Raw genomic sequence first — 57,671 nt, 5'->3', positions numbered from 1 at the left:
CGGACATCGCCGACGAACTGGCGAAGCTGCAGGACCGCGTGCCGCCGTTCGATTCCGACCTCGCCATTGCGCAGATCAAGCGCTCTCTCGGCGCCCATCCCGAGCAGCTGTTTGCCAGCTTCGAACGGGTGCCGGTGGCCTCCGCGTCCATCGCCCAGGTGCACTTCGCGACCCTGAAAGACGGTACCCAGGTTGCGGTAAAGGTGCTGCGCCCAGGCATGAAACGCTCGATCGACGAAGACATCGCGCTGATGCGGATTGCCGCCGGCTGGGTGGAAAAGCTGTGGGCCGATGGCCGCCGCCTGAAACCGAAGGAGGTGGTCGGGGAGTTCGACAAGTACCTGCACGACGAACTCGATTTGATGCGCGAAGCCGCCAATGCCAGCCAGCTCCGCCGCAATTTCACCGGCTCCGACCTGCTGATGGTGCCCGAGATGTTCTGGGACTATTGCTCGACCTCGGTGATCGTGATGGAGCGCATGCACGGCATTCCGATCTCGCAGATTGACCGATTGGTGGCTGAAGGCGTCGACATGAAGAAACTGTCGCGCGACGGCGTCGAAATCTTTTTCACCCAGGTCTTTCACGATGGCTTCTTTCACGCCGACATGCATCCGGGGAACATCCTGGTGTCGATCGATCCGCAGACTTTCGGTCGTTACATTGCCCTGGATTTCGGCATCGTCGGCACGTTGACCGATTTCGATAAAGATTACCTGTCGCAAAACTTCCTCGCATTTTTCCGCCGCGACTACAAACGTGTTGCCGAAGCCCATATCGAATCCGGCTGGGCACCCAAGGAAACCCGCGTCGATGAACTGGAATCGGCGGTGCGCGCCTGCTGCGAACCGATTTTCGACCGGCCGCTGCGCGATATCTCGTTCGGCCAGGTACTGCTGCGCCTGTTCCAGACTTCGCGCCGCTTTAATGTGGAAGTGCAGCCGCAACTGGTGCTGCTGCAAAAGACCTTGCTCAATATCGAAGGGCTGGGTCGCCAGCTCGATCCCGACCTTGATCTCTGGAAGACCGCCAAACCCTATCTGGAACGGTGGATGCAGGAGCAGATTGGCTGGCGTGGCATGCTCGCCCGATTCAAGGAAGAGGCGCCGCACTACAACAAGATAATTCCGCAGCTGCCGCGTCTGGTACATCAGGCATTAACCGCGAAGATCGAAGAGCCGGGCATCAATGCGGTCCTCCTGAAGCAGCTGATTGCCGAACAGCGGCGCACCAACATGCTGCTCAGTTTTGCGGTGTACTTTGGTGGCGGACTGGCGGGCGGCATCCTGATTGCGCAACTGCTGTTGCGCTGGTATCAAATTTTGCACTGGTGGTAAGACAAAGTGGCGCAACATTTCGACAGCCGTGACCCGCTTGCACCCGAATTCTGGTCCGAGCGCTTTGAAAAAAACTTCACACCCTGGGACCGGGCCGGTGTCCCGAAAGCGCTACAGGATTTCGTCTTGGCTGCGCCGCATCCGCTAAACACCCTCATTCCCGGCTGCGGCAGCGGATACGAAGTGGCCTGCCTGGCGGAGGCGGGTTGGGATGTGACCGCGATCGACTTTTCCCCGGCTGCCGTCGAGGCGGCCCGCCGATTGCAGTCCCGCCATGCGGCACGTATTGTGCAGGCCGATTTCTTCAGCTTTGTGCCCGCGCAGCCACCCGACCTCATTTACGAACGCGCCTTTCTGTGTGCCCTCCCGCGTGACAAATGGCCGGCGATCGTGCAACGCTGGGCCAGTTTGCTGCAACCGGGCGCGCTTCTTGCGGGGTTTTTCTTTTTTGATGAAGCGGTGAAGGGACCGCCTTTTGGTGCATCCGCCGGAATGCTGGAGGCGTTGCTGACCCCCTATTTTGATCGGATCGACGATCAGTCCGTCACCGATTCGGTCGAAGTTTTCGCCGGCAAGGAACGCTGGCAGGTATGGCGTCGCTTATCCGTCTGACGGCGTACACATCGACGCCAAAATTGTCGTTCCCGGGAGTTTCTGCGGCTATAATCGCGAAAATTTTCTTCAAGGAACTCGCATGAGCACACTGGTTGGATTCGTCATCCTCTACCTGCTTGTTTCAATTGCAATCGGCCTTTATGCCGCCACGCGGGTTAAGACTGCCGGTGACTATGCGGTGGCGGGACGCTCGTTGCCATTGTATGTCGTGGTGGCGACCGTTTTTGCGACATGGTTCGGTTCCGAAACCGTGCTTGGCATTCCCGCCAAATTTGTGGAGGAGGGCTTGGGCGGGGTGGTTGAAGATCCGTTCGGTTCTTCAATGTGCCTGATTCTGGTCGGCCTGTTCTTTGCGCGAAAGCTGTACAGGATGAACCTGCTGACGATCGGCGACTACTACCGTCAGCGCTACAATCGTACGGTAGAAGTCATTGTGTCGGTCTGCATTGTCATTTCCTACCTGGGCTGGGTATCGGCGCAGATCACGGCCCTTGGTCTCGTGTTCAACGTGCTATCCCAAGGCGCAATTTCGCTGTCGGCAGGGATGCTGATCGGCGCCGGCATCGTGCTGCTTTACACGCTGTTCGGCGGCATGTGGTCGGTTGCGATGACCGACTTTTTCCAGATGATCATTATTGTCGCCGGGCTCGTGTACATCGCCTTTGTCGTATCCGATCTCGCAGGCGGCGCCGGCAAGGTGATTGATCATGCGGCGGCTGCCGGTAAGTTCCAGTTTGCTCCGGCACTGACGTCAAAGGATGTGCTGGCTTTCATTGGTGCCTGGGTGACGATGATGTTCGGCTCCATTCCCCAGCAGGACGTTTTCCAGCGCGTCATGTCCGCCAAAAATGAGAAGGTCGGCGCTGTCGGATCGATCACTGGCGGGTCGCTGTACTTCGCGTTCGCGTTCATCCCGATGTTTCTTGCTTATTCAGCATCGGTGATCGACCCGCAGATGGTGCAAAACCTGCTTGATAAGGATGCGCAAATGATTCTGCCCACGCTGATCCTCAACAATACGCCGCTGTTCGCACAGGTGATGTTCTTTGGCGCCTTGCTGTCGGCCATCATGTCAACGGCCAGCGGCACGTTGCTGGCTCCGAGCATTACCCTGACCGAGAATGTCATCCGCGAGTTTTATCCCATGGACGACCGACAAATGCTTGTCGCTACGCGAATCGTGGTGGTCTGCTTTGCCGTTGCGGTAACCGCCTTCGCCCTGATTTCGCAGGGTACGTCGATCTATGACATGGTCGGTAACGCCTACAAGGTCACTCTGGTGTCGGCATTCATTCCCTTGGTGATGGGGTTGTACTGGAAGAAAGCGAATACCCAGGGCGCGCTGTTTTCAGTGATCGGCGGGCTGGCTTCCTGGCTGTTGATGGAGAACTTTGGCGGCGAATCCATCTGGCCGCCGCAACTGGTTGGTCTTCTGGTCAGCTTCGTTGGCATGGTGATTGGTTCGCTGGCGCCGCAGCGCATCGGCCGCCAAGCCGCGGTTTCGCATTGAGGTTCCTACAAGCGATCTCGCGTAAAGCCGCAGTCCTCCTGCGGCTTTTGTTTTTCCTGCCATAGCCATTTTGTCACCTTCATTGCGGTCATAAATCAGTCCGCAAAACCCTCGGGAAAACCTTTATAATTCAGGGTTTTGGATGATTTTTGCGGGGGTATCCTATGCCAATTTATGCTTATCGCTGCGAATCTTGCGGTTTCACCAAAGATGTATTGCAAAAAGTGTCCGACACACCGCTGACGGATTGCCCGTCATGCAGCAAAAGCAGTTTCAAAAAACAGTTGACGGCTGCCGGCTTTCAGCTCAAAGGTACGGGTTGGTATGTGACCGATTTCCGTAACGGTAGTGGCGGCACGTCCGCGCCGGCCGGCAATACGGCGGCGTCAGCCGACAAACCGGCCACAGCTGCCAGTTCGGATTCGGGCGCATCTGCGTCGTCCACGTCCTCCACCAGCGGCACGGCGCCCGCGTCCACGGCCTCTTAACCGAAGCGGGTACTCACGGCACTTTGCAGCCTGCGCCCCACGCTGAAGGAAACCATGCGTAAATATTTTGTCACCGGCCTGTTGATCCTCGTTCCGCTTGCCATCACCTTGTGGGTGCTGAACCTGATCATCACCACCCTCGATCAGTCGCTTCTCCTGTTGCCGGAACGCTGGCGGCCGGTAGTGCTGTTCGGCTACAACCTGCCGGGCGCGGGTGCGGTGCTGACGGTGCTGATCATTTTCGTCACCGGTCTGCTGACGCGTAATTTCATTGGCAAGAAGCTGGTCTATGTCTGGGAAATGCTGCTTACCCGCATTCCCATTGTCAGCTCCATCTATTCCAGCGTGAAGCAGGTGTCCGACACCTTGTTTTCTTCATCAGGCAATGCCTTCCGCAAGGCAATGCTGGTGCAGTATCCGCGCCAGGGTTCGTGGACCATTGCCTTCCTGACCGGGGCGCCGGGTGGCGATGTCAAGAACCACCTGGTTGGCGATTACATCAGCGTATATGTGCCGACGACACCCAACCCGACTTCCGGATTTTTCCTCATGATGCCGCGATCCGAAGCGATTGAACTCGACATGACCGTCGATGAGGCATTGAAGTACATCGTATCGATGGGCGTCGTGGCGCCCGAATATGTGGCATCCGCGGCCAGGAACCTGAAGGCCGTCGAATCCGAAGTCTGAAACGTCTGAAACGTCTGAAACGTCTGAAACCGATCTGTTTTTCCCGGGATCCCGACCTTGCGTCTGCGCAGGCAGCGGGATCATTCCAAAGAATCTGAAACTGGAACTTGAATATGTCTATGCGAACCCATTATTGCGGCCTCACCACCGAGGAGCTCCTCGGTCAAACCGTCAGCCTGTGCGGCTGGGTGCATCGTCGCCGCGACCACGGCGGCGTGATCTTCATCGACTTGCGCGACCGTGAAGGCCTGGTGCAGGTGGTCTGCGATCCGGACCGTGCCGATGTATTCAAGACTGCCGAAGCTGTCCGCAACGAATTCTGTGTCCGTATTACCGGCGTCGTGCGCAATCGTCCGGAAGGCACCACCAATGCCAATCTGAAGTCGGGCAAGATCGAAGTGCTGGCCCATCAGCTTGAAGTGCTGAACCCGTCGGTGACGCCACCGTTCCAGTTGGACGACGACAACCTGTCCGAAACCACCCGCCTGACGCACCGCGTGCTCGACCTGCGCCGCCCGCAGATGCAGAACAACTTGCGCCTGCGTTACAAGGTGACGATGGAAGTACGCAAGTTCCTCGACGCCAATGGCTTCATCGACATCGAAACGCCGATGCTGACCAAGTCAACACCGGAAGGCGCGCGTGACTACCTGGTGCCGTCACGTGTCAACGCCGGTAACTTCTTCGCGCTTCCACAGTCGCCGCAGTTGTTCAAGCAGTTGCTGATGGTCGCCAACTTCGATCGCTATTACCAGATCACCAAGTGCTTCCGCGACGAAGACCTGCGCGCAGACCGTCAGCCTGAGTTCACGCAGATCGACTGCGAAACCTCGTTCATGAACGAACAGGAAATCCGCGACATGTTCGAAGGCATGATCCGCGGGGTGTTCAAGAATGCGCTCGACATCGACCTGCCGAACCCGTTCCCGGTGATGGAATATGCGGAAGCCATGGGCTTGTATGGTTCCGACAAGCCCGACATGCGCGTCAAGCTGCAGTTCACCGACCTGACCGCGGTCATGAAGGATGTGGACTTCAAGGTCTTCTCCGGCGCCGCCAACATGGAAGGTGGCCGCGTGGTCGGCCTGCGTGTACCAGGCGGCGGCGCGATGCCGCGTTCCGAGATCGACGCTTACACCCAGTTCGTCGCGATCTATGGTGCCAAGGGCCTGGCTTACATCAAGGTCAATGAAAAGGCGAAAGGCCGTGACGGCTTGCAGTCACCTATCGTCAAGAATCTGCACGATACAGCGCTGGCCCAGATCATTGAACAGACCGGTGCCCAGGACGGCGACCTGATCTTCTTCGGTGCCGACAAGGCGAAGGTCGTCAACGACGCGATCGGTGCATTGCGCGTCAAGATCGGCCACAGCGATTTCGGCAAGAAGAACGGCCTGTTCGAAGACTCCTGGAAGCCGTTGTGGGTCATCGACTTCCCAATGTTCGAATACGACGAGGATGGCCAGCGCTACGTTGCTGCCCACCATCCGTTCACCTCACCCAAGGATGGTCACGAAGATTTGCTCGAAACCGATCCGGGCAAGGCGCTGGCCAAAGCCTATGACATGGTGCTCAACGGCTGGGAACTCGGCGGTGGTTCCGTACGTATCCATCGCGCCGAGGTACAGAGCAAGGTATTCCGCGCACTCAAGATCGATGCCGAAGAAGCGCAGCTCAAGTTCGGCTTCCTGCTGGACGCACTGCAGTATGGCGCGCCTCCGCACGGCGGTCTCGCTTTCGGTCTCGACCGTATCGTCACCATGATGACCGGCGCCGAGTCGATTCGCGACGTGATCGCCTTCCCGAAGACCCAGCGTGCGCAGTGTCTGCTGACACAGGCACCGTCGGAAGTCGACGAGAAGCAGTTGCGTGAACTGCACATCCGTCTGCGCAACGTCGAGCCGGCTGCTAAAGCATAAAGCTGTGTAAAGCGGGCATATCGGTGCAGCAAACCAGGAAAGGCGCAGGAAACTGCGCCTTTTTTCGTATGATGCAGGTCGATGACCTCCATGGGGTATGATTTTGCAAACGCAGGGAAATCCCGCAGCCAAAGGCGACTCCAACATACGATCCGAATGCAAAAGCCCTATAAAATCCCCGAATCTGTCCTGGTCGTCATTCATACCCCCGAACTCGACGTTTTGCTGATCGAGCGCGCCGACAAGCCGGGATACTGGCAATCCGTCACCGGCTCCAAGGATACGGAAGACGAGCCTTTACGCGAGACCGCGATCCGTGAAGTTTTTGAAGAAACCGGCATTCGCATCCTTGCGGAAACATCATCGCAAGCCTCCGATTCCACTTGCGTATCCGCAAGCCGGCTGATCGATTGGAAACTCTCCAACGTCTATGAAATCTATCCGGTATGGCGTCACCGTTATGCACCAGGAGTGACGCGCAACACCGAGCATGTATTCAGCCTGAAAGTGCCAAGGTACATCGCCATTACCCTGGCACCACGCGAACATGTAAACCATATGTGGCTGCCATACCGGGAGGCGGCGGACAAATGTTTTTCGCCGTCCAATGCGGAAGCCATCCTGCAGTTGCCTGCATACAGCATGGCCGGCTGACGCGAGCCGATCGCGATCCAGCCGGAACTTGAGCGCAATGCACGGTCGTCCACGGCATTGCGTGAGGAAGAAAATAAACTGATGAAACTTCGGATCGCGACCTACAACATACACAAGGGCGTCAGCTCGCTGCGCAGCATGCCGCGGGTACACGCATTGAAACAGGCTTTGTCTTCCATGGAGGCGGACATCCTGTTTCTGCAGGAGGTGCAGGGCCGCCATGACAAGTACGCAATGAAGCATGCAAACCTATGGCCCGAGCAGGAGCAGCATAAATTCCTTGCGGGCGATTCGCACGAGGCGGTGTACGGCATGAATGCAGTGTATGACCATGGACATCACGGAAATGCCTTGCTGAGCCGTTTTCCGGTGGTATCGTCGACCAATAAGGACGTGTCCGACCATGCCTACGAGGCACGCGGTATCCTGCATTGCATTGTCGAGACGCCGAAAGGACAGGTGCATTGTTATGTGATCCATCTCGGATTATTTGCGGGCAGCCGCAAGCGCCAGACCGAGCAGTTGATCGAAGCGGTGACGACCTCTTCGCCGCCCGGTGCGCCGGTCATCATCGCCGGTGACTTCAACGACTGGACCAATCAGCTCAGCGAGTCGCTGCGCGAGCGACTTGGGGTGACTGAAGTGTTCGACGAAGACCTGCCGAGCCGTGGTTTCGGTTCTTATTTGCGCACGCTGAGCGGGCGCGGACCTAAAATGAAGCCGGCGCGGACCTTTCCCGCGGCATTGCCCTGGCTACGCCTTGACCGCATCTATGTGCGTGGCCTGCATATAGAAACTGCGGAAGTACTCCATGGCGGCATGTGGGCCAAGCTGTCCGACCATGCGCCGATCATCGCGTCGCTTGAACTGAAATAAGTCTATCGACGCTGGAAAGGCTAGAGCAGATTTCATACCCGTACACGTCAAATAGACTTGAGGCGATAGTACCGCAGGACGGAATCTGCTCTAGAATCGCAGCGAACAACCCAGCGAAGGCTTTTCTCGCTTATGCGTTCGGTCGAATTCATTGCACATAACAGAGTTGTACTTTTGCATTGCGGCGCGGAATATTTTCCCGCGCTGATTGCAGCCATCGATAGTGCGCGTTTCGAAGTGTGCCTCGAAACGTATATCTTCAGTCTCGATGCGACCGGCATCCAGGTAAAGGATGCGCTGGTGCGCGCCGCATCGCGCGGCGTGACCGTCAATGTCATTACCGATTGGATCGGCACTGGTCACCTGCAGTCGGTGGCGCTCAGCAAGGTATTTGGCGAGGGCGGCGTCAATCATCGCACTTTCAATTCCTGGTTTCGCCGTGGCGTCGCGCGCACGCATCGCAAGATGTGCGTGGTCGATCGTGAAGTCGCCTTCCTTGGCGGCCTCAATATCAATGACGACTATATTTCCGACGATGGATACAATACGCCATTGCCGGCGCCGCGCTGGGATTTCGCCGTGCGTGTACATGGCCCTCTGGTTACGGCGATTTACCACGAACTCCAGTCACAGTGGCGCCTGCTCAATGGCTTGCACCTGCGTTTTCGATGGAAGCGCCTGCGCGAACACAAGGAACCGAATCCGGTCGTCGTAGATGGTGTGGCGATGGCCGCACTCGTGCTGCGCGATAACCTGCGCAATCGCCGTACGATACAACGAACGTATCTCAAAGCGCTCGGCAATGCACGGCATCGTGCCTTGCTGGCCAACCCGTATTTCGCGCCAGGCCGCAAGTTGCGGGACGGCCTTGCTGCTGCGGCACGACGCGGGGTTGAAGTCACACTGCTGATCGGCGTCGGGCAATTCCGTATTCAGGACGCCGTCGCCCATTCCTTCTATCCCAAGCTGCTCAAGAGTGGAGTACGTGTCGTCGAGTACCGCAAGACCCAGTTGCATGGCAAGGTTGCGGTGATCGACAGCGACTGGGCGACAGTCGGTTCCAGCAACTGGGACGGACTCAGCCTGTTCGTCAATCATGAGGCGAACATCGTGGTGCGCGAACCGCATTTCGCCCGCGATCTGCGCATTCTGATCGAGCGCGCGGTGGACGAGGGCGTCACTATCCACGAGGAAGACTACGCAAATGTTCCCTGGTACGAGCGAGCGTGGTATGGCATGGCTTACTTTATCTACAAAAGCATTCTGCGTGTCATTACGCTTGGTCGATATACCGAGTAGCAGATGCTGATCCAGAGCGGATTTCATATTAGTGTACTGTCGCTCGGCCCGCCTTGACGCTGCCATGCCCTGCACGCCAAATCGAGCCGCTTCTCCGCACACCAATATGAAACCCGCTCTAGCCCATCACTTTTGCAAGCCGCATCATTCCCGTCCGTATCTCGCCGGGCTGCAACGCACTGAAACCCATCACAAAACCGTTGCGGATATTGGCTCCGCGGTACAACCGTGACAACAGCGGCATGTCAATGCCAGCGTCGGACGCCATGCCCGAAATGCGTTTGTCCGACAAACGTTGATCGCGTAACAGGCAGGCCGTTTGCAGGCCGCCAGATGCGGGTTGCGCTTGCAGCCGTTCGCCTACCTGACGCTCCAGTTCTTCCATGAAGATATCGCGCCGCGCGCGGTATAGCTCGCGCATACGCCTGACATGTGCCATGAAATGTCCCTCGCGGATAAAATCCGCCAGTACCGTCTGCATCAGCGGCGCGGTGTGTCCATCGACTTGGCTGCGCGCCATCACGAACGGGTCGACAAGTGGCTTGGGCACGACCAGATAGGCAAGCCGGATACCGGGAAACAGCACTTTCGAAAACGTGCCGATGTACAGCACCCGCTGGTGTGGATCCAGGCCGTGAATCGCAGCGATCGGTCGGGTGTCGTAATGAAACTCACTGTCATAATCGTCTTCGACGATCCACGCATTGGTGGCGCGCGCCCATTCAATGAGCTGCAGCCGACGCGGCAAACTCAGCGTCATGCCCAGCGGGTACTGATGCGATGGCGTGACGTAGGCGAGCTTTGCGTGGGAGGCCATTCCGATTGCCGCGTCGATCATCATGCCTTGCTCGTCCACCGGCACCGGGATCAGATGTGCGCCTGCTCCCGCAAACGCAGTTTGCGCACCACGATAACCCGGGTCTTCCATCCATACGGCGTCGCCCGCGTCGAGCATCATCATCGAGATAAGCGTCAGCGCCTGTTGCGAACTGGTCAACACGATGACTTGTCCGGCGTCGCAGTCGACGCCGCGCGACAAGGACAGATATTGCGCAATCGATTCCCGCAGCAGCGGCGAGCCTTGAGGGTCGCCATACATCATCCACGCGTCCGATCCGTGACGTGCATGACGTGATAGCAGGCGCTGCCATATGGCGATAGGAAAGCTGTCGAGCGCCGGCATGCCAGCAGAGAATGCGCGTAGTTGACTTGCATCGGTACAACCGCCCATCACGGCGATCTGCTGACCCCGTTCGGACAGGTCTGGAATTGACGTACCAGCATAAGAACCCCGTATCGGTTTTCCGGGGCGCGCACGTACGTCTTGCGCAATGCCTGTACCGACGAAACTTCCGCTACCGGTCTGCCTGACCAGATAGCCTTCGTCTTCGAGCTGCGCATAGGCCGACTCGGCGGTACTGCGCGATACGGCCAGATCGGCGGCGAGTACCCGCGTGGATGGCAGCCGGTCGCCGGGTCGTAGGCTGCCATCCAGGATGCCACTGCGTATCGCCCGGTAGACCCGGGTTGACAAGGCCATCCGTGCGTCGCCGTTTTTTTCCAGCAGGGTGAGCAGCACACCGGCAATGGCACGGGAACCCGAACTGCTTTTCATAAGTGGTCTGGTTATATGGGTCAAATTGGTATGTGAAGGCAAACCATTTGACGATACCATGTTTGCAACTGTCTGAACGATGAATGTCAACGGAAGGAAACCTCATGCAAGCGCAATTGCAGCATTATCTCGACAAGCTCGCGTATGAAATCGACTCCTGGGACCTGAGTGTGTCCCTCAAAAATAACGACAGAGTCATTGTGATCGATGCACGGGCGCCGGAAGCTTATGCGGAGGAGCATATTCCCGGAGCGATCAATGTTCCGCATCGAACCATGTCCGACGAAAGTGTGGCGCAGTTCGACCGCGAGGCCCTGATCATCACTTACTGTGATGGCATCGGCTGCAACGCGTCGACCAAGGGCGCGCTGAACATGACACGGCTGGGGTTCCGGGTAAAGGAACTGATGGGAGGCCTGGACTGGTGGAAGCGTGACGGTCACCCGACCGCCGGCAAGCAGGCAGCACCAGGCAATAGCGAAATCGTTTGCGGTTGCTGATCAGTCGGCGCTTGTTTCGGGCTCCGGGGCCGGATCATTGCCGGCTTCCGCGATAACCCATTCGCAGAATGCCTTGACCGCCGGGCGCGCCTCTGCTTCGGGTGGCCGCAACAAATGAAACTGGTAAGGGCCCAGGACGCGCTGCGGAAACAGACGCACCAACCGGCCGACACGCAAATCTTCGGCAATGAAAGGCTCGGCGGCAATCGCAACACCCTGATGATTGGCGGCAGCTTCCAGCGTCAGGTAGGTGTGCGAAAAGCTCGGACGCAGATTACCCGCGTACTGCACACCGAAATGCTGCAACCATCGCACCCAGTTCAGCTCATGCGGAATGCGTGGCTCCAGTTCATCATGCAACAGCGGATAGCGCAGCAGGTCGGCCGGTTCCTGCAAGTCCGGCGCCGCCGCCCTGAACGCCGGACTGCAAACCGCCGAAAACCATTCTTCCATCAACAGGTTGGCATTCAGGCCCGGATAAGGACCCGTGCCCAGGCGTATCGCCACATCCACACCTTCATTCAAGAAATCCACCGGATGCAGCGAAGCAAGAACGCGCATGTCGATGTCCGGATGCTCTTCGCGCAAACGCCCCAGGCGGGGCATCAGCCAACGTGATACCAGGGATGGAACGGACGTGACAGTGACCACGCGGTCATCGCCATGACGCCGTGCTGCTTCCGATGCCTCCGCCAGGCCGCTCAGCAAGGGGCGCAGGTTCTGGGCGTACTGGCGTCCGGCAGGAGTCAGTACCACGCCGCGCGGCAGGCGCTGAAATAAAGTGATTCCCAGCCATGTTTCCAGCTGCTTGACCTGATGGGCGATGGCCCCCGCCGATACATGCAGTTCTTCGCCGGCAGCTTGAAATCCGCCATGGCGGGCGGCGGCCTCAAAGGCGCGAACGGCAGGCAGGGGCGGTAGTCGGTACACTATATTGGCTCAATAATTTTGGGGCAACCCTGCAAGAATATTGATTTGTCTGGGAAACGGCAAGGCAATAGACTCATTGCATCCAGAGGAAGCCAGTCTTACTGGTGCTGTTAACTGCTGTAACAACGGCGTTGCGGCCCTCAATCATATTTGCCCTGAAAGCAAACACCCATGTCCCGTACATCCGCCATTGCCCTGATTTTGTTGTCTGCCCTCGGGTTCGGCAGCATGGCCATTTTTGCCAAGATTGCCTATGCGGCGGGCGTCACTCCCAGCATGCTGCTCGTACTGCGCTTCGCACTTGCCGTGGGCATGCTGGCGCCGCTGGTCTGGATGCGTCGTGTAAAGTTGCCACGAGGGCCTGCGCTGGCGGGCTTTCTGCTGATGGGCGCTTTGTACACGGCACAGTCGCAGTCTTACTTCACCGCGCTCATGTATGCCAGCAGCGGTCTGGTCGGTCTGTTGCTCTATGTGTATCCGGTATTGGTGACGGTGCTTGCGGTGACCTTCGGTTCCGAAAGGCTCGATCGCCGTACCCTGATGTTGCTGATCGTCGCGATCGCCGGGATGGCCGTCATGCTGGGCGGCGACTTGCAGGGCCAGCCACTGGGGATTGCGCTGGGCTTGCTCGCTGCGGCGATCTACGCGGTGTATATCCTCCTCGGCAGCAAGGTATCGCAAGGCATCGATCCACTGGCCGGCACGCTGGTCATCATGGCGGCGGCCGCGCTCGGCAATGGCGGGTTCGCGCTGGCATCGGGCGCCGCATTCCCGGCCACCTTGACTGCCTGGCTGGCCATCGCTGCCATCGCATTGGCGACCACCATTGCGATTTCCTGCTTCCTGGTTGGCATTAAGCATGTCGGTCCCTCGCAAGCTTCGATCATTTCGACCCTAGAGCCAGTGATTACGCTTTGCCTTGGCGTTGCTTTGCTCGCCGAAACCGTCAGTGCAGGGCAATTGCTTGGCGGCGCCATGGTGCTCGGCGCTGTTATCCTGCTGGCCATGCGTGCGCAGCCGCCAGTGCAAGTCGCACAACAAGCTGAAGGTGCGCCGACCTGAGCGCGCCAACTCCCCCTGCCTTGTTGACATCGCAGCATTGCCCTGCGTCACGACCTTGGTAGGTGGCGGGTAAACATGCCTTGCGGAAAACCGAGACGCCTCCGTCGCTGTCTCTGGTATGTCTTCTTGTGACGTCCGACGCTGCCAATCTGGCACTCAGAAACTGGAATAAGATGTCCTCATTCCGGTGCAATACCGTTTAATACAAACGACTCGTCCAGTCCATTCGCCCTTCGTGCGTTCGTCCAGTTGTGCGTTTGTCTGTGCTAACCCCTCGCAGGGTCGCACAGTGAAAGCGTCGACGCACCGGCAATACAGTTCGGCACTTCAGGCTGTGGCATCAATGCTGCAGCAACGATGTAATTCAGACCACGAGCGTTATACTGCAAATTCATCCGTACGTCTGATCGATCACCATGCTCTTTGACTTTGTGTTGCTGGAGAAGCTGCGCAGTGCCCGGCACATTGCCGTGTTCACCGGCGCGGGAGTGTCTGCCGAAAGCGGCATCCCTACCTTTCGTGATGCGCAGACCGGTTTGTGGGCAAAGTTCAGGGCCGAGGACCTGGCGACGCCGGAAGCATTTCGCCGCGATCCGGTAACGGTCTGGAACTGGTACGCATGGCGGCGTGAACTGATGGCGGATGCACGGCCTAATCCGGCACACCTCGCCATTGCACAGATGCAGCAAGTCGTACCTGAGCTTACGGTGATCACCCAGAATGTGGATGGATTGCACGCGAAAGGCGGTAGCACGAACATCATTGAATTGCACGGCAACATCTGGAATGACTTCTGCGTCGACTGCCGCCAGCCGGCCAAGGGCGAGGAAACCACCGACCATGTGCCACCACGCTGCACACATTGCGGCGGTATGCTGCGGCCTGGCGTGGTGTGGTTCGGCGAAGCCCTGCCAGCCGATGCCTGGACGCGGGCCTCTGAAGTGCTTGAGGTAGCCGATGTGTTTTTTTGTATCGGCACGTCCAGCCTGGTTGAACCCGCGGCCAGCCTGCCGCGTTATGCCCGCTCCTGCGGACGCACGGTGGTGCAGATCAATCCGGAGGCGACCAGTCATGACGAGATTGCGCAATACGTGTTACGCGGCAAGGCTGGTGAAGTATTGCCGCAACTGGTGCAAGCCGCCTGGCCAAAGGTAATGCCTGGAGTCCCGTAAATCCTAACTTTCTGCTGGAGCTGATCATGGATAACGACGAACTTGCCATACGAAGTCTTATTGCAGACTGGCAGATTGCATCTGAAGAAGGGGATATTGATCGCCTGCACACCATGATGTCGGACGATGTCGTTTTTCTGATGCCGGGGCAGGCACCAATGCGCGGCAAGGATACCTTCATCGCCGCATTTCGAGAAGGCATGCAGCACTTTCGCATCGAGTCGGAAGGCAAGATCGAAGAGTTGCAGGTCAACGATGATGTCGCTTATTGCTGGACACACTTATCAGTTACCGTAACGCCGTATCGCAACGGATTACCGATGAAGCGTTCGGGCAACACCCTGACCATTCTGCGCAAACAGCACGGCAATCACTGGGTAATCGTGCGCGACGCCAACATGCTGACGGCACAACCTGCCAATCCATCCTGAGCGGAACTTTATTCCTGCAGTGCGATTCTGCTTTGTACAGGCGCCCACAGCGTCTTTCCCTAAGGAGAATTTCCATGGATGTACAAGATCAGAACTACGGCGAATTGCAGGAGGTCGCGCAACTGGTTGAAGAAATCAAATTCGCGATGATGACCACGGAAGAAGAGGATGGCACCTTGCGCAGCCGTCCCATGTCCACCATGCAAATGGATGCCGCCGGCAATTTGTGGTTTTTCACCGGCTTGTCCTCACCCAAGGTCGAGGAAGCGCAGAAAAATCATCGGCAGGTCAACCTGAGTTATGCACGTCCGGACAAGCAGGACTACCTGTCGATTTCGGGGACAGCCGAAATTGAGCGCGACAAGGAAAAAATGCGCTCGCTCTGGACACCCTGGATCAAGCCCTGGTTCCCCGCAGGTCTCGACGATCCCGACCTCGTACTGCTCAAGGTCACGATCACCGAAGCCGAATACTGGATCGCGCCGGGCAGTACGGTAAAGCGGCTCTATGGTCTGGCCAAGGGCATGATGACCGGCAATACCGACGCCCTCGGCGATAATCGCAAAGTGGTGATGTAGCCGCTTCGTTTTCGCCTACCCAAATAGATGACCGTCGCAGCGGCGGTCGCAACCGCACATTGCTCCCTCTTTTCCTGCCAAGTCCAAGTCGGTTTGCGTCACCCTAGGTCGCCGCAGCGGCAATGCACAGTGTGTTGCCGCCGCAGCGAGTGATTGTGCGACACCCCTTTGCACGCCGGCGTCCGGTATTGCATCGATGTACTTATCGCTGTTCCCCGCGCAAACACACCTGCATTGGCATGGCTCAACATCTTCGACGACGCACGGAAAAACTCGATCTGCCATTGCGAACTTTGCCATAGCCGCTTCATCGAAGCAGCTTGAATGACCACTGTCGGATTGCGGATTCAACCGGATCATCGCCATCCCCATTCCTGTTCAGCGAAGGAGCATTGCAATGGCTTTCAATTTATTCAGTTCAAAAGGTACGCCGATCGACCAGCAGCGCTTTACCTGGCGCGACATGGTGCAAAAGCCGATCAGCAAGCTGGATGACGATGCCTTTACCCGTATCCGCATCATCCTGATAAATGGCATCGAGCAGGAGTCAATCCGCTTCCAGCACATGGCGGCGCGGCGCAACCGTGACTTGCGGGTCGCGCTGGCAAAAGTGCGGCGCAGTGAACTGCATCAGGCCACGATGGTGAACTGGCTGCTTGGCCCCGACCATTCACCGCTGGAAATCACCATTGGTTACGAGCAGGTAGCCATCGAGATTACCGCAGCCGTCGCGCAACGCGAACCGGATCCCACTCTTGCACAGGGATATCGTTTCGGCATGCTGGAAGATTTTGATCACCTGTATCGGTACTCGGCCTTGCTCGATCGCCTAGAAGGCAAGGATGCAAACAATATCCTGCAAAGCTATACCGATATCCTGCCGGGACGCCCCACGGTGGTGGAGCATCGCGCGCCGGAAGACGATGTGCGCGAGTCCTACAACCGCCTGACCGCTGCTCCGGTGACGCGTCTGAATGCGCTGACCATCGTGGCGACCGAGTCGCAGGTGCATCAGTACTATCTCAATGTCGGCCCGCAGTTTGCCGACCCGGTTGCGCGGCAGCTGTATGCCGAGATTGCCTCGATAGAGGAACAGCATGTTACGCAATATGAGTGCTTCTTCGACCCGGACGAAACCTGGCTGGAGCAATGGCTGCTGCACGAGGCTGCGGAAGTTTACAACTACTACAGTTGCGTGCAACAGGAAAGCAATCCGCGCGTAAAGGCGATCTGGGAACGTTTTCTCGATTATGAGCTTGGTCATTTCCACTACGTTGCGGAGCTGTTCAAGCAGATCGAACGGCGCGATCCGACCGAGCTGTTTCCCGGCGATCTGCCCGAGCCGATCCCCTTTGAAAGCCAGCGGGATTTCGTCAGGCAGGTACTGCTCAAGGAAGTCGATCTGCGGGCCAACGGTATGCAGTATGTGGACAAGGCGAATGAAAGCCAGGCGTCGATCGCCTATCGCCAGCATATCAATTCGGATGGGTCGCCAAGTGAAACCGTCGCCGCAGGGTATATCTGGGCGCCTGGTACCGAGCTGAATCGCAAGGTGGCCGTGGCCGTTTGAGCTGAACATGAAAGTAGTGCAGCAAACGCCAAGCCATCGAAGACTTCACACACAGACTTGAGCCAGTCTTCGCGAGGCGGAAAGCCATGACCGGAGTTGTGGCCATAACATTAGCTCCCGGCTTTGGCCGCATCCCACAGCGCGATCAGGCAAGGAAGGAGATATCATGAAGCAGCAACCTGAAATGGGAATGAATCGCACCGGCGTACAGATGTCACCGGTCGATACGACAAGCATGCAGTCCGCGCATCCGACACTGGTGACGCCGGTACCACCCGGCGACGAGAGTGCGCTCGCTGAAATGCGCAGTCGCTACATCAATGAAGCAGATGGTCTTGGTTCGGTGCCGGTGCCGGGAACGATACACGGTGCGATCACCACTGGTGTCTCCATGCTGACCGGGAACAAGCCGCAACTCCTGCTCGACAAGCTTGGTGAACGGCTTGCCTTCGAGCGTACCGGCACGCGGCTCTATGATGCATTGATCACCAAATTTACCGCGCTGCAGGACGACTCCACCAGCATGACGCTGGCCGATCTGCAGAAAATCCGGGACGATGAAGTTCGTCATTTCCGCATGATGGCGAGCGCCATTGAAACCATCGGCGGTGATCCGACTTCACAAACGCCCTGCGCCGATGTGGTCGGTGTCGAATCTCAGGGTTTGATGCAGGTACTGACCGATCCACGCACGACGATAGCGCAGTCGCTGCACGCAATCCTGGTAGCAGAAATGACCGACAACGTCGGATGGGAACAACTGATCGCATTGGCTGAAGACCAAGAACAAATGTCGCTGATTACCGATTTCAGCGTAGCCCTCGATGAAGAGCGCGCGCATTTGCAGCAGGTTCAGCGATGGTATGAGGAAGCGACGTTTGGCAGATCGATTTCCGATGGTGCGGTGGTTGACGATGTGAGCGACATGAACACTTCGGCGCCGCTGCATTGAGCACCACGCGATAAAAGCTCAAACGAATGCGTCGGTTAATCAGCGCTTGCTTTAACATGAGTGAATAACATCGGTTCATCAGGCAATTCAAAGCCCCTCCCGCGCAAGAGAGGGGCAGTTCCCCAAATGCCATTTATCAGGCACTCAGGTATCCAGAGTAGACACGGCAGTCACATGTCCACAGCGCCGGCATCTCCGCCGCTAACGTGCTTCAGTGCTTCGTTTCTGTGCGACTGCACCTTGTCCTTGTGTCGGATCACCTGCCGGTCCAGCTTGTCCATCAGCCCATCAATGGCCGCGTACAAATCTTCTGCATAGTGATCCAGATGGATGATATTTCCTTTCATGCGAAGGTTGACCTCTGCCCGCTGTCGTTTGTCTTTTTCCGATGGTTTTTCGACGCCGAGTACCACTGCGATATCGATGATTTGGTCGAAATGCCGGATCACACGTTCCAGCTTCGTTTCTACGTATTCCCTCAGGGCAGGGCTGATATCGACATGTTGCCCGGTAAGCAGTAGGTTCATAGGTTTCACTCCTCGACACAATGGATTGGAAAAAAGGACGTGTTCGACTTCTCATCCACCATGGAATGGAACTCGCCGCCCGCCTAAACCTTGAGACGTATTGTCAACGCTCAGGTTCATTGTTTCTTGTCATGTGCGGCCACATCCCGTCGCACAAGCGATGTTGCTCGCGAAAATCAAATTCCGCTTAACATTGACGCTCCACAATTCCTTTATTGCGTGCAACCACCATGACTACATCAACCCAATCCATTGCTCCCATCCGTTTTGATGGCAAAGTCGCGATCGTGACAGGTGCCGGCGGCGGGCTCGGGCGTTCCCATGCCCTGCAGCTCGCCGCCCGTGGCGCGCGTGTTGTTGTCAACGATCTTGGCGTCGCACGCGACGGCTCCGGCAATGGCTTGTCGCCAGCGGAAAGCGTGGTAGCCGAAATCCGTGCATCCGGCGGACAGGCAATTGCCAGCGCCGCATCGGTAACCGATCCGGCTGCCGTGCAGGAGATGGTGGAGCAGGCCATGCGCGAATGGGGCCGCGTTGACATCCTTGTCAACAATGCCGGCTTCCTGCGCGATAAAAGCTTTTCAAAGATGACGCTCGATGATTTCCGCACGATCGTCGATGTGCACCTGATGGGCGCTGTCTATTGCACGAAGGCCGTGTGGGAAATCATGAAGCAGCAAAATTACGGCCGCATCGTGATGACGACTTCGTCGTCCGGCCTGTTCGGCAACTTCGGTCAGGCCAATTATGGTGCCGCCAAAATGGCGCTGGTAGGATTGATGCAGACGCTGGGGCTCGAAGGCGAAAAATACGATATTCGCGTGAACTGCCTGGCACCGACTGCGGCGACGCGCATGACGGAAGATCTGATGCCTCCGGAAGTGCTGGCCCTGCTGACTCCGGAAAGCGTTACGCCCGGTATGCTGTATCTGGTCGCGGCCGACGCGCCGAACAAGATGGTGCTGTGTGCGGGGGCAGGGACGTTCTCTCGTTCAAACATTACGCTGACCGACGGCGTGCACATCGGTCAGCGTCCGGATGCGGTCGAACAGCTGGTCGCCAATACGCACCGCTTGCAGGATCGTAGCGGCGAAATCGTGCCGGTCGCCGGTTTCCAGCAAGGTCAGATGGAAGTGACAAAGGCGAGCCAAGGCAAAGCATAAATGGCGTCACGGTGCGGCGCTGCCTGCGTCGCGCAACGCTTACTGCGCGTGGATGTCGGACAGGTAGGCGACCAGCTGCCGCGCCTGTGCCGACAGGCCATCGAGGCACCGCACGCAGAGCCGCAGTTCACGCGTGGCCCACGGGTCATTCAGCGCAACGATCGCAGTCGGCGTTGCCATGCTGTGGCGTTTTGCTGCGGCTTCCGGCAGCACCGCAATGCCAGCTCCTTGCGCGACCAGCTGCGCGATCGCAAAAAAGCCCGGAGCGCGAACCCGTACTGCCAGCGGTTTGCCAAGCATGGTAGCCATCTCTTCCACGAAATGTTGCAGAGCACGTTCGGCAGGCATGCCGATGAAGGCATAGCCCAGCGCATCGCGCAGCAAGCAATGCTGACGGGCAGCCAGAGGATGGTCTTGCGGTACCAGCAGCACCAGGCGGTCATGACGGAAGGGCAGAGACACGATGCCGGTGAGCTGCAGGTTTCCGTCGAGGACACCGAGATCCGTGTTGTCCGATAACAGAGCGCGCAGGATCTGGTCACTCGGTAGCTCTTCGATCTGCAGATCGACTTCCGGAAAATCCTTGAGAAACGGGCCCAGTGCAGGCGGCAGGAAGGTGCTGTTGGCCACGGTATTGGCGGCAACGCGTACGCGTACCCGCTGTTGCCCGCTTAGCGCTTGCAAGGCGTCGCCAAGCTGCACCGATTCGGCCACCACGCGGCGGGCATGGTCAAGCGCGATCCTCCCCGCTGGCGTTGGCGTCATGCCATCGGCGTGCCGGATAAACAAGGGCATGCCAATCCGCTGTTCCAGCAGGCGCAGCCGGTTGCTGGCGGCCGACAGGGCAATCGGAAAGTCAGCCGCCGCACGGCTGAGGCTACCGCTTTCGGCAATCGCGACCATCAGCCGCAAATCCGTGAGGTCAAAATGCATGGTTTCTCCAACGGCGAAGGCTGACTACAGATAATACGCATTTTACCTTTTTAGACTTCTCGGCAGAATAAGGCTTTGCGTAAAGAGGCTTGGATATGTCAGGCAATATAGAAGCGAAAGCGATTGCCGGTGGTTTCGTTACCATGACCAGCCGTTGGGCACATGATGGGCGCTTGTACGCCTTGTTGTCGGCCGCCGGTTTTTCGCTCAAGGCGGTGTTTGTCAAACTGGCTTACGGGGCGCATCCGGTCGAACCCATTACCTTGCTTGCCCTGCGCATGGCTTTTGCGCTGCCACTGTTTCTCTGGCTCATCTGGAAGAGCCGCAACCTGGATGATCTGCCGCTGTCGGGTGGTGATATCGGGCGAATCTGGGTGCTGGCCTTGCTTGGTTACTATCTCTCCAGTCTGTTCGATTTTCATGGCCTAACCACCATCACGGCCGGACTGGAACGGATGATCCTGTATCTCTATCCCACGATGGTGTTGCTGTTCGATGCCTGTTGCACACGCAAGATGCCCTCAGCGCGCGCCTGGCAATCCATGCTGGTCTGCTATGCGGGGTTGGGTATCGCCTTCAGTCATGACCTGCACCAGGGCGGAGAAGGGGCCGACGTGCTGACCGGATCGGCTTGGGTCTTTGCCAGTGCGGTGACCTATGCGCTGTACTACCTCGGTATGGGCGACCTGGTCAAACGGATTGGTTCGATGCGTCTTGCCGGACTGGCCGGCAGCGCTTCCTGCGTGCTGGTACTGACACACTTCGCCGTCGTCGGCAAGATATCCACTCTGGGCCAGTTGCCGGTGCCGGTGTACACCTGGTCGGCGCTGATGGCCGTGCTGTCGACGGCGTTGCCGATTTATTGGGCGTCGCTCGCTATTCAGCGGCTTGGCGCGGCGCAGGCCGCCGCATTCGGGACCCTGGGTCCGGTGCTGACGGTGATCGCTGCATGGGCCTTGCTCGGTGAGTCCCTCTCGCTCATGCAGGTTGCCGGGTTGGCACTGGTGATGTTCGGCATCACACGCCTCAAACCAAAACAGGCGCAGTCTGTTGCAACCTCGAACATATCAAAAACATCAGCAGGCACAGCGCGGCCATGAGCGATTTCATCAATCCTTCTTCCCTGATCGTTGCCGCCGTCTTTCTTCTGGCTGGCTTTGTCAAAGGCGTGATCGGCCTTGGATTGCCGACAGTGGCGATCGGTTTGCTCGGGCTGGTGATGACGCCGGTACAGGCGGTTTCGCTGCTGGTGGTACCTTCGCTGGTCACGAATGTCTGGCAATTGCTCGCAGGGCCCCGCTTCTTGCCGCTGCTGCGTCGGCTCGGCGCGATGCTGGCGGGATTATGCGTCGGTATCGGGATCAGCGCGGCGGCGCTCGATCCCGATACCAGTGGCCGCAACAGCATGCTGCTCGGCATAGCGCTTATCGGCTATGCCTTGTTTGGCTTGAGCAAAAAGAAATTCTCCGTCCCGAAAGGGATGGAGTGGTGGTTGTCGCCGGTAGTCGGAGGCGTGACGGGAGTGATCGCGACCTCTACCGGTGTCTTCGTGATTCCTGCCGTGCCTTATCTTCAGGCGCTGGATCTGGACAAGGAAGAACTGGTGCAAGCCATGGGCCTGTCATTCACCGTGTCGACAGTGGGTCTCGCGGCGGTGTTGATAGTCCAGGGCAGTTTCCATCTGTCGGTGGCCGGCGCATCGCTGGCGTCTCTGGCGCCCGCCTTGCTGGGCATGTTCGTGGGGCAGGGCGTGCGCGCACGGGTGCGGGCCGACACCTTTCGGCTGTTTTTCTTTATCGGCTTGCTGATGCTCGGCGCGCATCTCGCATGGCGCTTTGGTGATTAAGATCTTAAGAAGCTAAAAAGCTAGGCGGGCGCAGATCAGCGCCCGCCTTATGCCGTCAAATCTGCAGCCATGCACCTTTGTAGATCACCGGTCCGCTCGGCGCGTTCGGGTTCGGTGAACCGCCTTTCGGCTCCAGGCTGATCGCCAGTACCGGTACGGATGCCGGTGTTGCGTTTTCGGGCAGCGGCAAGGTTACTGTTCCGTTTGCCGCAACCAATCCAAGCGAGCGCGGTGTGCCTTCTTTCGGCACTGCCCACAGTTCCAGGCTCTTGTCAGCGGCGACCTGCTGTTGGGTTACGACCTTGACGGTCAACTGCTGGCGTTTCGTGTCACCAGTAATCACCATGACCGGCTGTGCCTTGTCATCCGACAGCGTAGCGACATACGATGCCGGCGCCACGCCGGGTTCGGGCAAGCGTGTCAGCAGCACCGTGACCAGGATTGCGGCCAGCGTGGTTGATGCCATGCCGAGACCACGCCAGAACGCAAGGTCTTCGCGCAAGCCGAGCCAGAAGGATTTTCTGGACTGGTTGATGCGTACGCTGCGCAGGTCGAGCTGTTTCTCGATGGCGTGCCATACCTGCGGCGACGGTGCGACAGGTGGAGCAAACTCGGCCATCGGATTGAGCCGCTCCTGCCACTCGGCGACCGACCGCTGCAGCGCCGCGTCGTCGCGCAGCCAGGATTCAAAGCGCCGGCGAGCACCGCCGCGCAACGTACCCAGTACGTACTCCGAGGCGAGTTTTTCGCGCAATGTGTCGTTATGACGGATTTGCTGGAGATTCATACGCCCTCCAGCTTGGAAAGGCACAGACGGAGCCGTTCAAGGCCGCGCCGGATCCAGGTTTTGACGGTGCCGATCGGCAGTTTCATCTGCTCGGCTACTTCGCTGTGCGACAGATCGTGGTAAAACGCCAAGGCAATCGCTTGCCGGTGCAAGCCTTCGAGACGCGAGAAGCACTTTGCCAACGCTTTCGCATCGCCGCTCATCTGCAGCGCCTCGATTGGTGTCGGGTTGGTGCTTTCCAGCGCTTCCATCACTTCCTTGTCAAAGGTATCCGCATCGATTTCTACTGTATTGTCGAGACGGCGCAGCATATCAAAAGCCTTGTTGCGCACGATAGTCGTCATCCATGTCATCGGTGCGGCGAGGCCTGCCTGGTAGCTGGAGGCGTTGTTCCAGATATTGACAAAACTTTCCTGCAATACCTCTTCCGCCAGTTCCCTCTTTACCAATATACGTAGCGCGAAGCCAAACAGTTTCGCCGAAGTAGCATCATATAATTCCCGGAAAGCAAGGGCATCCCGGCGGCCCACCGAAGCCAACAAGGCTTTTAGCCCTGCAGTGTCCTTATCGTCAATTGCCACGGTCGGTCCGATCATATAAGTGAAAGCGCCCGCATCGCGCGCATTGCGGCGATTATAGTATGGACAAGTCTTGTCCATTTTCGTCACGGAAACCCGAAAATCGGCCGAACCGACTAAAACACAACAGATCGAATATTGCGCTGCACGATATAAAAAACGCGCCCGCACTATAAAATGCAGTGTGTTACCTGCATATACAGATGATGTCAGACTCCGTACGAATTGATAAATGGCTTTGGGCCGCCCGTTTCTTTAAAACCCGATCGATGGCCACCGATGCCGTCGATGGTGGAAAAGTCCGCCTGAATGGCGACCGCGTCAAGCCGGCCCGCGGCGTAAAACCCGGCGATATGCTGGAGATTGATAACGGTTCCACAGAGTGGGAAGTAGAGGTGCGCGACCTCGCCGACAAGCGAGGCTCGGCGACCATTGCGCAAACGCTTTACCAGGAAACCGAACGTAGCATTGCGGAACGCGAAAAGAAAGCGGAACAGCTAAAATTCTTCCGCGAACCTGGTGAAGCCATCAAAGGCCGCCCAACCAAGCGCGACAGGCGACTCATCGACAAATTCTGAGCCGCCACGCCGGCCCATACCACCTATTCCGACGGGCGATTTCGAACCATTTTGCTGCATAGCATAAATAGAATCGTCACTCTAAGTTCCTGTTTGACATTTATACTTCGGTAGATAATAGTACGAGCGTTCGCTTCAGGTTATCCGCCGTGCTGAATTTTGAATATTTTGATAGGGCACTACCGTGGCAACCAATATGACTGACTCGACAACGAAACTGATGCGCAAAGGCGAACTTACCCGGGCCGCGATTCTGGACGTGGCGCTGGACCTGGCCAGCCGTGACGGGCTGGAAGGGCTCACCATCGGTCTGCTTGCAGACAAGATGAACATGAGCAAGTCGGGTGTGTTCGCGCATTTCGGTTCCCGTGAAGATTTGCAGATCGAAGTCGTCAAGTTGTACCACCATCACTTCGAGCAGGAAGTGTTCTATCCCAGCATGAAGGAGCCGCGCGGCTTGCCGCGCCTGAAAGGCATGTTCGCCCGCTGGGTCAAGCGCGTGTCGGTCGAAATCGCTTCCGGCTGCATCTACATCAGTGGTGCGGTCGAATACGACGATCGTCCCGGCGCGATTCGCGAAGAACTGGCAGGGATGGTGCGCGCATGGAAGAACGCGCTGCGCCGCTGCGTGGTACAGACTATCGAAATGGGCCATCTGTCAGCCGATACCGATCCGGATCAACTGGTCTTCGAGACGTACGGTTTAATCTTGGCCCTGCATCACGATGCACGTTTCCTGAAGTTGCCCGGCAGCGTCAATCGTGCCGAAGTCGGGTTCGAACGCCTGATCAAAAGTTATGCGAACACGCAGTCCGCCGAAGCGGCTGCAACACCGAACCCCAAATCCGCTGTCAAGAAGACAGCCTAATCTGTTTAGTCGTCAGGAGAAATAACCATGGGTCAATACGTCGCTCCCTTGCGTGACATGCAGTTCGTGCTGCACGAACTGCTGAAAGTGGAAGATGAGTTCAAGCAATTGCCGAAGCACGCAGAAATCGACAAGGACATCATCAACCAGGTCCTGGAAGAGGGCGGCAAGTTTACATCGCAGGTCGTATTTCCCTTGAACCACAGCGGCGACCGCGAAGGCTGCCGTCTCGACAAAGAGACCCACGTGGTCCACACGCCCAAAGGCTTCAAGGAAGCGTACAAGCAGTACGTCGAAGCCGGCTGGCCATCCCTGTCCTGCGATCTCGAATTCGGCGGCCAGGGCCTGCCGATCGTGATTAACAATTCGTTCTACGAAATGCTGAACTCGGCCAACCAGGCATGGACCATGTATCCGGGCCTGTCGCACGGTGCCTACGAGTGCCTGCACGAGCACGGCACACCGGAACAGAAAGCGATGTACCTGCCCAAGCTGGTGTCGGGCGAGTGGACCGGCACCATGTGCCTGACCGAACCGCATTGCGGCACCGACCTCGGCATGTTGCGCTCGAAGGCGGAGCCGCAAGCTGATGGTTCCTACAGCATTTCCGGCGGCAAGATCTTCATTTCGGCCGGCGAACATGAGATGTCGGCCAACATCATTCACCTGGTACTGGCACGCCTGCCGGACGCACCGTCGGGTACCAAGGGCATCTCGCTGTTCTTGGTGCCGAAGTACATCCCGAATGCCGACGGCACACCGGGCGAGCGCAACAAGATTTTCTGCGGTGCGATCGAAGAAAAGATGGGCATCCACGGTAACTCGACCTGCCAGATGAACATGGACGGCGCCAAGGGCTGGCTGATCGGCGAGCCGAACAAAGGCCTGAACGCCATGTTCGTGATGATGAATGCGGCCCGCCTGGGCGTCGGCATGCAATCGCTCGGTCTGACCGAAGTCGCCTACCAGAACGCTGTCGTTTATGCGAAGGACCGCCTGCAGATGCGCAGCCTGTCCGGTGTCAAGGCACCCGACAAGCCAGCCGACCCGATCATCGTGCACCCCGACGTGCGCCGCATGCTGCTGACCGCACGTGCATTCGCCGAAGGCGGCCGCGCATTCAGCTCGTACGTCGCGCTGCAGATCGACCGCGAACTGAACCATCCCGACGAAGAAGTGCGCAAGGAAGCGGCTGACGAAGTCGCGCTGCTGACACCGATCATCAAAGCCTTCCTGACCGACAACGGCTGGATCGCCACATCCGAAGCGATGCAGGTCTACGGCGGCCACGGCTTCATCTCCGAATGGGGCATGGAGCAGTATGTGCGCGACGCCCGCATCAACATGATCTATGAAGGCACCAACACCATCCAGTCGCTTGATCTGCTGGGCCGCAAGATCCTGATGGATAACGGCGCGAAGCTGCGCAAGTTCGGCGCCAAGGTCCAGGCCTTCGTCGAAGAGAACGGCACCAACGAGGCGATGTCCGAATTCATCACCCCGCTGGCAGACCTCGGCGAGAAGGTCACCAAGCTGACCATGGAAATCGGTATGAAGGCCTTCCAGAACCAGGATGAAGTCGGCGCCGCCGCCGTACCTTATCTGCGCGTGGTCGGTCACATGGTGTTCTCGTACTTCTTTGCACAGATGGCGAAGATCGCGCTGGAGAAGCAGGATTCCGGCGACAACTTCTACAAGGCCAAGCTGGCCACCGCACGCTTCTACTTCAGCCGCCTGCAGCCGGAAACAGCAATGCTGATCCGCCAGGCACGTTCAGGTTCCGCAAACCTGATGGCGATGGAAGAAGATCTGTTCTAAGCATCTCACTGCACGGCTCCTTCCCCCTCTTAGGGGGAAGGTTGGGATGGGGGTGTGAAGGTCGGTCAACCACCTGCGATTGCTCAACCGCACTAGCCTACGCGGCCCGCCCCACCCTAACCCTCACCCTGCAAGGGGGGAGGGAACAGTCCACACGAATAATTAAGGAATCCTCACATGTCCAACTTCATCGTCAAGAAAGTCGCCGTGCTCGGCGCAGGCGTGATGGGTGCGCAGATCGCCGCCCACTGCGTGAATGCCAAAGTCCCCGTCGTCCTGTTCGACCTGCCCGCCAAGGAAGGCCCGAAGAACGGCATCGTGCTGCGCGCGATCGAGAACCTCAAGAAACTCAGCCCGGCCCCGCTCGGCAACAAGGATGATGCGTCCCTGATCCAGGTCGCCAACTACGAAGACAACCTCGACATCCTCAAGGGCTGCGACCTGATCATCGAAGCGATCGCGGAACGCATGGACTGGAAGCATGACCTGTACAAGAAGGTCGCGCCGTTCATCGGCGCCAACACCATCTTCGCCTCCAACACGTCCGGCCTGTCGATCACCGCGCTGTCTGAAGGTTTCGACGCCGACCTGAAAGCGCGTTTCTGCGGCGTGCACTTCTTCAACCCGCCGCGTTACATGCACCTGGTCGAACTGATCCCGACCGTATCGACCCGCCCGGAAATCCTCGACCAGCTTGAAGGCTTCCTGACCACGACGCTGGGCAAGGGTGTTGTACGCGCAAAAGACACGCCGAACTTCATCGCCAACCGCGTCGGCATCTTCAGCATGATGGCCACGATGTACGAAGCACAGAAGTTCGGCCTGCCAGTCGATGTCGTCGATGACTTGACCGGCACCAAGCTCGGCCGCGCCAAGTCGGCGACCTTCCGCACTGCTGACGTGGTGGGTCTCGACACCATGGGCCACGTGATGAAAACCATGCAGGACAACCTGAAGGACGATCCCTTCTATCCGGTCTACAAGACGCCGGAACTGCTGGAAAAGCTGATCGCCGCTGGTGCGCTCGGACAGAAGACCGGCGCTGGCTTCTTCAAGAAGGTCGGCAAGGACATCCTGCGCTTTGACGGTGCAAAGGGCGATTACGTGCCTTCCACCGGCAAGGCTGACGACATCGTGGTGCGCATCCTGAAGGAAAAGGATCCGGCCAAGAAAATGAAGACGCTGCGCGAATCAACCAACCCGCAGGCGCAATTCCTGTGGGCGATCTTCCGCGACACCTTCCACTACATCGCGGTGCATCTAGAATCGATCGCCGATTGCGCACGTGACGTCGACTTCGCCCTGCGCTGGGGATTCGGCCAGAAAAACGGTCCGTTCGAAGGCTGGCAGGCCGCCGGCTGGCAACAGGTTGCGGAGTGGGTCAAGGACGACATCGACTCCGGCAAGGCGCTGTGCAATGCACCGCTGCCGCAGTGGGTGTTTGACGGACGTACCGGTGTGCATACTGCCGAAGGTTCCTGGTCGCCGGCGAAGAATGCCTATGTGCCGCGCTCCGACCTCGCGGTCTATCAGCGCCAGGCCTTCCGCGCTACCGTGCTCGGTGAAAACGCAGCGGACGGCACCAAGGCAGGCACCACTGTCTTCGAAGACGAGTCGGTCCGCATCTGGCATCAGAACGACGATGTGCTGATCCTGTCGCTGAAGACCAAGATGCACGTGATCGGTCAGGGCGTGATCAACGGTCTCGCCAAGGCCATCGACGAAGCTGAAAAGAACTACAAGGGGCTGGTAATCTGGAGCGCGGATGCAGCCGACGGCGGTGCCTTCTCCGCTGGTGCGGATCTGCAATCCATGCTGCCAGTCTTCATGTCGGGCGGCGTCAAGGCCATCGAACCCGAAGTCGCCAAGCTGCAGCAGGCGCACCAGGCGCTCAAGTATGCCAACGTGCCGGTGGTCGCGGCAGTGTCCGGCATGGCGCTGGGCGGCGGTTGCGAACTGATGATGCATGCGTCAAAACGTGTTGCCTCCATCGAGTCCTACATTGGCCTGGTGGAAGTGGGCGTCGGCCTGGTGCCGGCAGGTGGCGGCCTCAAGGAAGCGGCAGTGCGCGCAGCAGCCGATGCCAAGGGCACAGACATCCTGCAGTTCCTGAAGAACTACTTCACCAACGCAGCGACTGCCAACGTATCCAAGTCCGCGCTCGAAGCGCAGAAGATGGGTTACCTGTCGCAGAACGACGTGATCGTGTTCAACCCTTACGAGCTGCTGCACGTGGCCAAGGTGGAAGCACGCGCGATGTTCGATGCCGGCTACCGTCCGCAGCTGCAGAAGTTGATTCCGGTCGTGGGTCGTACCGGCATGGCCACCATCATGGCGCAGCTGGTCAACATGCGTGACGGCGGCTTCATCTCCGCGCATGACTACAAGCTGGGCGCGATGATCGCCGAGATCGTCTGCGGCGGCGACATCGAGACGGGCAGCCTGGTCAGCGAGCAATGGTTGCTGGACCTGGAGCGCAAGGCCTTCATGGAATTGCTGAACAATCCAAAGACGCAGGAACGCATCATGGGCATGATGCAAACCGGCAAACCCGTTCGTAATTAAGCGCAATCAAACGGATTGATCGAGGGCGACATCATGGACCTGCTGCAGATCGGAAAACAGGCACTGGCATCACAGCCGTTCAGCATGCTGGTCGGCGCGGTCCTGACAAAGTTTGATCAGGAAGGCACGGAGTTGCGCGTGCCGATCCAGGACAAGCTCAAGCAGCAGCATGGTTTCGTGCATGGCGGCGTGGTCAGCTATGCCGCCGACAACGCGCTGACCTTCGCGGGCGGGGCAGCACTTGGTACCGGTGTCGTCACCTCGGAGTACAAGATCAATTACGTGCGTCCGGCCGTTGGGCAGGAACTGATTGCCCGCGCCGTCGCTGTCCATGCAGGCAAGTCGCAGGCAGCATGCCGCTGCGACATTTTCGTCGTCAACGAAGGTAAAGAGACTTTGTGCGCAATCGCGCAAGGCACGATCGCACGGCTCCCCGCCGCGTCGTCGGCTGAATGAATCAGGAGAATTTCAACATGACCAAACAACTTCAAGAAGCATACGTAGTCGCAGCGACCCGCACGCCGATCGGCAAGGCGCCGCGCGGCATGTTCAAGAACGTCCGTCCGGACGACCTGCTGGTGCGCGCGCTGCAAGCGGCCATGGCACAGGTGCCGAACCTCGATCCGAAGACCATCGAAGACGCCATCGTCGGCTGCTCGTTCCCGGAAGCCGAGCAAGGCATGAACATGGCGCGTAACGCCGTGCTGCTGGCCGGCCTGCCCAATACCGTTGGTGGCGTGACCATCAACCGTTACTGTGCATCGGGTATCACCGCGGTCGCGATGGCGGCGGACCGTATCCGCGTCGGTCAGGCCGATGTGATGATCGCTGCCGGCGCCGAATCGATGTCGATGGTGCCGATGATGGGCCATCACCCGGCCATCAACATGGGCGTGTTCAAGGATGAAAACATCGGTATGGCCTATGGTATGGGCCTGACAGCGGAGAAGGTCGCGCAGCAGTGGAAGATTTCCCGCGAAGCGCAAGACCAGTTCGCGCTCGAATCGCATCGCAGGGCGATCGCCGCCCAGCAGTCCGGTGCACGCGAAGCCGAGATCTGCCCGGTCGAGATCATCGAGAAATTCCCGAACCTCGGCACCGGCCAGATCGACATCAGGACCCGCACCGTCAACCAGGACGAAGGCGCACGTGCCGATACCAGTCTGGAAGTTCTGGGCAAACTGCGCCCGGTGTTTGCCAACAAGGGTAGCGTCACGGCCGGCAACAGCTCGCAGACTTCGGATGGGGCCGGTGCGCTGATCTTGGTATCGGAAAAAATCCTGAAGCAATTCAACCTGACACCGCTCGCCAAGTTCTCGTCGTTCGCCGTGCGCGGCGTACCGCCGGAAATCATGGGCATCGGTCCGAAGGAAGCGATTCCCGCAGCATGCCGCGCGGCGGGCATTACCCAGGACCAGCTGGACTGGATCGAACTGAATGAAGCGTTTGCTGCACAGGCACTGGCAGTGATCCAGGACCTCGGTCTGGATCCTTCCAAGGTCAATCCCTACGGCGGCGCGATTGCCCTCGGCCACCCGCTCGGCGCAACCGGTGCGATCCGTGCCGCAACGACGATCCACGCGATGCGTGCCAAGAACCTGAAGTACGGCATGGTGACCATGTGCGTCGGTACCGGCATGGGTGCGGCGGGTATTTTTGAAGCAGTTTAAGTTCGGTGCCTGATGTGTGATTCGAAAGCCGTGCAGGACGTCGCTGCGCGGCTTTTTTGTTGGTGAATGGTTTCCGTTTCGCCAAATACTCAGCGTCGGCTCGGTCAGCACGCAACCATCAATATTCGTGCACAATCACTGTGACGGTGAACCCGAGTAAATGTGCGTGATGAGCCCCGCAACAAGTAGCGCATCAGTGACCTGCTCCTTCCTCCTTGCAGGGGGAAGGTTGGGATGGGGGTAGTGCGGTTGAGCTGCCGTATGCGTTCATTTGACCTGCACACCCCCACCCTAACCCTCCCCCTACAAGGGGGAGGGGACCTGACGGAGCGTGTTGCGAGGGCATCGAGTTTGTCTGGACAAACTACTAAACACCAGAGCACCAGAACACCAAAGCGTATAAGACTACCTATTTCACAGGAGAAGACATGGACATCCAGACCACCAAGGAAAACGGCATTCTGACCATCGAATTCAACCGTCCCGACAAGAAGAACGCAATCACTTCCACAATGTATCAGTTGATGGCCGACGCGCTTAGCGATGCCGAAACCGACAATGCCGTACGCGCGATTCTGATCATCGGCAAGCCGGAAATTTTTACTGCCGGCAACGACCTCGAAGACTTCATGAAGCATTCGTCCGCACCGGTCGGTGAACGTCCGGTCGCCCAATTCATGCGCCATCTCAGCACGGCCACCAAGCCGGTTGTCGCTGCTGTAGCCGGCGCCGCTGTCGGCATCGGCACCACGCTGCTCATGCATTGCGACCTCGTCTACGCGGCGGAAAACGCCAAGTTCTCCATGCCCTTCACTCAGCTTGGCCTGTGTCCCGAATTCGCCTCCAGCATGCTGTTCCCGCAAATGGTCGGTTACCAGCGCGCCGCGGAAAAGCTGCTGCTGGGCGAAGCCTTTTCAGCCCAGGAAGCGCAGGAAATGGGTTTCGTCAGCCGCGTGTTGCCGGCGCCTGACCTGATTCCTTTCGCACACGCACAGGCGGCGAAACTGGTCGCCTTGCCGGCATCGTCGCTGCGCACCACCAAGCGCCTGATGAAAGACAGCCAGGTTGAGGCTGTGCAGCACCGCATGCTGGAAGAGAACAAGCATTTCGGTGCAATGCTGGGCGCGAACGAAGCGAAGGAAGCATTCACCGCTTTCTTTGAGAAGCGGCGCCCGGATTTCTCGAAATTCGTTTAACCGGCGTTCACGGCGTCGCCAGGGACAGCGCCATCCGTATGCGCTGTCCGACGACCTGCAGATCTACAGACCTGCAGCGCATCAACGGCGATGCAGGAGCCGTGCCCACCAGCTTTTGCGCGGCATGACGGTCTTTCTGGTGGAAGGGATTTCGGGGTCCGCCGATTTCTGAGCATAGATTGGCGCTGCAAATTCAGGCATGGTCTTACGCTCGGGTTCTGTCGCTTGCATAGAGGCAGAAGTGTCGACTTTGGGCGGCAGATCTGCCAAAGGACTGGCTTGCGAATCTGGTGCGAGTGGACGTGATATGGTGGCCTCAGGTTCCGGCACATGGACCGGCTCGGGTGCCTGATGTGACGCCTGAGCTGCTTGTGGCGCCGGTGGCGTTTGCGGAGCTTGCGTCCCTTCTAGATCCTGTCGCTCCTTTGGCTGCTGTGGTTCATGCCGCTCCGGTGATTCCTTTGGCGCCGACGTCTGCGGCGGTTCCTGCCGCTCCTGCCACGCTTCCGGTCGTGGTTCAGGCATAGTCTGGTGCGGTTCCGGTGCCGCCTTTGCCGCCGTTTCGGCTGGCGTGGGTGTCGATGCGGGCGGCTCGGGCTTGAGTGCTTCTACCTGCCTGTCATATTCCAGGAAAAGCACCTTGCTTTCCAGTACCTTGATCACGCTATCCTTGTCGGCCAGCCTGGCCCGCAATTCCGTCGTGACCTGATCCTTTACCTTGCGCAGTTCCGCTTCCAGCGCGAGCGCCCGCTCAAGCGAGCGATTCCTTTCTTCAAGAATCGCAATTCTCACCTTGTCGTGATCGACAGCATTGCCATGTTCTGCATCGTTGGCATGCAGCCGTCCATAGGTCCGCAACAATTCGGAAGTTTCAATCTGCGTTTCGCCCTCGGGCGTGACGGTCTTGGACAGACGACCACGCTCAATGTCGCGATACAGGGTTGAGCGGTTCCTGCGAACAAGTTTCGCAGCCTCGGTAATGGAAACGAGTGCCATATTCGGAAAGTAAGTGGTGTCGGATGGTAACGCTCCTGTCAACAGGAGGCCGGGCGGAAGGAAGGGCGATGCGACGCGCAGGCGAACGCAACGCCGGTGCCGTGCCGCCGTGTATTCCTTGACAAACTTTTCCCGAAAAAATTCGGCCGCAGCTTAAGGAAACACTGCGCTTTCAAAAAGGACGGGCCGAAATGGTTGGCAGACCATGCGTTTCAAAATGGAAATGATGTCAGGCCTTGGCGTTCAGCGCGGTGTTGCGAATCGTTTCAAGCGAAGCATTGGGGGTGATGAGATCCGCGTCGTAACGCAGTTCGATCAGGGCCGGCATGCCGGTGGAGACGATATGCGCGCGCGCCCGTCGTAATGCAGGTACGAAACTTTCTGTCGTGTCGACCGCTTCGCCATGCGCGCCGTAGGCTTTTGCGAGGGCGGCAAAATCCGGATTGTGCAGCGACGTGCCCGAAACACGTGTCGGGAAATCGCGCTCCTGATGCATGCGAATTGTGCCATAGGTGCCGTTATTGAACACAATGAACAGCACGCCGGACTGGAACTGCACCGCAGTCGCCAGTTCCTGTCCATTCATCAAAAAGTCGCCGTCACCCGCGAAATTGACGATACTGCGCTGGCGTCCGGCATGCTTCTCGATGATGCCCGCTGCAACTGCAGCCGGCGCACCGTATCCCATCGCGCCCGAGGTCGGCGCCAGTTGCGTACGCAGGCCGCCATACGGCCAGAATCGATGCGCCCATGTGGCGAAGTTGCCTGCGCCGTTGGTGATGATGGTGTCGGCAGGGAGTTCGGCTTTGAGTGCCTGTACCACTTGCCACAGATTGAGTTTGACCTGCTTGCCCTTGAAGACCGGCGGTTCGGTTTGCCATGCCTGCAGATCGGCACGCGCCTCGGCGACTGTATGACGCCATGCGCCTGCATCGACGGGCGCCATGTCTGCCAGCGCCGCTGCGATCTGCGGCATGCCGCTGTTGATCATCAGGTTGGCCTGGTAGACCCGCCCAAGCTCATCCGCGCCGGCATGGATATGGATCAGTCCCTGGCGTGGATTGGGCGCTTCAAGCAAGGTATAGCCGCCCGTGGTCATTTCACCGAGTCGAGGCCCGATCGCAATCACCAGGTCGGCTGCCTTGATGCGTGCGGCGAGCTTGGGGTTGATGCCGATACCGACATCACCGATGTAATGCGGATGCCGGTTATCCAGTAAGTCCTGGAAGCGGAATGCGCAAGCGACAGGCAGGGCGTTGGCTTCGGCAAAGCGGCGTATGTCATCGCAGGCTTCGCGGGTCCATACTGTGCCACCGAGAATCACGACGGGCCGCTGGGCACCGGCCAGCATCGCGCGCAACTCCGCGATCTGCGAAGGCGCCGGTGCCGCCTGCACCGGCTTGTATGGTCGTGCGTCCGGAACGTCCGCCGAAGCGCTCAGCATGTCCTCCGGCAGCGCCAGCACAACGGGCCCGGGACGGCCGCTGGTGGCGACCTGGAACGCCCGCGCCACATATTCCGGCACGCGGTCAGCACGATCGATTTGCGCCACCCATTTTGTCATGGTGCCAAACATGCGCCGGTAATCGATTTCCTGAAAAGCTTCGCGCTCGACGAAGTCATTGCCGACCTGTCCGATGAACAGGATCATCGGCGTTGAATCCTGGTGTGCGGTATGCACGCCTATCGATGCATTGGTCGCGCCGGGACCACGTGTCACGAAGCAGATGCCGGGACGTCCGGTCAGCTTGCCATAGGCATCCGCCATGAATGCCGCGCCGCCTTCCTGGCGATTGATGATGAAACGTATCGAGGAGTCATGCAGCGCATCGAGCACTGCGAGATAGCTTTCGCCGGGGACGCCGAAGGCAATGTCGGCGCCGTGGGTTTGCAAAGCATCGACCAGTAGCTGGCCGCCGGTGCGGGATGTCGGCATGATGATCAACTTGTCATTCAGGATGCACAACAATATATCGCATGCTGACGGTTTGTGTCGGTTGCAGCGATGCAGGTCTCCTGGGAGTTGACGCGAGATCCCAATGTCCCGACACCCTGGACGAATTTTCCTGTCCACACAGGCCGCCCGAGACGCCGCCTGCGTTACAATGCCGCCTGAAGCAAGCCAGACAGCCGCTGGCTATCGCAAGATAGCGGGAGGAAGGTCCGGACTCCATAGAGCAGGGTGACGGCTAACGACCGTCCGCCGTGAGGCGCGGAATAGGGCCACAGAGACGAGCGTATTAAGTTACGGTGAAACGCGGTAACCTCCACCCGGAGCAATTTCAAATAGGCACGCATTGATGCTGCTCGCGGAGCGTGCGGGTAGAAAGCTTGAGCCGTGGAGCAATTCACGGCCTAGAGGAATGGCTGTCATAGCGCGCGGGAGCAACCCCAGACGCCGTAACAGAATCCGGCCTATCGGCTTGCTTCACTTTATTCGATCCAATGCTTCCTTGAGCCCACCGTTGCATCCATTTTTGCGATTGAATGGCGTGCGATATGTTGTGCTTTTACAGGAACGACCGTACGGTTCCGGACGGCTTGAGCAATCTCAACGCGCCTGATCCTTGTTTCGCTAAAGTACGCGTCTCCAGAGCCTGTTGGCCGTGGGATGAATCACAGCGAATAGTGGAGGATTGCGACATCGGGGTCCCTCCGAATTAGCGGCCGCTAAACCAGCATCATCACAGGGCAACCGGAGTTGCTTTCCCGCTTCCGATACGTCATCCCACGACCAACAGGCTCTCTCCTTCTGGCAGTGCTGCAATGCACCTCCTTCGTCCCCGTTTCCCATCACGAGCATCGCGCCTGGCCAGACTTGTCATGACTGGCGTGCTGCTATTGGCTGCCAGCGCGGCGGCAATTGCCGCGCCGGTAGTCTTGCCGGGACTAGGTGTGGACAACGATGAGACGTCGGTATCCGGGCTCTCATCGGGCGCTTTCATGGCGGTCCAGTTCAGCGTTGCCTACTCAGCCGAGATCAAGGGTGCGGGCGTCATTGCGGGTGGTCCTTACTATTGCGCGCAGGGTAATGTCGGTATCGCCACGTCACGATGCAGTTGCACCGGTATCCCGTTTTTCTCGGCATGCGAGGTTGCCCGTGGGGCGACCGATGTCCCGCGCCTTGTCGGCATCACCGAGCGTCTCGCTGCCGAAGGAAAGGTGGACCCAGTGTCCGGCCTGAACGCGCAACGCATCTGGATGTTTACCGGCGGGCGTGACAGCGAAGTACCGTCAGCCGTGATGGAAGACCTGAACGATTACTACCGCCGCTATGTGCCCGCAGCGCAAATCCATTTCGTGAAGGACTCGCGCGCCGAGCATACGTTTCCAACGGAAAATTTCGGCAACGACTGTGGTCAGCTCGGTAGTCCTTATCTCGGTAAATGCGGTATCGATGCCGCAGGCGAATTGCTGAACTGGATTTATGGCGGCAACCTCAATCCGCGCAGCGACAGACAAAGCGGTCGGCTGATCAAGTTCGATCAGAATGAGTTCACCGCAAGCGGCAATGCAGCCGCCGTCGGATTGGCGGACACGGGCTATGTGTACGTGCCTGCTGCTTGCGACCATCAACCGGGGGCGCGCTGCCGGCTGCATGTCGCCTTCCACGGATGCCGCCAGAACGTCACCGCCGTTGACGAGGATTTTGTGCGTCATGCCGGGTATAACCTCTGGGCCGACACCAATGGGATTGTCGTCTTGTACCCGCAGACACGCGCGCGATTTGCGACCAATCCCAACGCCTGCTGGGACTGGTTCGATTTCAGCCGCGGCGATCCCGACTATGCAAACAAGAATGGACGGCAGATGGGGGCCATCAAGGCCATGATGAGTCGGCTTGCCGGGCAGCGTACGCCATCCGGACAGGGCTGTTTCACTGCCAGCAATGCCGATCATGTCAGGGCTGGGCGCGCATACGACCGCTTCTTTTTCGCCTTTGCGGCCGGTTCCGGCAAATTGCTTGGTTTCGATAACGATTTTACTTTTACCACGCTCAAGCAGACTGCTCCGCGATTTTATCTTCCCGGCAATTGCCCCTGACTCTTGCCTTAGCGCATCGTTTTTACTTGCCGAACGGACACTTCTGTCGCTCCACAAGCACGGAATCCGTTTCTACATGGCATATCAAAGTTCCGAACAGCAATAGAAATACCGTTTATTTGGCTTGCCCCCAAGTACTGAAACACATGTGTACTTCTAAGGCGTCACCTTCAGTATCTGCGATAAGTGCTTAATTTTCTTCATAATTCGGTTCTGAGGTTGCTGTAACGAAACGCGCTAAGTCATTGACTTCATTAGAAAAAATCCCATTTTTGTTGCCGGATATTACTTGACCGCAAATAAAGCACCCTTTAAAGTGGGCGGCAGTGTGAAAAAGTGTATTTTTGTGGGTGAAATTGCAGCATCGAACTCCCCAAAGCTTGTTTCACAGACATTACAAATAACGACAACTACGAGGGTTAATCAGGGTGTTTCAGGGCGCGTCAGCACTGAGTCTGGATGCCAAAGGACGGATGACTATCCCGTCCAAGCATCGCGACGCCTTGTCGCTTCAGTGCGAAGGGCGTGTCACGCTGACCAAGCATCCCCATGGTTGTCTGCTGTTCTTCCCCCGTCCTGTCTGGGAAAGCCACCGTGAACAGATCGCCGCCTGGCCGATGTCGGCGCGCGCCTGGCAGAGGATTTTCCTGGGCAATGCCTCCGATGTCGACATGGATTCCGCCGGCCGTATTCTGATCGCGCCGGAACTGCGTACTGCCGTCGGCCTGACACGCGATGTCATGTTGCTCGGCATGGGTAGCCATTTCGAGATTTGGGATGCGGAAAAGCTCGCCGAAAGCGAGGCGGAAGCGGTGGCGAACGGCATGCCGGACGCTTTAAGTAACTTTTCGTTTTAACGGCCCGTATGACAACTCAGACGGTGCCGGAATTGCAGCACCGTACGGTGCTGCTGGAAGAGGCGGTAGATGGCCTGCAAATCGACGGTGAACGCGCCAATGGTGTGTACGTCGATGGCACCTTCGGCCGCGGCGGTCACAGCCGCCGGATCCTCGAGCATCTCGGCCCGCAAGGCCGGTTGATTGCATTCGACAAGGATCCGCAGGCGATTGCGACGGCAAACACGATTGGCGACGCACGGTTTGAGATCGTGCATGACAGTTTCGCCACACTGCGCGACGCGCTCGATGCACGCGGCGTTGTTCAGGTAGACGGGATTTTGCTGGACCTGGGAATCTCTTCGCCGCAGGTTGATGAGGCGGCGCGAGGTTTCAGTTTTCGACTGGATGGTCCGCTCGATATGCGCATGGACACCACGCGCGGGATGTCGGCGGCAGAGTGGCTCGCGACCGAGTCAGAACAGACGATAGGAAAGGTTATAAGAGATTATGGGGAAGAACGGTTTGCTTTTCAGATTGCAAAGGCGATTACTGCTCGCAGGACAGTCGCCCCAATTTCAACCACACGACAGCTTGCCGAGATCGTGGCACACGCCGTCAAAACCCGCGAGAAGGGCAAAGATCCGGCCACTCGCACATTTCAGGCTATCCGGATTTACATCAATAAAGAGCTTGAAGAACTCGAAGTAGGTCTCGACGCAGCACTCGAAAAACTGGCCCCGCACGGGAGAATGGCTGTGATCAGCTTTCATTCACTGGAAGATCGCATCGTCAAGCGCTTCATGGCTTCCAAAGCCAACGCGCCGCAGCCAGACCGTCGCCTGCCGATCCGTGCCGTCGACCTGCCGAAGCCACAGCTGAAGCTGGTAGCAAAAATAAAACCCTCCGACGCCGAAGTCGCAGGCAACCCGCGTGCTCGCTCAGCGATCATGCGGGTGGCCGAGCGCACCACAGCACCACTTGCAACATCAGCATCATCTGTATTACCGGGGAGCGCTCCGTGAGCGGCCGTATCAATATTGTCCTGACCATCGCCCTGGTCATCTGCGCGTTGGCCGCTGTGAACGCGCAGTATCAGCAGCGTCGCCTGTTTGTTGAACTCGAACGCGCGCAAGCGCAGTCGCGTCAGCTCGACATCGAATGGTCCCAGTTGCAACTCGACCAGTCGACACTCGGCAAACACGCCCGTATCGAAGCCAGTGCGCATCGTGACCTCGGCATGGTCGTGGTCACACCGGCGCGTACCCAGTACCTGATTCCGGGAGCCAACTGATGCGCGCCGCCTCACGTACCGCAGCCGGCAAAGGAGTGCAGTTCAGCGCCAGCCCGGTGCTCGATGTCAAACTGCCGGTCTGGCGTTCACGCGTCGTGCTCTTTGTGATGTTTGCCGCATTTGCAGCACTGGCCGGTCGGGCCTTGTGGTTGCAAGGCTTGTCGACCGAATTCCTGCAAAAGCAGGGGGCGTCACGTTATGCACGTACGCTGGAGTTGCCGGCAACGCGTGGCAAGATCACCGACCGCAACGGCCAAGTGCTGGCATCGTCGATGCCAGTCAAGGCGGTATGGGCGATTCCGGAAGACGTATCCGAAGCGCCGGCTGAAAAGCTGCGTGAACTCGCCAGGCTGCTCGAGATGAACGAGCGTGACCTGCGCAAGAAGCTGGACTCCGACCGCACTTTCGTTTATTTGAAACGCCAGGTCGAACAGGATACGGTCGACAAGATCCTCAAGCTTGGCATCGCCGGTATCGAGACACGCAAGGAATACAAACGGTATTACCCTGAGGGCGAGGTGCTTGCACACATCGTCGGTTTTACCAATGTGGAAGACGCGGGGCAGGAAGGCATGGAACTCGCGTTCCAGAAAAATCTCGCGGGCATCACCGGCAGTCGCCGCGTCATCAAGGATCGTCTCGGACGCGTCGTCGAGGACATCGGCGCAACGCGCACGCCGCATGACGGCAAGGATCTGACCTTGTCCATCGATCGCAAGATTCAGTACATCGCCTTCTCACATCTGAAAGAAGCGGTCGACAAGCATAAGGCCAAGGCCGCCGGTATCGTCGTGCTCGATGTGAAAACGGGTGAAGTCCTCGCGCTGGCAAATCTGCCAACCTACAATCCGAACGACCGATCACGCCTGACCGGCGACCAGTTGCGCAACCGCGTGCTGACCGACATCTTCGAACCGGGCTCGATCATGAAACCGTTCACGGTCGCGCTGGCGCTGGAAAACAAGCTCGTTACGCCGACCACCAACATCCAGACCGCACCGGGTCGCATCACCATCGGCAAGGCAACCATTGGCGACGCCCATGCGCACGGGTTGTTGACCGTCGCCCAGGTACTGGAAAAGTCCTCCAACGTCGGTACCGCCAAGATCGCGCTGCAAATGCAGCCCCAGCAGATGTGGGAAATGTTTACCGCGGTTGGTCTTGGCCAGCAACCCAAGCTTGATTTTCCAGGTGCGGTAGCTGGCCGGGTGCGTCCTTACAAATCATGGAAACCGATTGAACAGGCGACCATGAGCTATGGTCACGGCATTTCCACATCGCTGATCCAGATGGCGCAGTCCTACCTGATTTTTGCGCGCAATGGCGAAATGATCCCGATCACCTTTCACAAGACAACGGATCAACCCATTGGCCATCGGGTGATCTCCGAGAAAACGGCACGTGATGTGCGCGAGATGCTGGAAATGGCTGCCGGACCGACCGGTACCGCGCCCAAGGCACAAGTGCCAGGCTATCGGGTCGCCGGCAAGACCGGTACCGCGCACAAGCTGGCCGGACGTCAATACGTGAACAAATACGTCGCTTCCTTCGTTGGTTTTGCGCCGGTGTCCAACCCGCGCATCATCGTTGCGGTAATGGTGGACGAGCCATCCGCTGGTATGCACTACGGTGGCCAGGTGGCGGCCCCGGTGTTCTCGGCGGTAACCGCGAACGTGCTGCGCGCGATGAATGTTTCACCCGACACGGCGGTGACCGACATCATCATTCCTGCCGACGCATTGAAGGAGAGCCTGTAATGAACACGGCCGCTTCCGTCCAGAGCACGAATACCGACGAGATCCTGGCATGGCTGCATGCCACGGCGCCGTCGGCGCAGCTTTCGTCGGACTCGCGCAACGTGCGCCCGGGAGACGTGTTCTTTGCCTATCCCGGCGACGTGGCAGATGGCCGCGATTTCATCGAACAAGCTCTTGCCAACGGCGCTCGCGCCATTGTTTACGAAGCCGAAGGCTTTTCCTGGAAAGCGTGCTGGCAGGCTGAACATCTCCCGGTGCCGCAACTGAAAAAAGCGGCCGGTCCGATTGCGAACGCGTATTACGGTGCGCCCGACGGGAATATGTTCTGCGTCGCAGTAACCGGCACTAACGGAAAAACTTCCTGCACCCAGTGGCTGGGCAAGGCGCTGTCGCGCCTCGGACAGTCGACTGCGGTCATTGGCACGCTGGGCGTCGGGCTCTTCGAACGTGGCGACCATGGTGGTTTCAGTGCGAACGGCTACACAACTCCTGACGCGGTACTGCTGCAGCGTACGCTCGCGCAATTGCGCGAGCGCGGAGCAAAGGCCGTGGCGATCGAAGCATCTTCCATCGGGATCGACCAGGGACGTATGAATGGCATGCACGTCGATGTCGCCCTGTTCACGAATTTCACCCGCGACCACCTTGACTATCACGGCGACATGGCAGCCTACGAGGCAGCCAAGCGTGCGCTGTTCGACTGGCCCGGCCTCAAGCACGCAGTCATCAATCTCGACGACGAGATGGGCATGCGCCTCGTCCAGTATCTGCAGCAGAAGCGTGCCGAGGTGGTGATCACTGGCTACACGGCTGCGCATCGGTCCGTGCCAGGCATTAACGTTCTGCGCGCCACTGACATTCGCAGCAGCCATGCCGGCACTGCCTTCAAGCTCGATACAGAGCAGGGATCAGTCGCGGTCAAGATCCAGTTGATCGGTCAATTCAATGTCAGCAATGTGCTTGGCATTCTTGGCGTGCTGCTGGCCAAAGGTATCGCCTTCAAAGCCGCGGTGGAGGCAGCGGAAGCGCTGACCGCCGTACCTGGGCGCATGCAGCAGTTGGGTGGCCAGGAAGCACCGCTGATGGTGATCGATTACGCGCACACGCCCGATGCGCTGGAAAAGACAATCGCAAGCCTGCGCCAGGTCGCCGAGCAGCGCGGCGGCCAGCTCTGGTGCATATTTGGTTGCGGTGGTGACCGCGACCCGGGCAAGCGTCCACAGATGGGTGCTGTTGCGCAAGCAGCCGATCATGTCATTGTCACCAGTGACAATCCACGCAACGAAGATCCTTCCGCGATTATCGCGCAAGTGGTCGCCGGCATCGACAAGCCGGGCATGCCGAAAGACGCGTTACAGGTAATTGAAGATCGTGCCGCCGCCATTCTGTGGGCAGCACGTCACGCAGCAAAGAACGACGTGGTTTTGTTGGCAGGGAAGGGCCACGAATCGTATCAAGAGATCAAAGGCAAAAAATTGCCGTTTTTGGATGCAGACCATGCTGCGCTGGCATTGGCTGCAAGGGCAACAATGAAGGGGACGATGTAATGAAATCATCATTGGCTGCGATCCAGCCAAGGATTTCGGGTGCCGCCGTAGTCAATACGTCAGCGGCCGTGACCGACGTGGCGTTTGACGGCGTATCGACCGACAGCCGCAACGTCGCTGCCGGTAATCTCTTTGTCGCGCTGCGCGGCGAACGCTTCGACGCACATGATTTTCTGAACGACGTTGCCGCACGCGGCGTCGCAGCCGTGGTCGTCGAGCGCGTACCGGCCGGTCTGACTGTCCCCGCACTCGTCGTGCCCGATACGCGCATCGCGCTCGGAGAGATCGGTGCCTTCTGGCGCAGCCAGTTTGCGCTGCCCGTCATCGGTGTCGCCGGCAGCAACGGCAAGACCACGGTCAAGGAAATGATTGCGTCCATTCTTGCTGCAGCGTTTGGTGCCGATCACACCATGGCCACGCGTGGCAACCTCAACAACGATATTGGCGTTCCGCTCACGGTGTTCCGTCTCAACGCCGGCTATAAAGCCGCCGTGGTGGAACTGGGCATGAATCATCCCGGTGAAATCGCCGCCATTACCGCAGTGGCGCAACCTACCGTCGCCGTGGTGAACAATGCACAACGCGAGCACCAGGAATTCATGGAAAGCGTGGAAGCCGTGGCAAAAGAGAACGGTCAAGTTCTTCTCGGCCTTCCCGCAAACGGCGTTGCTGTTTTCCCGGCTGATGACACCTACACCACACTGTGGCGTGGCTATGCCGGCCAACGTAAAACAATGACATTCGGCCTCTCGCAAGATGCTGACGTCAGTTGCACATTTCAGGTGAACGATTTCGGCAGTGACCTGTCCATTACTGCCGGTGGGAAACAATTCCAGGTGTCACTCTCTGCAGCGGGCGTACACAACGTACGTAACGCTTTGGCAGCGACTGCATGCACGCTCGCGATCGGCGTGCCCGACGACGCGGTAAAACGCGGACTTGAGGCATTCGCCCCAGTCAACGGCCGTCTGCAGCGCAAGACCGCAAAGAGTGGAGCACTGGTGATCGACGATACCTACAACGCAAATCCGGATTCGGTGCGCGCGGCAATCGATGTACTGTCGCATGCGCCGGCTCCCCGCGTACTGGTGCTGGGCGACATGGGTGAGGTGGGCGATGAAGGCCCGCAGTTCCATGTCGAAATTGGCAACTATGCGCGGGACCAGGGCATTGAACGCTTGCTCACGCTTGGCCAGCTGGCCAGTCATGCAAGCCAGGCCTTTGGTCAGGGTGCGCAGCATTTCGAGGATATCGCGTCGATCAGCCAGGCAGCCGAAGCATTGGTTTCCGCCGACACGACGACGCTGGTGAAGGGGTCGCGTTTCATGAAAATGGAGCGCGTGGTCCAGCACCTCGTCAATCAGATGGATCAAGGACAGGGAACGCACTGACATGCTGCTTTGGCTGGCGCAATACTTTCAACAAGACCTGGGGACGCTGCGCGTTTTCAACTTCATCACTTTCCGTGCGGTGTTTGCTACGCTCACGGCGCTGGTGATCGGCCTGATCGCCGGTCCCGCCATGATCCGCATGCTGACCCGTCTGAAGGTCGGCCAGGCCGTGCGTACCAACGGTCCGCAAACCCACCTGATCAAGACTGGCACACCGACAATGGGCGGCGCGCTGATTCTTCTGTCGATTGGCATTTCGACTATTCTCTGGTGCGATTTCAGCAACCGCTTTGTATGGGTAGTGCTGGTCGTGACGCTCGGCTATGGCGCGATTGGCTGGGTCGACGACTATCGCAAGGTGGTCTACAAGAACCCGGAAGGCATGTCATCGCGCGAGAAGTATTTCTGGCAATCGCTGATCGGCGTAGCCGCAGCGATTTATCTCGCCTTTTCGGTATCCGCTCCGACCAACACCAAGGTGCTGCAGCTGTTCATGGAGTGGGTGCAGTCCGGCTTCAGCCTCGACTTGCCGCCCAAGGCCGACCTGATCGTCCCGTTCTTCAAGACCATCAGCTATCCGCTGGGTGTCTGGGGCTTCATCGCGCTGACATATTTCGTCATCGTCGGTACCAGTAATGCGGTCAACCTGACAGATGGCCTTGATGGTCTCGCCATCATGCCGACTGTGATGGTCGGCTCCGCACTTGGTCTGATCGCCTACCTTACCGGCAGCGCGATGTATTCGAAGTACCTGTTTATTCCGTATATCCCTGGTTCGGCCGAGTTGCTGATCTTCTGCGGCGCGATGGCCGGTGCAGGTTTGGCCTTCCTGTGGTTTAACGCCCACCCGGCGCAGGTCTTCATGGGCGACGTCGGTGCACTGGCTCTCGGCGGTGCGCTTGGCACCATTGCCGTCATCGTGCGCCAGGAAATCGTTCTCTTCATCATGGGCGGTATCTTCGTGGTGGAGACGCTGTCGGTGATGCTGCAGGTTGGTTATTTCAAATACTCGAAGAAGCGTTACGGCGTTGGTCGCCGCATCCTGCTGATGGCGCCATTGCACCATCACTTCGAACAAAAGGGCTGGAAAGAAACCAAGGTTGTGGTGCGGTTCTGGATCATCACCATGATGCTTGTGCTGTTTGGTCTGTCAACACTGAAGCTACGCTAATGGACTATCAGGGAAAACACGCTCTCGTACTTGGGCTGGGCGAATCAGGCCTGGCGATGGCATTGTGGCTGGCGCGCTGCGGCGCGACGCTGCGTGTCGCCGATACGCGTGCGGAACCGGATCGTCTGCCGGCGCTGCGCGAAGCAGTGGCTCCCGCGGAGTTCGTCAGCGGCGCATTCAATGCAGCATTGCTGGATGGCGTCGATTTCGCCGTGGTCAGTCCCGGCCTTGCGCCGAATCGCGAACTGGCAGAGATCATTCCGGCCGCGCAAGAAAAGAATATTCCGCTGTGGGGCGAGATCGAGTTGTTCGCTCAAGCGCTTGCCGCGTTGCGCGCAACGCAAGAGTACACACCGAAGGTCATCGCCATCACCGGCACCAACGGCAAGACGACAGTGACCAGCCTGACCGGCATGTTGTGCCGTCGTGCCGGTCTGACAACGCAGGTTGCCGGCAATATCAGCCCGGCGGCACTGGACGTGCTGCGTGAAGCGCTCGACAAGAGTGAACTGCCGCAGGCATGGGTGCTCGAACTGTCGAGCTTCCAGTTGCATACCACTTACAGCTTGCAAGCCGATGTGGCGACCGTGCTCAACGTTACGCAGGACCACCTCGACTGGCATGGCGACATGGATGCCTATGCGGCGGACAAGGCACGCATCTTCGGCACCAATACGATTCGCCTGCTCAACCGCGACGATCCGCGCGTGATGCAGATGACTGCGCCGATGGCCACGGTGATCACTTTCGGCACCGATGAGCCTGATCATCCGGATTGCTTTGGCCTGGTCGACGAGAACGGCATGCAATGGCTGTCGACCGCGATCGCATCCGAAGAAGGCGAAAAGCGCCGCCGCAAGAAGGACAGCGCCGAAGTGCCGATCATCCTCAATCGGCTGATGCCGGCCGACGCGCTCAAGATTCGTGGCCAGCACAATGCCGCCAACGCACTGGCTGCGCTGGCCCTCTGCCGTGCCATCGGCCTGTCGATGGCGCCACTGCTGCATGGGCTGCGCGAGTACCGCGGCGAACCGCACCGCGTTGAACTGGTGGCCAACGTCGGTGGCGTCGACTATTACGACGACAGCAAGGGCACAAACGTCGGCGCAACGGTCGCCGCGTTGAAGGGTCTTGGCGTAGGACAAGGTAATAACCGCCTGGTATTGATCGCTGGCGGCGACGGCAAGGGCCAGGATTTTTCACCGCTGGCCGATCCGATTGCCAAATATGTGCGCGGCGTGGTCCTGATCGGCAAGGATGCGCCGGCAATCCGTGAAGCGATTGCCGCGACGTCGGTTGAACTGATCGATTGCACCACGCTGGAACAAGCGGTGCAGGCTGCGGCCGGCATCGCACATATTGGCGACGCCGTACTGCTGTCACCGGCTTGCGCCAGCCTCGACATGTTCCGCAACTATGCGCATCGGGCTGAAGTGTTCATTGATGCGGTCCGCGAAATCGGCTTGTCACGCGGCGAGGTGATTGCATGAAATTCGCGCTCCCTTCCTTTTCCTCGTCGTCGCCGAAGGCACCGATTCCCGGTGTCGTCCAGCGCTCGAAGATGATGGAATACGATCAGCCGCTGGTGTGGGTCGTTGTATTGCTGATGCTGTTCGGAATGGTCATGGTGTATTCGGCGTCGATAGCCTTGCCTGATTCGCCCAAATACGCCAACTACAAGAACTCACATTTCCTGATCCGCCAGGCGGCTTTTGTAGGCGTAGCACTGATTGCCGGTTTCCTGGTTTTCCGCGTGCGCATTGAAACCTGGCAGCGGCTTGCGCCTTATCTCTTCGTCGCAACACTGGTGCTGCTGGTGCTGGTACTGGTGCCCGGCGTTGGCAAGGGTGTCAACGGCGCGCGCCGCTGGCTGTCATTCAAGGTCTTCAACCTGCAGCCATCGGAACTGATGAAGCTGTTCGTCGTGCTGTATGCCGCCGACTATACGGTCCGCAAGCAGGAATACATGCACAAGCTGACCAAGGGCTTCCTGCCGATGACGGTCGCAATCGGCTTTGTCGGCCTGTTGCTATTGCTGGAGCCCGACCTTGGTGCGTTCGGTGTGATCGTCTGTATCGCGATGGGGATTCTGTTCCTGGGCGGTATCAATGGCATCTGGTTCGGTGGTATCGGCGCAACGCTGGTTGGCATCTTCAGTCTGGTGATCATCCTGTCCCCATGGCGGCGCGAGCGTATCTTCGCGTACCTCAATCCCTGGGACGAGGAAAACGCACTGGGCAAGGCTTACCAGTTGTCGCATTCGCTGATCGCTTTCGGACGCGGTGAGCTATTTGGAGTCGGTCTCGGCGGCAGTGTGGAAAAACTGCACTACCTGCCGGAAGCGCATACGGATTTTTTACTGGCCGTGATCGGTGAAGAACTTGGTTTCGTTGGCGTGCTGGTCGTTGTTGCGATGTTTTACTGGATCGTCAAACGGGCATTTGAAATTGGCCGCCAGGCGATTGCCATCGATCTGACTTTTGCAGGTCTGGCCGCAAAAGGTATCGGCATCTGGATCGGTGTACAGGCATTCATCAACATGGGTGTGAACCTCGGCCTTCTGCCGACCAAGGGATTGACCTTGCCGCTGATGAGCTACGGCGGTTCGGGCGTGCTGATCAACTGCGTCGGTCTCGCGATCCTGCTGCGCATCGATTACGAAAACCGCGTGCTGATGCGGGGAGGGCGCATATGAGCCGCGTTACCAGGACAAAACGCCTGATGATCATGGCGGCTGGCACCGGCGGCCACATCTTTCCCGGTCTGGCCATCGCCGAGACCATGAAGGCGCGCGGCTGGGAAGTGTCGTGGATGGGCACCATGCACGGCATGGAGCGCGATCTTGTCCCGAAGCATGGCATCCCGATGGACTCCATCGACTTTGCAGGCTTGCGCGGCAAGGGACTCAAGCATACCGTCCGCGGCGTGTTCAAGATGGTGGGCGGCTTTGCTTCCTGCTTCAACATCATCGGTCGCCGCAAACCCAGCGTGGTGCTCGGCATGGGTGGCTATGTGACCGTACCCGGCGGGATGATGGCCAGGCTGCGCGGCGTGCCGCTGGCGCTGGTCAATGCCGATGCGGCCCTTTTGCTGTCCAACAAAACGCTGGCCCCGGTCGCGCAACGCGTGTTGTTTGGCTTTCCCGCCGACTTCGGCAACGCGGCCGGCAAGGCACTGGTTACCGGTAATCCGGTACGCAGGGAAATCAGCGAAGTCGCCGTGCCGGCGGAGCGCTATGCCAGGCGCAGTGGTCCGCTCAGGTTGCTGGTCGTTGGCGGCAGTCTCGGCGCCAAGGCCTTGAATGACTGCCTGCCGGCTGCACTGGCGCGTATCCCGGAAGAGAATCGCCCGGTCGTAACCCACCAGTCCGGCAGGCAGCACATCGACGTGCTGCGCCAGGCCTATGTCAACGCGCAGGTGCAGGCGGAAGTGGTCGACTTCATCGACGATATGCCGCGCCGTTACGCGGAAGCCGACCTGGTGATTTGCCGCGCCGGGGCAATCACGGTATCCGAACTGACGGCTGCAGGTGTCGCCAGTGTGCTGGTTCCGCTGGTTGCGTCCACCACATCGCACCAGCGCGACAACGCGCAATGGATGGAAAAACAGCAGGCAGCGATTCACCTGCCGCAGAAAGAATTGACGCCGGAGAGACTGACGCTGTTGCTGCAGTCGATCACCCGCGAAAAGTGCCGCACGATGGCGGAAGCCGCCTATCGCATCGGCAAGCGCGAGGCCAATGAATCCATCGCGAACGTTCTGGAAGAATTAGCAGATAAAGCATGAAACACAAAGTCAAAAACATTCACTTCGTCGGCATCGGCGGTTCCGGCATGAGCGGAATCGCAGAGGTGTTGCTCAACCTGGGTTACACCGTATCCGGTTCCGACCTGGGCAGCAACGCGGCAACCCAGCGACTGACCGAACTCGGCGCACGCGTCACCCAGGGCCATGCCGCGGAAAACGTGCAGAACGCCGACGCCATCGTCACCTCCACCGCGGTCAAGGGTGACAATCCTGAAGTCATCGCCGCACGTGCCAAACATATCCCCATCGTGCCGCGTGCGATCATGCTGGCCGAATTGATGCGTCTCAAACAGGGTATCGCGATTGCCGGCACTCACGGCAAGACCACGACCACCAGCCTGGTGGCCAGCGTACTGGCCGAAGGCGGACTGGACCCCACTTTTGTCATCGGTGGCCGCCTCAATAGCGCCGGTGCCAATGCCAAGCTGGGCGCAGGTGATTTCATTGTGGCCGAGGCGGACGAATCCGATGCTTCCTTCCTCAATCTTTCGCCGTGCATTGAAGTGATTACCAACATCGATGCCGACCACATGGAAACCTACGATCACAGCTTTGCCAAGCTGAAGCAGGCTTTCGTGGAGTTCACCCAGCGCCTGCCGTTCTATGGCGTCGCGATGCTTTGCATCGACGATGCGAACGTGCGGGAAATCATGCCGTTCATCTCCAAGCCGGTGCTGACCTATGGCTTCCACGCGGATGCCCAGGTACGTGCAATCAATGCCAGGGCCGTCGACAGCCATATGGAATTCACCGTACTGCAGGATGGCTATCCGCCGCTGGAAATCCATCTGAACCAGCCCGGCATGCATAACGTGCAGAACGCCTGCGCCGCGATTGCGATTGCCCGCGAAGTCGGTGTGGCCGACAGCGCCACCCAAAAGGGCTTGCGTGAATTCAATGGCGTCGGACGCCGCTTCACCCGCTATGGCGAGGTCAAGTTGCCGGATGGCGGGTCGTTCACGCTGGTCGACGATTACGGTCATCATCCGGTGGAAACCGCCGCGACACTTGCAGCGGCACGCGGTGCCTATCCGGGCCGCCGCCTGGTACTGGCATTCCAGCCGCACCGCTACACACGTACACGGGATCTGTTCGAAGACTTCGTCAAAGTCCTGTCGAGCGCCGATGCGCTGGTTCTCGCGGAAGTCTATGCAGCCGGTGAGCAACCCATCGTGGCCGCCGACGGCCGTTCGCTGTCGCACGCATTGCGCGTGCTTGGCAAGGTTGAGCCAGTTTTCGTGGAAGACATCGCCGAGATGCCAGCCACCATCTTGAACATGGCCAAGGATGGCGATGTAGTGATCACCATGGGCGCCGGTTCGATCAGCGGCGTTCCCGGCAAGCTCACACAACAGCACTGACAGTGAGCTGACACGAGATAACAGGATTAATGATGAGTGCAACAGACCTGAAAAAAGAATTTGGAAAAGTCGGCGTGCTGTTCGGCGGACGTTCCGCCGAGCGCGAAGTGTCACTGATGTCCGGCAGCGGTGTCCTCACGGCATTGCAGAGCAAGGGGGTCGATGCCTATGGCTTCGATCCGGCAGAGCGTGGCATGGCTGAACTGGCCGCGGAAAAATTTGACCGCGTGTTCATCGCGCTGCATGGCCGCTATGGCGAAGACGGCACTCTGCAAGGCGTCCTCGAACAACTCGGCGTGCCGTACACCGGTTCCGGGGTGATGGCCTCGTCGATTGGCATGGACAAGGTCATGACCAAGCGTATCTGGCTCAGCCACGGCTTGCCGACACCGCGTTTTACCGTGCTCGATTCGAAGGAAGCGACAGCGGAAGAACTCGCCAAAGTACCGGCGGAATATGGCCTTCCACTGATGTTGAAGGCACCGCATGAAGGTTCGACCATTGGTATCAGCAAGGTCAGCAGCCAGGCGGAAATGAAATCCGGTTTTGATCTGTGCGCGAAGTACGACGACGTTGTCCTTGCTGAAGAATTCATCACCGGTCGCGAATTGACCGTGCCCGTGCTCGGTACAGGCCGTAATGCCCGTGCGCTGCCGATCGTCGAGATCGTCGCGCCGCAGGGTAATTACGATTACGAACATAAGTATTTCAGCGACGACACGCAGTACCTGTGCCCGGCGCCGCTCGACGAAGCATTGACCAAACGCATCCAGGCCATCGCCGTGCGCGCATTCAATGCCGTCGGCAGCTCCGGCTGGGCACGCGTTGACTTCATGCTGCGCGCCACCGACAACGAGCCCTTCCTGCTGGAGATCAATACCTCTCCGGGCATGACCGGCCATTCGCTGGTGCCGATGGCAGCCAAGGCGGCGGGTGTCAGCTATGAAGACCTGTGCGTTGAGATCCTGCGTTCGGCCGATCTGGATCTCAAGCCGACACAGGACTGGAAACCGGTTTAAGCAATTTACGCAGAGAAGAACAAGCATGTGGCATGACGTCAGAACGCTCAACGCAACCACCAACGCCTTGCTTGGCGCATTGGTGCTGAGCCTGCTCGCGTCCGGCCTCTGGTGGGTAGCCAACCGCCCGATGTTCACGCTAACAAGTATTCAGGTGGAAGCTGTCGGCGAAACGGCGTTGAAGCACGTTAATGCACCTACTATCCGCACCACCGCCGTGCCGCGCCTGAAGGGCAACTTCTTCACCGCCAACCTCGACGAGGTCAGGCAGGCATTTGAAGCTGTGCCCTGGGTACGCAAGGCCAGTGTGCGACGCGAATGGCCCGACAAGCTGATTGTGCAGGTCGAAGAGCATGAACCGCTTGCGACCTGGGGTGACGATGGCAGGCTGGTGTCGGTCAAGGGCGATATCTTTACCGCCAACCTCGACGAAGCGGAAGAAGATGGGGAATTGCCGAAGTTTCACGGACCGGAAGGCAGCGAAAAGGAAATTCTCGTGCGCTATCGTGAATTGCAGGACTGGTTCAAGCCGATCCAGGTGACGCCGGAAGCGTTGCAGCTGTCAAGTCGCTACGCATGGACTGTGAAACTAAGCAATGGCATGACGGTCGAGCTGGGACGTGAGCAGAGCAAGACGACCTTGAAGGACCGCGTCGACCGGCTGATAGGCATTTACCCGCAACTGGCTTCCCGGCTGCAGGACAAGATTGAAAGTGTGGATATGCGTTACCCGAACGGACTGGCACTGAAGGCGCCGGGAGTGAAGTTTGGAACGGATAGCAAAAAAGCGAAGCGATAAATATGACAAAAGACGCAAAAAATCTGATCGTCGGCCTCGACATCGGCACCTCGAAAGTGGTGGCGGTGGTTGCCGAAGTAATGCCTAACGGGAGGCATGAGGTCATCGGGCTCGGGCAGCACGAGTCAAAGGGCTTGAAGAAAGGCGTGGTGGTCAACATCGAAGCCACCGTGGAATCGATCCAGCGCGCCCTCGAAGAAGCCGAGCTGATGGCCGACTGCAAGATCAAGAACGTCTATACCGGCATCGCTGGCAGTCACATCCGCAGCTTCAACTCCAGTGGCATGGTCGCCATCAAGGACAAGGAAGTCACAGCAACCGACGTTGCGCGCGTGATCGAAACCGCCAAGGCGGTCAACATCCCGACTGACCAGCAATTGCTGCATACGGTGCCGCAGGAATTCATCGTCGACAGCCAGGACGACGTGCGCGAGCCGATCGGCATGAGCGGCATCCGCCTGGAAGTAAAGGTGCATATCGTCACCGGCGCGGTGTCGGCGGTACAGAATATCGTCAAGTGCGTGCGCCGCTGCGGCCTCGAAGTATCCGATCTGATCCTGCAGCCGATGGCATCGGCCGATGCAGTGCTGACACCGGACGAGAAGGAACTCGGCGTGGTGCTGATCGACATCGGTGGCGGCACCACCGACGTCGCGATCTTTACCGAAGGCGCGATCCGTCACACGGCGGTGATTCCGATCGCCGGCGACCAGATCACCAACGACATCGCGATGGCGCTACGTACGCCGACCGCCGAAGCCGAAGAAATCAAACTGCGTTACGGCGTCGCCAAGCAGGTGCTGGCCGATCCGGGCGAATCGCTCGAAGTGCCGGGTCTTGGCGACCGTGGGCCACGCAGCCTGTCGCGCCAGGCGCTGGCCGCCGTGATCGAGCCGCGCGTCGAAGAATTGTTTGCACTCGTGCACCAGGTCGTGCGCGAGTCGGGTTACGAAGAAGTGCTGTCGTCAGGACTGGTCCTGACCGGCGGCTCTTCAATGATGCCGGGTATGGTCGAGCTGGCGGAAGACATTTTCCTGAAGCCCGCACGATTGGGTGTACCCGAGTACAGCGGTCAGTTGGCGGATGTGGTGCGAAGCCCCCGCTATTCGACGGTACTCGGCCTGTTGCTGGAAGCAAAAAAGCAGTACTTGCGCGGACACATCGTCACTCGCCAGGATGGATCGGTGAAGGCCGTATGGCAGCGCATGAAAGAGTGGTTCCTGGGTAATTTTTAGAAATCAAAAACGTCATTTGTGAAACAACGCAGTTTGCAGTTGCTAGTCGCCACACCGCGTGGTGACTAACGACTGAAAACTGCATCATCATCTAAGGGAGTCATCATGGAAATCGATATGATCGATAACGCAAACCTCGGCACGGTGATCAAGGTCGTCGGCGTCGGCGGAGCGGGCGGCAATGCAGTGCAACACATGATCAACAAAGGCGTATCCGGCGTTGAATTCATCGCGGCAAATACCGACGCGCAGGCACTGGCAGCCTCGAAAGCCAACAACATCATCCAGATCGGCGAGACTGGACTCGGCGCCGGCATGAAACCGGAAGTCGGCCGCATGCTGGCCGAAGAATCGCGTGCTCGTATCGAAGATGCCCTGCGTGGTGCGCACATGGTCTTCATCGCTGCCGGCATGGGCGGCGGCACCGGCACCGGCGCTGCACCGATCGTTGCTGAAGTTGCGAAAGAGCTCGGTGCGCTGACCGTTGCGGTCGTGTCCAAGCCTTTTTCGTATGAAGGCGCGAAGTGCATGGAAATCGCCGACGAAGGCCTGGAAGCCCTGTCGCGTCACGTTGACTCGCTGATCGTCATCCTTAACGAAAAACTGGAAGAGATCTACGAAGACGACAGCATGATCGAATGGCTGCAACATGCCGACGACGTGCTGAACAATGCGGTTGCCGGTATTGCCGAGATCATCAATGTGCCGGGCCACATCAACGTCGACTTCAACGACGTCAAGACCATCATGGGCGAGCAGGGCAAGGCGATGATGGGTACTGCGACCGCGTCTGGCGTGGATCGTGCGCGTATCGCTGCGGAGCAGGCAGTCGCTTCGCCGCTGCTCGACGGCATCGACCTGTCCGGCGCGCGCGGCGTGCTGGTCAACGTCACTGCCAGCCGCAATCTCAAGGGTAAGGAAATCAAGGAAGTCATGGCCACCGTGCGCGCGTTTGCCGCACCGGACGCTTCGATTGCGCAGGGTATCGCCTACGACGACACCATGGGCGACGACATCCGCGTGACCGTGGTTGCCACCGGCCTCGGCCGTGCGCGCAAGAACGTGCAGCTGGTGCAGACACCGATGCTGCGCACCGGTACGCACAATGAGCCGATCATGCAGAACACCGGCATGATGGGTCACGGTTCGGGACAGCCGTCCGGTTCGTTCGAAGGCTTGAGCAAGCCGGCGGTATGGCGTCGCGAGTCGGCATCGGATACCGTGCGTGCGCTGGAAAAGAACGGCATGGAAACCTACGACATCCCGGCCTTCCTGCGCAAGCAGGCTGACTGATCCTGATTGCACCGGTCCGCTCGCGGTTCGGTGCAAGAAAGGCAATAACAAGGCATACTGCGGTTTGAACGCCGCGCCCCTCGTGCAAACGGGCGGCGCGGCGTTTTCTTTGGCGCCACGCGCCGCGGCAAACCTGCCAAACTACATCAGATATCACATCAGATACGAGGACACACCATGACTATCAAGATCGGCGACCGCCTGCCGGAAGGTTCTTTGTCGGAATTCATCGAAGTCGAATCGGAAGGCTGTTCGCTCGGCCCCAACACGTTCAATGTCAGCGACCTTGTCAAGGGTAAGAAGATTGCGATTTTCGGCTTGCCGGGAGCGTATACACCGACTTGCTCGGCCAAGCATGTGCCGGGTTATATCCAGCACGCTGCCGAGCTGAAAGCCAAGGGCGTGGATGAAATCTGGTGCATTTCGGTGAATGATGCTTTCGTGATGGGTGCCTGGGGGCGCGATCAGAAAGCGACCGGGACTGTGCGGATGATGGCGGATGGCAATGCGGCGTTTTCGAAGGCGTTGGGACTGGATGCGGATTTCAGCAAGTTTGGGATGGGGACGCGGTCGCAGCGGTATTCGATGCTGGTGGAGGATGGGGTTGTGAAGCAGTTGAATGTGGAGGAACCGGGGAAGTTTGAGGTTTCGAATGCGGAGACGCTGGTGGGGCAACTGGGGTGATGGTTGGTTTTGTTGTTTTTTCTTCGGTGATGCTGGTCGGTTAGTTCTCCGTGGATGCTAGCCGGGACTGGCCCCGGCGGGCCACTTCCTTTCTTTGCTTCGCCAAAGAAAGGAAGCAAAGAAAGGCGACCCCGGTTCGCCGCCCTTCGGGTTCCCAAAAGAGCGCGGGCCAAAACGGGAAGCGAAACAAACTCGCCTGCGGCTCAGACAGGTTTCGCTTCTTTATCCGTTTTGGCCCGCGCTCTTTTGGCGTCTGCACAGGGGCATTTTTAAACCCATCCCCACCCTAACCCTCCCCTTGAAAGGGAGGGAACTTCGGCTCGCTCGCTGCGCATCGCATTGCCGGTTTGCGTTGCGCTCACTTTGGTGCCTGTTGCTGACACTGCTTTCTGCAGCCGGTGATACAGCCGGCTCACTCTCCATTATCAAGAACGTTCCCTCCCCTTCAAGGGGAGGGCTAGGGCGGGGATGGGTTGAAAATCCCCTGTGCAGACGCCAAAAGAGCAGTGCCGTAAGCGGATAAAGAAGCGCAGTTGTCTGAGCCGCAGGCGAGTTCTGCGCTTCCCGCTTGCGGCACTGCTCTTTTGGGAACCCGAAGGGCGGCTGAACCGGGGTCGCCTTTCTTGGCTTACCTTCTTTGGCGAAGCAAAGAAGGTAAGTGGCCCGCCGGGGCCAGTCCCGGCTAGCATCCACGGAGAGTCAACAGACCAGAATCACCGAAGAAAAAAACCAACACCCCAACACCCCAACACCCCAACACCCCTCTTCAAGGCGCCACCACCACCTTCACATGCGCCTCCTTCAACACCTTCGCCAACGCCTCAGGCGGCCTCGCATCCGTAAACAACATATCAATCTGCGACAAATTCGCCATCTTCACCAAGGCCTGCCGTCCAAACTTATCCCGATCCGCCACCAGCCAGACCTCCCGCGACTGCTCGATAATCGCCTGCGCCACCTTCACCTCACGCGGATCGAAGTCACGTAAAGTCCCATCCGCCTCGATACTCGAAATCCCGATAATCCCGATATCCACCTTGAACTGCCGGATGAAATCGATCGTTGCCTCGCCCACGATCCCTCGGTCGCGCCCACGCACCACGCCGCCGGCAATGATCACTTCACACTGCGGGTTGTCGGCCAGTATTGCCGCGACATTCAGATTGTTGGTCACCACGTGCAAGCCATGATGATGTGAAAGCGCGCGGGCTACTTCCTCGGTGGTGGTTCCGATATTGATCAGCAAGGAACATCCCGGCGGCACCTGCTTGGCAACCGCCCCTGCGATGCGCCGCTTGGCATCGATATTCATCACCTGTCGCTGGCTGTAGTCGATGTTCTCCACCGACGAAGGCAGTCCCACGCCGCCGTGATACCGAGCCAGCAGTTTCGCTTCTTCCATTTGTTTCACATCGCGCCGCACCGTTTGCGGTGTCACATCCAGTTCTTGCGCGAGCTCCTCGACCGACATCGTCACTCGCTGCCGAACTACTTCCAGCAAGCGTCTTTGACGTGGATTAAGAGTCATTCGTTATCTCCGGTAAACAATTGCGAAACCTCTAAACTCATTTTAAACGAACACAAACGAAAAAATAAAATCAAAATTTGTGTTGATTTGAGTTCGTACATTGTCGTATCTTACGCACAGTTATCTTACCGAGAATACACTTCGAAGGCGATTACCGCATGGAAAATAGCCGGCACATACTG

Annotated in this window: 53 protein-coding genes and 1 other RNA gene (2 of these 54 cut by a window edge); 45 read left to right on the top strand and 9 right to left on the bottom strand. The window is 58.5% G+C overall.

Annotation, left to right across the window (positions count from 1 at the left end):
- The 9 genes from ubiB to ACFQUU_RS14260 all read left to right on the top strand — a co-directional run.
- Window positions 1-1,337: the 3' portion of a ubiquinone biosynthesis regulatory protein kinase UbiB gene (gene ubiB / locus ACFQUU_RS14300; protein WP_382248202.1), read on the top strand. 241 nt of this gene lie to the left of the window's left edge; 1,337 of the gene's 1,578 nt are visible here — the last part of the coding sequence; the start codon falls outside the window, past its left edge; its stop codon occupies window positions 1,335-1,337.
- A gap of 6 nt (window positions 1,338-1,343) precedes the next feature.
- A complete protein-coding gene (locus ACFQUU_RS14295) occupies window positions 1,344-1,949 on the top strand; it encodes a methyltransferase domain-containing protein (RefSeq protein ID WP_382248200.1) in 606 nt (201 codons plus the stop codon).
- An 82-nt stretch (window positions 1,950-2,031) separates the two neighbouring features.
- A complete protein-coding gene (locus ACFQUU_RS14290; RefSeq protein WP_382248198.1) occupies window positions 2,032-3,462 on the top strand; it encodes a sodium:solute symporter family protein in 1,431 nt (476 codons plus the stop codon).
- Between the two features lie 164 nt (window positions 3,463-3,626).
- The gene (locus tag ACFQUU_RS14285; RefSeq protein WP_382248196.1) at window positions 3,627-3,950 is read left to right on the top strand and encodes an FmdB family zinc ribbon protein; all 324 of its coding nucleotides are present in this window, start codon (window positions 3,627-3,629) and stop codon (window positions 3,948-3,950) included.
- A gap of 54 nt (window positions 3,951-4,004) precedes the next feature.
- Window positions 4,005-4,640 (top strand): DUF502 domain-containing protein, encoded by a 636-nt coding sequence (locus ACFQUU_RS14280; RefSeq protein ID WP_382248194.1) that lies wholly within the window; start codon window positions 4,005-4,007, stop codon window positions 4,638-4,640.
- A gap of 113 nt (window positions 4,641-4,753) precedes the next feature.
- Entirely contained in the window at window positions 4,754-6,559 is a 1,806-nt protein-coding gene (gene aspS / locus ACFQUU_RS14275; RefSeq protein WP_382248192.1) for an aspartate--tRNA ligase, read from the top strand.
- A 156-nt stretch (window positions 6,560-6,715) separates the two neighbouring features.
- Window positions 6,716-7,213 carry a dihydroneopterin triphosphate diphosphatase gene (gene nudB, locus ACFQUU_RS14270; protein ID WP_382248190.1) on the top strand — a complete coding sequence of 166 codons (498 nt, stop codon included), beginning with the start codon at window positions 6,716-6,718 and terminating at the stop codon, window positions 7,211-7,213.
- A gap of 81 nt (window positions 7,214-7,294) precedes the next feature.
- A complete protein-coding gene (locus ACFQUU_RS14265; RefSeq protein ID WP_382248188.1) occupies window positions 7,295-8,089 on the top strand; it encodes an endonuclease/exonuclease/phosphatase family protein in 795 nt (264 codons plus the stop codon).
- Window positions 8,090-8,221: 132 nt separating this feature from the next.
- Window positions 8,222-9,388, top strand: a complete 1,167-nt coding sequence (locus tag ACFQUU_RS14260) for a phosphatidylserine/phosphatidylglycerophosphate/cardiolipin synthase family protein (protein WP_382248186.1) — start codon at window positions 8,222-8,224, stop codon at window positions 9,386-9,388.
- Window positions 9,389-9,506: 118 nt separating this feature from the next.
- Here the strand turns inward: ACFQUU_RS14260 and ACFQUU_RS14255 are convergent, their stop codons facing one another.
- Complete coding sequence (locus ACFQUU_RS14255; protein WP_382248184.1) at window positions 9,507-11,003, bottom strand: PLP-dependent aminotransferase family protein; 1,497 nt, start codon at window positions 11,001-11,003, stop codon at window positions 9,507-9,509.
- Window positions 11,004-11,107: 104 nt separating this feature from the next.
- Between ACFQUU_RS14255 and ACFQUU_RS14250 the strand changes: the two genes are divergently transcribed.
- On the top strand, window positions 11,108-11,503 hold the full coding sequence (locus ACFQUU_RS14250) for a rhodanese-like domain-containing protein (protein WP_382248182.1): 396 nt from the start codon (window positions 11,108-11,110) through the stop codon (window positions 11,501-11,503).
- Here the strand turns inward: ACFQUU_RS14250 and gcvA are convergent, their stop codons facing one another.
- Entirely contained in the window at window positions 11,504-12,433 is a 930-nt protein-coding gene (gene gcvA, locus ACFQUU_RS14245; RefSeq protein ID WP_382248180.1) for a transcriptional regulator GcvA, read from the bottom strand. It lies immediately after the preceding gene.
- A gap of 171 nt (window positions 12,434-12,604) precedes the next feature.
- Between gcvA and ACFQUU_RS14240 the strand changes: the two genes are divergently transcribed.
- From ACFQUU_RS14240 to ACFQUU_RS14215, 6 genes are all read left to right on the top strand, one after another.
- Window positions 12,605-13,495 (top strand): DMT family transporter, encoded by an 891-nt coding sequence (locus ACFQUU_RS14240; RefSeq protein ID WP_382248178.1) that lies wholly within the window; start codon window positions 12,605-12,607, stop codon window positions 13,493-13,495.
- A 416-nt stretch (window positions 13,496-13,911) separates the two neighbouring features.
- The gene (locus tag ACFQUU_RS14235; RefSeq protein ID WP_382248176.1) at window positions 13,912-14,667 is read left to right on the top strand and encodes an NAD-dependent deacetylase; all 756 of its coding nucleotides are present in this window, start codon (window positions 13,912-13,914) and stop codon (window positions 14,665-14,667) included.
- Window positions 14,668-14,693: 26 nt separating this feature from the next.
- A complete protein-coding gene (locus ACFQUU_RS14230; RefSeq protein WP_382248174.1) occupies window positions 14,694-15,098 on the top strand; it encodes a YybH family protein in 405 nt (134 codons plus the stop codon).
- Between the two features lie 74 nt (window positions 15,099-15,172).
- Entirely contained in the window at window positions 15,173-15,676 is a 504-nt protein-coding gene (locus tag ACFQUU_RS14225; protein WP_382248172.1) for a pyridoxamine 5'-phosphate oxidase family protein, read from the top strand.
- A 397-nt stretch (window positions 15,677-16,073) separates the two neighbouring features.
- Window positions 16,074-17,246, top strand: a complete 1,173-nt coding sequence (locus tag ACFQUU_RS14220; protein WP_382248170.1) for a hypothetical protein — start codon at window positions 16,074-16,076, stop codon at window positions 17,244-17,246.
- A 166-nt stretch (window positions 17,247-17,412) separates the two neighbouring features.
- Entirely contained in the window at window positions 17,413-18,198 is a 786-nt protein-coding gene (locus ACFQUU_RS14215) for a ferritin-like domain-containing protein (RefSeq protein ID WP_382248168.1), read from the top strand.
- A 170-nt stretch (window positions 18,199-18,368) separates the two neighbouring features.
- Here the strand turns inward: ACFQUU_RS14215 and hpf are convergent, their stop codons facing one another.
- The gene (gene hpf, locus ACFQUU_RS14210) at window positions 18,369-18,725 is read right to left on the bottom strand and encodes a ribosome hibernation-promoting factor, HPF/YfiA family (protein WP_057289938.1); all 357 of its coding nucleotides are present in this window, start codon (window positions 18,723-18,725) and stop codon (window positions 18,369-18,371) included.
- Window positions 18,726-18,955: 230 nt separating this feature from the next.
- On the opposite strand from hpf, the gene ACFQUU_RS14205 reads away from it, so the two are divergent.
- Window positions 18,956-19,888 (top strand): SDR family NAD(P)-dependent oxidoreductase, encoded by a 933-nt coding sequence (locus tag ACFQUU_RS14205; RefSeq protein ID WP_382248165.1) that lies wholly within the window; start codon window positions 18,956-18,958, stop codon window positions 19,886-19,888.
- A 39-nt stretch (window positions 19,889-19,927) separates the two neighbouring features.
- Here the strand turns inward: ACFQUU_RS14205 and ACFQUU_RS14200 are convergent, their stop codons facing one another.
- Window positions 19,928-20,821 carry a LysR substrate-binding domain-containing protein gene (locus ACFQUU_RS14200; protein WP_382248163.1) on the bottom strand — a complete coding sequence of 298 codons (894 nt, stop codon included), beginning with the start codon at window positions 20,819-20,821 and terminating at the stop codon, window positions 19,928-19,930.
- A 95-nt stretch (window positions 20,822-20,916) separates the two neighbouring features.
- Here ACFQUU_RS14200 and ACFQUU_RS14195 point away from each other — a divergent pair, with 95 nt between their 5' ends.
- On the top strand, window positions 20,917-21,921 hold the full coding sequence (locus tag ACFQUU_RS14195) for a DMT family transporter (protein ID WP_382248161.1): 1,005 nt from the start codon (window positions 20,917-20,919) through the stop codon (window positions 21,919-21,921).
- A complete protein-coding gene (locus tag ACFQUU_RS14190; protein ID WP_382248159.1) occupies window positions 21,918-22,667 on the top strand; it encodes a sulfite exporter TauE/SafE family protein in 750 nt (249 codons plus the stop codon). Before ACFQUU_RS14195 ends, ACFQUU_RS14190 begins: the two co-directional genes overlap by 4 nt.
- Before the next feature lie 55 nt (window positions 22,668-22,722).
- Here ACFQUU_RS14190 and ACFQUU_RS14185 read toward each other — a convergent pair whose 3' ends face one another.
- Both ACFQUU_RS14185 and ACFQUU_RS14180 read right to left on the bottom strand, forming a co-directional pair.
- Window positions 22,723-23,454: an anti-sigma factor domain-containing protein gene (locus tag ACFQUU_RS14185; RefSeq protein WP_382248157.1), complete on the bottom strand. Its 732-nt coding sequence runs from the start codon at window positions 23,452-23,454 to the stop codon at window positions 22,723-22,725.
- Window positions 23,451-24,035, bottom strand: a complete 585-nt coding sequence (locus ACFQUU_RS14180; RefSeq protein ID WP_382248155.1) for an RNA polymerase sigma factor — start codon at window positions 24,033-24,035, stop codon at window positions 23,451-23,453. The genes ACFQUU_RS14185 and ACFQUU_RS14180 overlap by 4 nt, the downstream gene beginning before the upstream one ends.
- A 203-nt stretch (window positions 24,036-24,238) precedes the next feature.
- Here ACFQUU_RS14180 and ACFQUU_RS14175 point away from each other — a divergent pair, with 203 nt between their 5' ends.
- The 7 genes from ACFQUU_RS14175 (at window position 24,239) to ACFQUU_RS14145 (ending at window position 32,727) form a co-directional block, all read left to right on the top strand.
- Entirely contained in the window at window positions 24,239-24,610 is a 372-nt protein-coding gene (locus tag ACFQUU_RS14175; protein WP_382248525.1) for an RNA-binding S4 domain-containing protein, read from the top strand.
- Between the two features lie 220 nt (window positions 24,611-24,830).
- On the top strand, window positions 24,831-25,478 hold the full coding sequence (locus ACFQUU_RS14170) for a TetR/AcrR family transcriptional regulator (RefSeq protein WP_057289976.1): 648 nt from the start codon (window positions 24,831-24,833) through the stop codon (window positions 25,476-25,478).
- A 27-nt stretch (window positions 25,479-25,505) separates the two neighbouring features.
- The gene (locus tag ACFQUU_RS14165; protein ID WP_382248153.1) at window positions 25,506-27,296 is read left to right on the top strand and encodes an acyl-CoA dehydrogenase C-terminal domain-containing protein; all 1,791 of its coding nucleotides are present in this window, start codon (window positions 25,506-25,508) and stop codon (window positions 27,294-27,296) included.
- A 177-nt stretch (window positions 27,297-27,473) separates the two neighbouring features.
- Window positions 27,474-29,861 (top strand): 3-hydroxyacyl-CoA dehydrogenase/enoyl-CoA hydratase family protein, encoded by a 2,388-nt coding sequence (locus ACFQUU_RS14160; protein WP_382248151.1) that lies wholly within the window; start codon window positions 27,474-27,476, stop codon window positions 29,859-29,861.
- Between the two features lie 33 nt (window positions 29,862-29,894).
- Window positions 29,895-30,317 carry a PaaI family thioesterase gene (locus ACFQUU_RS14155; protein WP_382248149.1) on the top strand — a complete coding sequence of 141 codons (423 nt, stop codon included), beginning with the start codon at window positions 29,895-29,897 and terminating at the stop codon, window positions 30,315-30,317.
- A gap of 17 nt (window positions 30,318-30,334) precedes the next feature.
- Entirely contained in the window at window positions 30,335-31,531 is a 1,197-nt protein-coding gene (locus ACFQUU_RS14150) for an acetyl-CoA C-acyltransferase (RefSeq protein ID WP_382248147.1), read from the top strand.
- Window positions 31,532-31,959: 428 nt separating this feature from the next.
- Window positions 31,960-32,727 (top strand): enoyl-CoA hydratase, encoded by a 768-nt coding sequence (locus ACFQUU_RS14145; RefSeq protein WP_382248145.1) that lies wholly within the window; start codon window positions 31,960-31,962, stop codon window positions 32,725-32,727.
- A gap of 81 nt (window positions 32,728-32,808) precedes the next feature.
- On the opposite strand, the gene ACFQUU_RS14140 is transcribed toward ACFQUU_RS14145, so the two are convergent.
- Together ACFQUU_RS14140 and ACFQUU_RS14135 are read right to left on the bottom strand one after the other, a co-directional pair.
- Window positions 32,809-33,723: a hypothetical protein gene (locus ACFQUU_RS14140; protein WP_382248143.1), complete on the bottom strand. Its 915-nt coding sequence runs from the start codon at window positions 33,721-33,723 to the stop codon at window positions 32,809-32,811.
- Window positions 33,724-33,952: 229 nt separating this feature from the next.
- The gene (locus ACFQUU_RS14135) at window positions 33,953-35,659 is read right to left on the bottom strand and encodes a thiamine pyrophosphate-binding protein (protein ID WP_382248141.1); all 1,707 of its coding nucleotides are present in this window, start codon (window positions 35,657-35,659) and stop codon (window positions 33,953-33,955) included.
- 178 nt (window positions 35,660-35,837) lie between these two features.
- On the opposite strand from ACFQUU_RS14135, the gene rnpB reads away from it, so the two are divergent.
- From rnpB to ACFQUU_RS14045, 18 genes are all read left to right on the top strand, one after another.
- Window positions 35,838-36,157, top strand: an RNA gene (rnpB, locus tag ACFQUU_RS14130) — RNase P RNA component class A.
- 332 nt (window positions 36,158-36,489) lie between these two features.
- Window positions 36,490-37,767 (top strand): PHB depolymerase family esterase, encoded by a 1,278-nt coding sequence (locus ACFQUU_RS14125; protein WP_382248139.1) that lies wholly within the window; start codon window positions 36,490-36,492, stop codon window positions 37,765-37,767.
- 428 nt (window positions 37,768-38,195) lie between these two features.
- On the top strand, window positions 38,196-38,624 hold the full coding sequence (gene mraZ / locus ACFQUU_RS14120; protein ID WP_382248137.1) for a division/cell wall cluster transcriptional repressor MraZ: 429 nt from the start codon (window positions 38,196-38,198) through the stop codon (window positions 38,622-38,624).
- A gap of 8 nt (window positions 38,625-38,632) precedes the next feature.
- Window positions 38,633-39,628 carry a 16S rRNA (cytosine(1402)-N(4))-methyltransferase RsmH gene (gene rsmH, locus ACFQUU_RS14115; RefSeq protein WP_382248135.1) on the top strand — a complete coding sequence of 332 codons (996 nt, stop codon included), beginning with the start codon at window positions 38,633-38,635 and terminating at the stop codon, window positions 39,626-39,628.
- Complete coding sequence (gene ftsL / locus ACFQUU_RS14110; protein ID WP_382248132.1) at window positions 39,625-39,897, top strand: cell division protein FtsL; 273 nt, start codon at window positions 39,625-39,627, stop codon at window positions 39,895-39,897. The genes rsmH and ftsL overlap by 4 nt, the downstream gene beginning before the upstream one ends.
- A complete protein-coding gene (locus ACFQUU_RS14105) occupies window positions 39,897-41,654 on the top strand; it encodes a peptidoglycan D,D-transpeptidase FtsI family protein (RefSeq protein ID WP_382248130.1) in 1,758 nt (585 codons plus the stop codon). The genes ftsL and ACFQUU_RS14105 overlap by 1 nt, the downstream gene beginning before the upstream one ends.
- Window positions 41,654-43,201, top strand: a complete 1,548-nt coding sequence (locus tag ACFQUU_RS14100; protein ID WP_382248128.1) for a UDP-N-acetylmuramoyl-L-alanyl-D-glutamate--2,6-diaminopimelate ligase — start codon at window positions 41,654-41,656, stop codon at window positions 43,199-43,201. Before ACFQUU_RS14105 ends, ACFQUU_RS14100 begins: the two co-directional genes overlap by 1 nt.
- On the top strand, window positions 43,201-44,592 hold the full coding sequence (gene murF, locus ACFQUU_RS14095; RefSeq protein ID WP_382248126.1) for a UDP-N-acetylmuramoyl-tripeptide--D-alanyl-D-alanine ligase: 1,392 nt from the start codon (window positions 43,201-43,203) through the stop codon (window positions 44,590-44,592). The genes ACFQUU_RS14100 and murF overlap by 1 nt, the downstream gene beginning before the upstream one ends.
- A 1-nt stretch (window position 44,593) precedes the next feature.
- A complete protein-coding gene (gene mraY / locus ACFQUU_RS14090) occupies window positions 44,594-45,763 on the top strand; it encodes a phospho-N-acetylmuramoyl-pentapeptide-transferase (RefSeq protein WP_382248124.1) in 1,170 nt (389 codons plus the stop codon).
- The gene (gene murD, locus ACFQUU_RS14085) at window positions 45,763-47,253 is read left to right on the top strand and encodes a UDP-N-acetylmuramoyl-L-alanine--D-glutamate ligase (RefSeq protein ID WP_382248122.1); all 1,491 of its coding nucleotides are present in this window, start codon (window positions 45,763-45,765) and stop codon (window positions 47,251-47,253) included. Before mraY ends, murD begins: the two co-directional genes overlap by 1 nt.
- Window positions 47,250-48,458: a putative lipid II flippase FtsW gene (gene ftsW, locus ACFQUU_RS14080; protein ID WP_382248120.1), complete on the top strand. Its 1,209-nt coding sequence runs from the start codon at window positions 47,250-47,252 to the stop codon at window positions 48,456-48,458. The genes murD and ftsW overlap by 4 nt, the downstream gene beginning before the upstream one ends.
- On the top strand, window positions 48,455-49,549 hold the full coding sequence (murG, locus tag ACFQUU_RS14075; RefSeq protein ID WP_382248118.1) for an undecaprenyldiphospho-muramoylpentapeptide beta-N-acetylglucosaminyltransferase: 1,095 nt from the start codon (window positions 48,455-48,457) through the stop codon (window positions 49,547-49,549). Before ftsW ends, murG begins: the two co-directional genes overlap by 4 nt.
- The gene (gene murC, locus ACFQUU_RS14070; protein WP_382248116.1) at window positions 49,546-50,931 is read left to right on the top strand and encodes a UDP-N-acetylmuramate--L-alanine ligase; all 1,386 of its coding nucleotides are present in this window, start codon (window positions 49,546-49,548) and stop codon (window positions 50,929-50,931) included. Before murG ends, murC begins: the two co-directional genes overlap by 4 nt.
- A 32-nt stretch (window positions 50,932-50,963) precedes the next feature.
- On the top strand, window positions 50,964-51,950 hold the full coding sequence (locus ACFQUU_RS14065; RefSeq protein ID WP_382248523.1) for a D-alanine--D-alanine ligase: 987 nt from the start codon (window positions 50,964-50,966) through the stop codon (window positions 51,948-51,950).
- Between the two features lie 25 nt (window positions 51,951-51,975).
- Window positions 51,976-52,749, top strand: a complete 774-nt coding sequence (locus tag ACFQUU_RS14060) for a cell division protein FtsQ/DivIB (protein ID WP_382248114.1) — start codon at window positions 51,976-51,978, stop codon at window positions 52,747-52,749.
- 2 nt (window positions 52,750-52,751) lie between these two features.
- Complete coding sequence (gene ftsA / locus ACFQUU_RS14055; RefSeq protein ID WP_382248112.1) at window positions 52,752-53,984, top strand: cell division protein FtsA; 1,233 nt, start codon at window positions 52,752-52,754, stop codon at window positions 53,982-53,984.
- A gap of 105 nt (window positions 53,985-54,089) precedes the next feature.
- The gene (gene ftsZ, locus ACFQUU_RS14050; protein WP_382248110.1) at window positions 54,090-55,277 is read left to right on the top strand and encodes a cell division protein FtsZ; all 1,188 of its coding nucleotides are present in this window, start codon (window positions 54,090-54,092) and stop codon (window positions 55,275-55,277) included.
- Between the two features lie 177 nt (window positions 55,278-55,454).
- Window positions 55,455-55,961 (top strand): peroxiredoxin, encoded by a 507-nt coding sequence (locus ACFQUU_RS14045; RefSeq protein ID WP_382248108.1) that lies wholly within the window; start codon window positions 55,455-55,457, stop codon window positions 55,959-55,961.
- A gap of 766 nt (window positions 55,962-56,727) precedes the next feature.
- On the opposite strand, the gene ACFQUU_RS14040 is transcribed toward ACFQUU_RS14045, so the two are convergent.
- On the bottom strand, window positions 56,728-57,489 hold the full coding sequence (locus ACFQUU_RS14040) for a DeoR/GlpR family DNA-binding transcription regulator (protein ID WP_382248106.1): 762 nt from the start codon (window positions 57,487-57,489) through the stop codon (window positions 56,728-56,730).
- A 158-nt stretch (window positions 57,490-57,647) separates the two neighbouring features.
- Between ACFQUU_RS14040 and glpD the strand changes: the two genes are divergently transcribed.
- A protein-coding gene (gene glpD / locus ACFQUU_RS14035) for a glycerol-3-phosphate dehydrogenase (RefSeq protein WP_382248104.1) crosses the window boundary here: on the top strand, window positions 57,648-57,671 show its beginning. It continues 1,512 nt past the right edge of the window; 24 of the gene's 1,536 nt are visible here — the first part of the coding sequence; the start codon lies at window positions 57,648-57,650; the stop codon falls past the right edge of the window.

The organism is Herbaspirillum sp. GCM10030257 (assembly GCF_042666555.1).
In the GTDB taxonomy this organism is placed as follows: Bacteria; Pseudomonadota; Gammaproteobacteria; order Burkholderiales; family Burkholderiaceae_D; genus Noviherbaspirillum.
The sequence above is the reverse complement of the archived record's forward strand: the minus strand, read 5'-3'. Positions and strand labels throughout refer to the sequence as shown.

Coding starts and splice junctions, on each gene's coding strand:
- ACFQUU_RS14220 (WP_382248170.1), top strand. CDS start 16,074: ATGGCTTTCAATTTATTCAGTTCAAAAGGTACGCCGATCGACCAGCAG.
- ACFQUU_RS14150 (WP_382248147.1), top strand. CDS start 30,335: ATGACCAAACAACTTCAAGAAGCATACGTAGTCGCAGCGACCCGCACG.
- ACFQUU_RS14255 (WP_382248184.1), bottom strand. CDS start 11,003: ATGAAAAGCAGTTCGGGTTCCCGTGCCATTGCCGGTGTGCTGCTCACC.
- ACFQUU_RS14290 (WP_382248198.1), top strand. CDS start 2,032: ATGAGCACACTGGTTGGATTCGTCATCCTCTACCTGCTTGTTTCAATT.
- murF (WP_382248126.1), top strand. CDS start 43,201: ATGAAATCATCATTGGCTGCGATCCAGCCAAGGATTTCGGGTGCCGCC.
- ACFQUU_RS14285 (WP_382248196.1), top strand. CDS start 3,627: ATGCCAATTTATGCTTATCGCTGCGAATCTTGCGGTTTCACCAAAGAT.
- ACFQUU_RS14060 (WP_382248114.1), top strand. CDS start 51,976: ATGTGGCATGACGTCAGAACGCTCAACGCAACCACCAACGCCTTGCTT.
- nudB (WP_382248190.1), top strand. CDS start 6,716: ATGCAAAAGCCCTATAAAATCCCCGAATCTGTCCTGGTCGTCATTCAT.
- ACFQUU_RS14240 (WP_382248178.1), top strand. CDS start 12,605: ATGTCCCGTACATCCGCCATTGCCCTGATTTTGTTGTCTGCCCTCGGG.
- hpf (WP_057289938.1), bottom strand. CDS start 18,725: ATGAACCTACTGCTTACCGGGCAACATGTCGATATCAGCCCTGCCCTG.
- ACFQUU_RS14140 (WP_382248143.1), bottom strand. CDS start 33,723: ATGGCACTCGTTTCCATTACCGAGGCTGCGAAACTTGTTCGCAGGAAC.
- ftsW (WP_382248120.1), top strand. CDS start 47,250: ATGAAATTCGCGCTCCCTTCCTTTTCCTCGTCGTCGCCGAAGGCACCG.
- ACFQUU_RS14260 (WP_382248186.1), top strand. CDS start 8,222: ATGCGTTCGGTCGAATTCATTGCACATAACAGAGTTGTACTTTTGCAT.
- mraY (WP_382248124.1), top strand. CDS start 44,594: ATGCTGCTTTGGCTGGCGCAATACTTTCAACAAGACCTGGGGACGCTG.
- ACFQUU_RS14185 (WP_382248157.1), bottom strand. CDS start 23,454: ATGAATCTCCAGCAAATCCGTCATAACGACACATTGCGCGAAAAACTC.
- ACFQUU_RS14215 (WP_382248168.1), top strand. CDS start 17,413: ATGAAGCAGCAACCTGAAATGGGAATGAATCGCACCGGCGTACAGATG.
- ACFQUU_RS14235 (WP_382248176.1), top strand. CDS start 13,912: ATGCTCTTTGACTTTGTGTTGCTGGAGAAGCTGCGCAGTGCCCGGCAC.
- ACFQUU_RS14175 (WP_382248525.1), top strand. CDS start 24,239: ATGTCAGACTCCGTACGAATTGATAAATGGCTTTGGGCCGCCCGTTTC.
- ACFQUU_RS14225 (WP_382248172.1), top strand. CDS start 15,173: ATGGATGTACAAGATCAGAACTACGGCGAATTGCAGGAGGTCGCGCAA.
- murC (WP_382248116.1), top strand. CDS start 49,546: ATGAAACACAAAGTCAAAAACATTCACTTCGTCGGCATCGGCGGTTCC.
- ACFQUU_RS14280 (WP_382248194.1), top strand. CDS start 4,005: ATGCGTAAATATTTTGTCACCGGCCTGTTGATCCTCGTTCCGCTTGCC.
- ACFQUU_RS14190 (WP_382248159.1), top strand. CDS start 21,918: ATGAGCGATTTCATCAATCCTTCTTCCCTGATCGTTGCCGCCGTCTTT.
- ACFQUU_RS14265 (WP_382248188.1), top strand. CDS start 7,295: ATGAAACTTCGGATCGCGACCTACAACATACACAAGGGCGTCAGCTCG.
- ftsA (WP_382248112.1), top strand. CDS start 52,752: ATGACAAAAGACGCAAAAAATCTGATCGTCGGCCTCGACATCGGCACC.
- ACFQUU_RS14040 (WP_382248106.1), bottom strand. CDS start 57,489: ATGACTCTTAATCCACGTCAAAGACGCTTGCTGGAAGTAGTTCGGCAG.
- ACFQUU_RS14145 (WP_382248145.1), top strand. CDS start 31,960: ATGGACATCCAGACCACCAAGGAAAACGGCATTCTGACCATCGAATTC.
- murG (WP_382248118.1), top strand. CDS start 48,455: ATGAGCCGCGTTACCAGGACAAAACGCCTGATGATCATGGCGGCTGGC.
- ACFQUU_RS14200 (WP_382248163.1), bottom strand. CDS start 20,821: ATGCATTTTGACCTCACGGATTTGCGGCTGATGGTCGCGATTGCCGAA.
- ACFQUU_RS14155 (WP_382248149.1), top strand. CDS start 29,895: ATGGACCTGCTGCAGATCGGAAAACAGGCACTGGCATCACAGCCGTTC.
- ACFQUU_RS14045 (WP_382248108.1), top strand. CDS start 55,455: ATGACTATCAAGATCGGCGACCGCCTGCCGGAAGGTTCTTTGTCGGAA.
- ACFQUU_RS14165 (WP_382248153.1), top strand. CDS start 25,506: ATGGGTCAATACGTCGCTCCCTTGCGTGACATGCAGTTCGTGCTGCAC.
- ACFQUU_RS14105 (WP_382248130.1), top strand. CDS start 39,897: ATGCGCGCCGCCTCACGTACCGCAGCCGGCAAAGGAGTGCAGTTCAGC.
- ACFQUU_RS14195 (WP_382248161.1), top strand. CDS start 20,917: ATGTCAGGCAATATAGAAGCGAAAGCGATTGCCGGTGGTTTCGTTACC.
- ACFQUU_RS14135 (WP_382248141.1), bottom strand. CDS start 35,659: ATGCCGACATCCCGCACCGGCGGCCAGCTACTGGTCGATGCTTTGCAA.
- rsmH (WP_382248135.1), top strand. CDS start 38,633: ATGACAACTCAGACGGTGCCGGAATTGCAGCACCGTACGGTGCTGCTG.
- murD (WP_382248122.1), top strand. CDS start 45,763: ATGGACTATCAGGGAAAACACGCTCTCGTACTTGGGCTGGGCGAATCA.
- ACFQUU_RS14205 (WP_382248165.1), top strand. CDS start 18,956: ATGACTACATCAACCCAATCCATTGCTCCCATCCGTTTTGATGGCAAA.
- ACFQUU_RS14230 (WP_382248174.1), top strand. CDS start 14,694: ATGGATAACGACGAACTTGCCATACGAAGTCTTATTGCAGACTGGCAG.
- ACFQUU_RS14065 (WP_382248523.1), top strand. CDS start 50,964: ATGAGTGCAACAGACCTGAAAAAAGAATTTGGAAAAGTCGGCGTGCTG.
- ACFQUU_RS14125 (WP_382248139.1), top strand. CDS start 36,490: ATGCACCTCCTTCGTCCCCGTTTCCCATCACGAGCATCGCGCCTGGCC.
- ACFQUU_RS14250 (WP_382248182.1), top strand. CDS start 11,108: ATGCAAGCGCAATTGCAGCATTATCTCGACAAGCTCGCGTATGAAATC.
- ACFQUU_RS14160 (WP_382248151.1), top strand. CDS start 27,474: ATGTCCAACTTCATCGTCAAGAAAGTCGCCGTGCTCGGCGCAGGCGTG.
- ACFQUU_RS14170 (WP_057289976.1), top strand. CDS start 24,831: ATGCGCAAAGGCGAACTTACCCGGGCCGCGATTCTGGACGTGGCGCTG.
- aspS (WP_382248192.1), top strand. CDS start 4,754: ATGTCTATGCGAACCCATTATTGCGGCCTCACCACCGAGGAGCTCCTC.
- ftsZ (WP_382248110.1), top strand. CDS start 54,090: ATGGAAATCGATATGATCGATAACGCAAACCTCGGCACGGTGATCAAG.
- ACFQUU_RS14100 (WP_382248128.1), top strand. CDS start 41,654: ATGAACACGGCCGCTTCCGTCCAGAGCACGAATACCGACGAGATCCTG.